At 67.8% G+C, this 50251-nt stretch carries 52 protein-coding genes (1 of these 52 only partly in view); 35 read left to right on the forward strand and 17 right to left on the reverse strand.

The features are described from left to right. Both IHD13_RS08225 and rimI read left to right on the forward strand, forming a co-directional pair. Window positions 1-134, forward strand: the end of a protein-coding gene (locus IHD13_RS08225; protein ID WP_195860559.1) for a hypothetical protein. Its footprint begins 682 nt before the window's first position; only the last 134 of its 816 coding nucleotides appear in the window; the start codon falls outside the window, past its left edge; the stop codon is at window positions 132-134. Further along, window positions 127-597, forward strand: coding sequence for a ribosomal protein S18-alanine N-acetyltransferase (rimI, locus tag IHD13_RS08230; RefSeq protein ID WP_326838329.1), 471 nt, complete (start codon window positions 127-129; stop codon window positions 595-597). The genes IHD13_RS08225 and rimI overlap by 8 nt, the downstream gene beginning before the upstream one ends. Before the next feature lie 4 nt (window positions 598-601). Here the strand turns inward: rimI and IHD13_RS08235 are convergent, their stop codons facing one another. Then, on the reverse strand, window positions 602-805 hold the full coding sequence (locus tag IHD13_RS08235; RefSeq protein ID WP_195860561.1) for a cell division protein ZapB: 204 nt from the start codon (window positions 803-805) through the stop codon (window positions 602-604). Between the two features lie 69 nt (window positions 806-874). Next, window positions 875-1540 carry a 16S rRNA (guanine(966)-N(2))-methyltransferase RsmD gene (gene rsmD / locus IHD13_RS08240; protein WP_195860562.1) on the reverse strand — a complete coding sequence of 222 codons (666 nt, stop codon included), beginning with the start codon at window positions 1538-1540 and terminating at the stop codon, window positions 875-877. A gap of 221 nt (window positions 1541-1761) precedes the next feature. On the opposite strand from rsmD, the gene ftsY reads away from it, so the two are divergent. The 4 genes from ftsY to rpoH all read left to right on the forward strand — a co-directional run bounded on the left by ftsY (window position 1762) and on the right by rpoH (window position 5692). Further along, window positions 1762-3066: a signal recognition particle-docking protein FtsY gene (gene ftsY, locus IHD13_RS08245; RefSeq protein ID WP_195860563.1), complete on the forward strand. Its 1305-nt coding sequence runs from the start codon at window positions 1762-1764 to the stop codon at window positions 3064-3066. An 8-nt stretch (window positions 3067-3074) separates the two neighbouring features. Continuing rightward, window positions 3075-3743, forward strand: coding sequence for a cell division ATP-binding protein FtsE (gene ftsE / locus IHD13_RS08250; RefSeq protein ID WP_195860564.1), 669 nt, complete (start codon window positions 3075-3077; stop codon window positions 3741-3743). Continuing rightward, the gene (gene ftsX / locus IHD13_RS08255; RefSeq protein WP_195860565.1) at window positions 3740-4714 is read left to right on the forward strand and encodes a permease-like cell division protein FtsX; all 975 of its coding nucleotides are present in this window, start codon (window positions 3740-3742) and stop codon (window positions 4712-4714) included. The genes ftsE and ftsX overlap by 4 nt, the downstream gene beginning before the upstream one ends. A 111-nt stretch (window positions 4715-4825) precedes the next feature. Next, window positions 4826-5692 carry an RNA polymerase sigma factor RpoH gene (rpoH, locus tag IHD13_RS08260; protein ID WP_195860566.1) on the forward strand — a complete coding sequence of 289 codons (867 nt, stop codon included), beginning with the start codon at window positions 4826-4828 and terminating at the stop codon, window positions 5690-5692. Between the two features lie 186 nt (window positions 5693-5878). Here the strand turns inward: rpoH and slmA are convergent, their stop codons facing one another. The 5 genes from slmA to coaBC all read right to left on the reverse strand — a co-directional run bounded on the left by slmA (window position 5879) and on the right by coaBC (window position 10679). Next, complete coding sequence (gene slmA, locus IHD13_RS08265; RefSeq protein ID WP_195860567.1) at window positions 5879-6496, reverse strand: nucleoid occlusion factor SlmA; 618 nt, start codon at window positions 6494-6496, stop codon at window positions 5879-5881. An 83-nt stretch (window positions 6497-6579) separates the two neighbouring features. After that, entirely contained in the window at window positions 6580-7482 is a 903-nt protein-coding gene (gene argB / locus IHD13_RS08270) for an acetylglutamate kinase (RefSeq protein WP_195860568.1), read from the reverse strand. A 30-nt stretch (window positions 7483-7512) separates the two neighbouring features. Beyond that, entirely contained in the window at window positions 7513-8895 is a 1383-nt protein-coding gene (locus IHD13_RS08275; RefSeq protein WP_195860569.1) for a phosphomannomutase/phosphoglucomutase, read from the reverse strand. A gap of 30 nt (window positions 8896-8925) precedes the next feature. Continuing rightward, window positions 8926-9411: a dUTP diphosphatase gene (dut, locus tag IHD13_RS08280; RefSeq protein ID WP_195860570.1), complete on the reverse strand. Its 486-nt coding sequence runs from the start codon at window positions 9409-9411 to the stop codon at window positions 8926-8928. A 14-nt stretch (window positions 9412-9425) separates the two neighbouring features. Continuing rightward, window positions 9426-10679 carry a bifunctional phosphopantothenoylcysteine decarboxylase/phosphopantothenate--cysteine ligase CoaBC gene (gene coaBC / locus IHD13_RS08285; RefSeq protein WP_195860571.1) on the reverse strand — a complete coding sequence of 418 codons (1254 nt, stop codon included), beginning with the start codon at window positions 10677-10679 and terminating at the stop codon, window positions 9426-9428. A 279-nt stretch (window positions 10680-10958) separates the two neighbouring features. Between coaBC and radC the strand changes: the two genes are divergently transcribed. From radC to IHD13_RS08335, 10 genes are all read left to right on the forward strand, one after another. Continuing rightward, entirely contained in the window at window positions 10959-11633 is a 675-nt protein-coding gene (radC, locus tag IHD13_RS08290; protein ID WP_195860572.1) for a RadC family protein, read from the forward strand. A 281-nt stretch (window positions 11634-11914) separates the two neighbouring features. Beyond that, entirely contained in the window at window positions 11915-12151 is a 237-nt protein-coding gene (gene rpmB, locus IHD13_RS08295; RefSeq protein WP_146804078.1) for a 50S ribosomal protein L28, read from the forward strand. A 25-nt stretch (window positions 12152-12176) separates the two neighbouring features. Then, window positions 12177-12332 (forward strand): 50S ribosomal protein L33, encoded by a 156-nt coding sequence (gene rpmG / locus IHD13_RS08300; RefSeq protein ID WP_129140669.1) that lies wholly within the window; start codon window positions 12177-12179, stop codon window positions 12330-12332. A 235-nt stretch (window positions 12333-12567) separates the two neighbouring features. Continuing rightward, a complete protein-coding gene (gene mutM / locus IHD13_RS08305; RefSeq protein ID WP_195860573.1) occupies window positions 12568-13389 on the forward strand; it encodes a bifunctional DNA-formamidopyrimidine glycosylase/DNA-(apurinic or apyrimidinic site) lyase in 822 nt (273 codons plus the stop codon). A 75-nt stretch (window positions 13390-13464) separates the two neighbouring features. Next, a complete protein-coding gene (locus IHD13_RS08310) occupies window positions 13465-14655 on the forward strand; it encodes a class I SAM-dependent rRNA methyltransferase (protein ID WP_146804080.1) in 1191 nt (396 codons plus the stop codon). Between the two features lie 6 nt (window positions 14656-14661). Continuing rightward, complete coding sequence (locus IHD13_RS08315) at window positions 14662-14994, forward strand: putative signal transducing protein (protein ID WP_195860574.1); 333 nt, start codon at window positions 14662-14664, stop codon at window positions 14992-14994. Continuing rightward, the gene (locus tag IHD13_RS08320) at window positions 14991-15431 is read left to right on the forward strand and encodes an acyl-CoA thioesterase (protein ID WP_195860575.1); all 441 of its coding nucleotides are present in this window, start codon (window positions 14991-14993) and stop codon (window positions 15429-15431) included. Before IHD13_RS08315 ends, IHD13_RS08320 begins: the two co-directional genes overlap by 4 nt. A 140-nt stretch (window positions 15432-15571) precedes the next feature. After that, window positions 15572-16687 (forward strand): alanine dehydrogenase, encoded by a 1116-nt coding sequence (gene ald, locus IHD13_RS08325; RefSeq protein WP_195860576.1) that lies wholly within the window; start codon window positions 15572-15574, stop codon window positions 16685-16687. Window positions 16688-16783: 96 nt separating this feature from the next. Then, window positions 16784-17797, forward strand: coding sequence for a tryptophan--tRNA ligase (locus tag IHD13_RS08330; RefSeq protein WP_195860577.1), 1014 nt, complete (start codon window positions 16784-16786; stop codon window positions 17795-17797). Between the two features lie 182 nt (window positions 17798-17979). Further along, complete coding sequence (locus IHD13_RS08335; RefSeq protein WP_195860578.1) at window positions 17980-19647, forward strand: NAD-dependent malic enzyme; 1668 nt, start codon at window positions 17980-17982, stop codon at window positions 19645-19647. Between the two features lie 86 nt (window positions 19648-19733). On the opposite strand, the gene IHD13_RS08340 is transcribed toward IHD13_RS08335, so the two are convergent. Then, the gene (locus tag IHD13_RS08340) at window positions 19734-20588 is read right to left on the reverse strand and encodes an ABC transporter substrate-binding protein (protein ID WP_195860579.1); all 855 of its coding nucleotides are present in this window, start codon (window positions 20586-20588) and stop codon (window positions 19734-19736) included. 208 nt (window positions 20589-20796) lie between these two features. After that, on the reverse strand, window positions 20797-23556 hold the full coding sequence (gene acnA, locus IHD13_RS08345; protein WP_195860580.1) for an aconitate hydratase AcnA: 2760 nt from the start codon (window positions 23554-23556) through the stop codon (window positions 20797-20799). Window positions 23557-23732: 176 nt separating this feature from the next. On the opposite strand from acnA, the gene IHD13_RS08350 reads away from it, so the two are divergent. The 3 genes from IHD13_RS08350 (at window position 23733) to trxB (ending at window position 25784) form a co-directional block, all read left to right on the forward strand. Next, a complete protein-coding gene (locus tag IHD13_RS08350) occupies window positions 23733-23942 on the forward strand; it encodes a CPXCG motif-containing cysteine-rich protein (RefSeq protein WP_195860581.1) in 210 nt (69 codons plus the stop codon). A gap of 146 nt (window positions 23943-24088) precedes the next feature. Beyond that, window positions 24089-24691, forward strand: a complete 603-nt coding sequence (locus IHD13_RS08355; protein ID WP_195860582.1) for a peroxiredoxin — start codon at window positions 24089-24091, stop codon at window positions 24689-24691. Window positions 24692-24833: 142 nt separating this feature from the next. Beyond that, a complete protein-coding gene (gene trxB, locus IHD13_RS08360) occupies window positions 24834-25784 on the forward strand; it encodes a thioredoxin-disulfide reductase (RefSeq protein ID WP_195860583.1) in 951 nt (316 codons plus the stop codon). Window positions 25785-25867: 83 nt separating this feature from the next. Here the strand turns inward: trxB and IHD13_RS08365 are convergent, their stop codons facing one another. Beyond that, complete coding sequence (locus IHD13_RS08365) at window positions 25868-26146, reverse strand: SlyX family protein (RefSeq protein WP_195860584.1); 279 nt, start codon at window positions 26144-26146, stop codon at window positions 25868-25870. 113 nt (window positions 26147-26259) lie between these two features. Between IHD13_RS08365 and IHD13_RS18550 the strand changes: the two genes are divergently transcribed. Continuing rightward, the gene (locus IHD13_RS18550; RefSeq protein WP_195860585.1) at window positions 26260-26724 is read left to right on the forward strand and encodes a cold-shock protein; all 465 of its coding nucleotides are present in this window, start codon (window positions 26260-26262) and stop codon (window positions 26722-26724) included. 100 nt (window positions 26725-26824) lie between these two features. Here the strand turns inward: IHD13_RS18550 and IHD13_RS08375 are convergent, their stop codons facing one another. From IHD13_RS08375 to map, 7 genes are all read right to left on the reverse strand, one after another. Continuing rightward, on the reverse strand, window positions 26825-27211 hold the full coding sequence (locus IHD13_RS08375; protein ID WP_195860586.1) for a hypothetical protein: 387 nt from the start codon (window positions 27209-27211) through the stop codon (window positions 26825-26827). A 7-nt stretch (window positions 27212-27218) separates the two neighbouring features. Then, entirely contained in the window at window positions 27219-28382 is a 1164-nt protein-coding gene (dapE, locus tag IHD13_RS08380; protein ID WP_442786565.1) for a succinyl-diaminopimelate desuccinylase, read from the reverse strand. A gap of 56 nt (window positions 28383-28438) precedes the next feature. Continuing rightward, window positions 28439-29464, reverse strand: a complete 1026-nt coding sequence (dapD, locus tag IHD13_RS08385; protein ID WP_195860588.1) for a 2,3,4,5-tetrahydropyridine-2,6-dicarboxylate N-succinyltransferase — start codon at window positions 29462-29464, stop codon at window positions 28439-28441. Window positions 29465-29501: 37 nt separating this feature from the next. Further along, a complete protein-coding gene (locus IHD13_RS08390) occupies window positions 29502-29846 on the reverse strand; it encodes an ArsC family reductase (protein ID WP_195860589.1) in 345 nt (114 codons plus the stop codon). Next, window positions 29846-31045 carry a succinyldiaminopimelate transaminase gene (dapC, locus tag IHD13_RS08395; RefSeq protein WP_195860590.1) on the reverse strand — a complete coding sequence of 400 codons (1200 nt, stop codon included), beginning with the start codon at window positions 31043-31045 and terminating at the stop codon, window positions 29846-29848. Before dapC ends, IHD13_RS08390 begins: the two co-directional genes overlap by 1 nt. A gap of 292 nt (window positions 31046-31337) precedes the next feature. Further along, window positions 31338-34013 carry a [protein-PII] uridylyltransferase gene (locus IHD13_RS08400; RefSeq protein ID WP_195860591.1) on the reverse strand — a complete coding sequence of 892 codons (2676 nt, stop codon included), beginning with the start codon at window positions 34011-34013 and terminating at the stop codon, window positions 31338-31340. A 1-nt stretch (window position 34014) separates the two neighbouring features. After that, window positions 34015-34806, reverse strand: a complete 792-nt coding sequence (map, locus tag IHD13_RS08405; RefSeq protein WP_195860592.1) for a type I methionyl aminopeptidase — start codon at window positions 34804-34806, stop codon at window positions 34015-34017. Window positions 34807-35099: 293 nt separating this feature from the next. On the opposite strand from map, the gene rpsB reads away from it, so the two are divergent. The 15 genes from rpsB to rnhB all read left to right on the forward strand — a co-directional run bounded on the left by rpsB (window position 35100) and on the right by rnhB (window position 49975). Continuing rightward, a complete protein-coding gene (rpsB, locus tag IHD13_RS08410; protein ID WP_146803920.1) occupies window positions 35100-35831 on the forward strand; it encodes a 30S ribosomal protein S2 in 732 nt (243 codons plus the stop codon). A 181-nt stretch (window positions 35832-36012) separates the two neighbouring features. After that, window positions 36013-36882: a translation elongation factor Ts gene (gene tsf, locus IHD13_RS08415; RefSeq protein ID WP_195860593.1), complete on the forward strand. Its 870-nt coding sequence runs from the start codon at window positions 36013-36015 to the stop codon at window positions 36880-36882. Window positions 36883-37067: 185 nt separating this feature from the next. Then, on the forward strand, window positions 37068-37838 hold the full coding sequence (gene pyrH, locus IHD13_RS08420) for a UMP kinase (protein WP_195860594.1): 771 nt from the start codon (window positions 37068-37070) through the stop codon (window positions 37836-37838). Window positions 37839-37842: 4 nt separating this feature from the next. Continuing rightward, window positions 37843-38400, forward strand: a complete 558-nt coding sequence (gene frr / locus IHD13_RS08425; RefSeq protein ID WP_195860595.1) for a ribosome recycling factor — start codon at window positions 37843-37845, stop codon at window positions 38398-38400. A 52-nt stretch (window positions 38401-38452) separates the two neighbouring features. After that, the gene (uppS, locus tag IHD13_RS08430) at window positions 38453-39211 is read left to right on the forward strand and encodes a polyprenyl diphosphate synthase (RefSeq protein ID WP_195860596.1); all 759 of its coding nucleotides are present in this window, start codon (window positions 38453-38455) and stop codon (window positions 39209-39211) included. Further along, entirely contained in the window at window positions 39204-40001 is a 798-nt protein-coding gene (locus IHD13_RS08435) for a phosphatidate cytidylyltransferase (RefSeq protein ID WP_195860597.1), read from the forward strand. Before uppS ends, IHD13_RS08435 begins: the two co-directional genes overlap by 8 nt. Then, a complete protein-coding gene (ispC, locus tag IHD13_RS08440) occupies window positions 39998-41197 on the forward strand; it encodes a 1-deoxy-D-xylulose-5-phosphate reductoisomerase (RefSeq protein ID WP_195860598.1) in 1200 nt (399 codons plus the stop codon). Before IHD13_RS08435 ends, ispC begins: the two co-directional genes overlap by 4 nt. A gap of 3 nt (window positions 41198-41200) precedes the next feature. Next, window positions 41201-42556: an RIP metalloprotease RseP gene (gene rseP / locus IHD13_RS08445; protein ID WP_195860599.1), complete on the forward strand. Its 1356-nt coding sequence runs from the start codon at window positions 41201-41203 to the stop codon at window positions 42554-42556. 244 nt (window positions 42557-42800) lie between these two features. Then, window positions 42801-45137, forward strand: coding sequence for an outer membrane protein assembly factor BamA (gene bamA / locus IHD13_RS08450; protein ID WP_230086205.1), 2337 nt, complete (start codon window positions 42801-42803; stop codon window positions 45135-45137). 34 nt (window positions 45138-45171) lie between these two features. After that, window positions 45172-45678 carry an OmpH family outer membrane protein gene (locus tag IHD13_RS08455; RefSeq protein WP_195860600.1) on the forward strand — a complete coding sequence of 169 codons (507 nt, stop codon included), beginning with the start codon at window positions 45172-45174 and terminating at the stop codon, window positions 45676-45678. 47 nt (window positions 45679-45725) lie between these two features. After that, entirely contained in the window at window positions 45726-46766 is a 1041-nt protein-coding gene (gene lpxD / locus IHD13_RS08460; RefSeq protein ID WP_195860601.1) for a UDP-3-O-(3-hydroxymyristoyl)glucosamine N-acyltransferase, read from the forward strand. 109 nt (window positions 46767-46875) lie between these two features. Further along, the gene (gene fabZ, locus IHD13_RS08465; RefSeq protein ID WP_195860602.1) at window positions 46876-47319 is read left to right on the forward strand and encodes a 3-hydroxyacyl-ACP dehydratase FabZ; all 444 of its coding nucleotides are present in this window, start codon (window positions 46876-46878) and stop codon (window positions 47317-47319) included. Further along, window positions 47316-48083, forward strand: a complete 768-nt coding sequence (gene lpxA, locus IHD13_RS08470) for an acyl-ACP--UDP-N-acetylglucosamine O-acyltransferase (protein WP_195860603.1) — start codon at window positions 47316-47318, stop codon at window positions 48081-48083. The genes fabZ and lpxA overlap by 4 nt, the downstream gene beginning before the upstream one ends. After that, the gene (gene lpxB / locus IHD13_RS08475) at window positions 48067-49284 is read left to right on the forward strand and encodes a lipid-A-disaccharide synthase (RefSeq protein ID WP_326838330.1); all 1218 of its coding nucleotides are present in this window, start codon (window positions 48067-48069) and stop codon (window positions 49282-49284) included. Before lpxA ends, lpxB begins: the two co-directional genes overlap by 17 nt. Window positions 49285-49363: 79 nt before the next feature. Further along, window positions 49364-49975: a ribonuclease HII gene (rnhB, locus tag IHD13_RS08480; RefSeq protein WP_195860605.1), complete on the forward strand. Its 612-nt coding sequence runs from the start codon at window positions 49364-49366 to the stop codon at window positions 49973-49975. Window positions 49976-50251 lie beyond the last annotated feature (276 nt).

Genomic DNA, 50251 nt, shown 5'->3' on the forward strand with positions numbered 1-50251 from the left:
GCGAGGGGCTGGGGTTGCCCGCCTGGCAGGGGCCGAGTCTCGCCGAACTGGCCGGCGATGCCGAGGCCAAGCGGGCCCTCTGGCCGCGGCTGTTCGCCCTGGGGCGGGACTGGGCCGACGATGGCGATGCCTGAGCTCGTGCGCCTGGTCGGGGGAGACCTCCCGGACTTGCTGGCCCTGGAGCGGGCCGGGCAGCCCCACCCCTGGAGCGAGCGCCAGTTGGCCGATGCCCTGGCGGACGAGGCGGCATGGGTCTGGGGAATTCGCGACGGGGCGGCCCTGCTGGGGCAGGCGATCGTCTACCGATTGCCCTTCGAGGCGGAGTTGCAGGCCATCACGGTGTCGCCCCTGGCGCGACGCCGGGGACTGGCCCGGCGACTCCTGGCGGAGGTCGTCGCCACGGCTCGGGAGTGGGGCAGCGAGCGGTTGCTGCTGGAGGTACGGGCCGGCAATGCACCGGCCCTGGCGCTCTACCGGGTCGCCGGCTTCGCCGAGGACGGGCGTCGCCGGGGCTACTATCCCGGTGGGGCGGGAGCGCCCCGGGAGGACGCCGTGCTGATGTCGCTGGCGCTGGCGCCCTCGGAAGCGGCGCCTTAGGAGCCTAGGACTGGGCGGATGAACTGCCGCTATCCAGCTCCTGGAACTTGCTCAACAGGCCACTGAGGCGACGCTGCCACTCGTCGTGCTCCTGCTTCAGGCGGCTGTTTTCTTCGCGCAGCTCCTCGGCTTCCATCTTCAGCAGTTCCAGGGTTTCGACGGCCTGGGACACCTTCTGTTCGAGCTGGTTGAAGAGTTCGATACTCATCCTGTTTCTCCTGATCGCTGGGCGTGTGGCATGGGCCTACAGGGCGCAGCGTACGATGGCTGACGCGGCTCAGCAAGCGTCGCCGGCCGGCGACGGCGGGGCCTGGCGTAACTGGCGTTGGTAGAGGCGTCCCAGGGTGTCGCCGGCCTTGACCTCGCGATGCAGTCGCCAGTGGTCCGGCACCCTCAGCGCCAGCTCCTGCTCCACCTCCACATAGATCCAGGCGTCGGCCTCGAGCCAGCCGTTCTCCTCCAGGCCGACACAGGCCGCTTCCGCCAGGCCCTGACGAAAGGGCGGGTCGAGGAAGACCAGGTCGAAGGGGGTGGCGGGGCCGGCCAGGAAGGCCTCCGCGGCCTGAGTCAGGACCCGGCCCCGCTCGTCCGCCCCCAGGGTCGCCAGGTTGGCCGCCAGGCCCTGGGCCACGCGTGGCTCGCGCTCCACGAAGCAGGCCTGCCGGGCGCCCCGGGAGAGCGCCTCCAGGCCCAGGGCCCCGGTGCCGGCATAGAGGTCCAGCACCCGGGCGCCGGGGGTCACTCCGGTCAGCCAGTTGAACAGGGTCTCGCGGACCCGGTCCGGCGTGGGGCGCAGGCCGGGACTGTCGGGCACCGGCAGCTGGCGGCGGCGATAGTCGCCGCCGATGATGCGCAGCTTGCCGCGGCCAGCCGGGCCAGGCCCTGGGGCCGCTCCCCGGGACGAGGCGCGGCGGCGAGAGGGGGAGGAGGAGCGTCGTTTCATGGCCGGGATTGTACCCCCGGCCTTATCCATAGTCATGGCCGGGGTTACACCCCGGCCTTCGGGCTTAACCGCATCCACAGCGGAGGTCGGCGGCGGCGAGAGGCGGATGGGGTTCGTGGTGTTAGGGACGGGCCTGTCTCTCTGGCCTTATCCGCATCCACAGCGGTGGTTGGCAGTGGTAGGATGAGCCGATTCTTCAGACCTCGAGGTCAGATCCCCCCATGTTCGGATTTTTCAAGCGCAAGAAGAAACAGGAAGAGCAGCAGCAACAGGCCGAGGAGGCCCGGCTGGAGGAGTCCCAGGCGCCCGAGAGTGAAGCGGCAGATGCCGAGGACGAGGCCGAGACGCCGGTCGCCGAGGCCGCTCCCGAGGTAGAGGCGCCGTCGCGCGTCGACGAGACTGTCTCGCCTGAGCCTGAGCCTGAGCCTGAGCCTGAGCCTGAGCCCGAGCCCGAGCCCGAGCCCGAGCCCGAGCCCGAGCCCGAGCCGGCAGCAGTCGTCGAGGCCGAACCCGTGGCAGTCGAGAAGCCCGCGCCCGTGGCCGAGCCGGAAGAGGCGCCCAGGAAGAAGGGCTGGTTCGCTCGTATCAAGGCGGGGCTCGGCAAGACTCGCGCCAACCTGACCGACGGCATCGCCGACCTCTTCCTGGGCAAGAAGCAGATCGATGACGACCTGATGGAGGAGCTGGAGACCCAGCTGCTGATGGCCGACGTGGGCATCGAGGCCACCACCGAGATCATCGACAGCCTCACCGACCGGGTCTCCCGCAAGGAGCTCAAGGATTCCGAGGCCCTCTATCAGGCCCTGCAGGAGGAGCTGACCGCCCTGCTGGCGCCGGTGGCCCAGCCCCTGAGCCTGCCCCCCAGGGGCGAAGGCCCCTTCGTGATCCTGATGGTGGGCGTCAACGGCGTCGGCAAGACCACCACCATCGGCAAGCTCACCAAGCACTTCCAGGCCGAGGGGCGCAGCGTCATGCTGGCCGCCGGCGACACCTTCCGCGCCGCCGCGGTGGAGCAGCTCAAGGTGTGGGGCGAGCGCAACAGCGTGCCGGTGATCGCCCAGCATACCGGCGCCGACAGTGCCTCGGTGATCTACGACGCCCTGGCCGCCGCCAAGGCTCGCCAGGTGGACGTGCTGATCGCCGATACCGCCGGCCGGCTGCACAACAAGGGCCACCTGATGGAGGAGCTCAAGAAGGTGCAGCGGGTGATGGGCAAGCTGGATGCCCAGGCCCCCCACGAGGTGATGCTGGTGCTCGACGCCGGCACCGGCCAGAACGCCCTCTCCCAGGCCAGCACCTTCAACGAGGCGGTACCGGTCACCGGCATCACCCTGACCAAGCTGGATGGCACCGCCAAGGGCGGTATCATCTTCGCCCTGGCCAAGCAGCTGGGCACGCCGATCCGCTATATCGGCGTCGGCGAGTCCCTGGACGACCTGCGCCCCTTCGCCGCCGAGGAGTTCGTCGGGGCGCTCTTCGAGCGTGACGACGCCCGGCGTGACGACGCCCGGCGCGACGACGCCTGAGCCCGCCGATGATCGTCTTCGAGCATGTGGGCAAGCGCTACGGCGGGCGCTTCGAGGCGCTGGCCAATCTCGACTTCCGGGTGCGCCGCGGCGAGATGGTCTTCCTGACCGGCCACTCCGGGGCCGGCAAGAGCTCGCTGCTGCGGCTGATCATGCGCCTGGAGCGTCCCAGTCGCGGCCGGGTGCTGGTGGCCGGTCACGATATCGAGCGGCTGCATGCCAGCCAGCTGCCCTTCTATCGCCGCCAGATCGGCGTGGTCTTCCAGGATCACCAACTGCTCTTCGACCGCAGCGTCTTCGCCAATGTGGCCCTGCCGCTGGAGATCCAGGGCATGGAGCCCCGGGAGGTCGCCCGCCGGGTGCGCGCCGCCCTCGACAAGGTGGGCCTGCTCTATCGGGAGAAGGCGCTGCCCATCGAGCTCTCCGGCGGCGAACAGCAGCGGGTCGGCATCGCTCGGGCGGTGGTCAACAAGCCGGCGCTGCTGTTGGCCGACGAGCCCACCGGTAACCTGGACCCCCAGCTCTCCGCCGATATCATGGCGCTGTTCGAGGACTTCAATCGCATCGGCACCACGGTGATGATCGCCAGCCACGACCTGGCGCTGATCGCCCGCTTGCGCCATCGCATCCTGCGGCTGCGCGAGGGGCGCCTGGTGGCCGACGAGGAGGCCGCATGAGCCGTGATGACACCCCTGCCCGGCGCGGCGCCCGCAGCCAGCGGACCCAGGCCTCCAGCCGCCTGCGTGCCTGGGGGCGACACCATCGGGCCATGGGCCTGGACAGCGGCCGTCGCCTGGTGCGCCAGCCCCTGGGCAGCCTGTTGACCATGCTCGCCATCGCCATTGCCCTGGTGTTGCCGGCGGGCCTGTGGCTGATGCTCGACAGCGCCCGATTGCTGGACGCCGAGCTCGCCGAGAGCGCCACCCTCACCGCCTACCTGGAGCCCCGGGTCGGCGAGGGCGAGGCGATGCGTATCGCCGAGGCCCTGGGCGCCCACGAAGCCGTGGCGGCGGTGCGCCTGATCACCGCCGCCGAGGGCATGGCGGAGTTCCAGCAGGCCCTCGGCCTGGGCGACGCCCTGGGGCGGCTCGAGACCAACCCTCTGCCCGCCAGCGTGGTGGTGATGCCGCACCAGGAAGCGCCGGCGGCCATGCAGGCCCTGGCCGACGAGCTGGAGGCGATCACCGGCGTCGAGGAGGTGCGCCTGGACCTGGCCTGGGTGGAACGCCTGGCCCAGCTGGCCGAGCTGGGGCGCCGCGTGGCCCTGGCCCTGGCCCTGCTGTTCGGCCTGGGAGTGCTGCTGATCGTCGGCAATACCATCCGCCTGGCGGTGGAAAGCCGTCGCCAGGAGATCGAGGTGGTGACCCTGATCGGTGCCACCCACGCCTTCGTGCGTCGTCCCTTCCTCTACAGTGGCGCCTGGTATGGCCTGGGCGGTGGCTTGCTGGCGCTGGGGCTGCTCAACCTGGGGGGGCACTGGCTGGCCACGCCGGTCTCGGCCCTGGCCGCCAGTTACGGGGCCAGTTTCGCCATGCCGCGACTGGATGTCGCGGGCTCGGCAACGCTGCTGCTTTGCAGTACACTCTTGGGTTGGCTGGGGGCCTGGATCGCCGTGGGACGCCACCTGGCGAGTATTCGCCCCCGCTAGTATGTTGTATCGGCCCGCTCGGGAACTCCGTGATCGCACCGGGGTCAAAGCGGGCAGTCATTAGTTACCTAACGTTGTCGTGAGTTAAGGCATCTTGGAGACACGCACCCTATGAGCACTCGTCTTCTGCCTGTTGGCCAGCTGTCACCGGGCCATGATCTGAACGGGTATATCCAGGCCGTCAACGGCATTCCCGTGCTCTCCGCCGAGGAGGAGCGCGAGCTGGCCTATCGCCTGCATGATGAGAGCGATCTGGAGGCGGCCCGCCGCCTGGTCCTGGCCCACCTGCGCTTCGTGGTGCATATCGCCCGCAGCTACTCCGGCTACGGCCTGCCCCAGGCAGACCTGATTCAGGAGGGCAACGTGGGCCTGATGAAGGCGGTCAAGCGCTTCGACCCCAACCAGGGGGTGCGCCTGGTCTCCTTCGCCGTGCATTGGATCAAGGCCGAGATTCACGAGTACGTGCTGCGCAACTGGCGCATCGTCAAGGTGGCCACCACCAAGGCCCAGCGCAAGCTGTTCTTCAACCTGCGCAGCGCCAAGAAGCGCCTGGCCTGGCTCAACAACGACGAGGTCGATGCCATCGCCAAGGACCTCGACGTCAAGCCGGAGGTGGTGCGCGAGATGGAAGGGCGCCTCTCCGCTTATGACGCCGGCTTCGATGCCTCCCCCGCCGAGGAGGAGGAGCAGGGCTACCAGGCGCCGGTGCACTACCTGGAGGACGGCCGCTACGATCCGGCCGTGCAACTGGAGGACAGCGACTGGGAGGCGGGGGCGACCCGGCGCCTGCAGCAGGCGCTAGAGGAGCTCGACGAGCGCTCCCGGGATATCCTCCAGCGGCGCTGGCTCAGCGAGCCCAAGGCGACCCTCCACGACCTGGCCGATGTCTATGGCGTCTCCGCCGAGCGTATCCGCCAGTTGGAGAAGAACGCCATGAAGAAGATCAAACAGCAGATCGGCGACGCCCTGGTGGCCTGATCGCGATCAATCGTAGGAGCGCCCTTCAGTGCGTGATTGGCGCCGAAGGCGCCTGAAACACAGAGCCCCCGCCGGTACGCCGGTGGGGGCTCTTGGTTGTGGGGTGGGTAAGCCAGAGGAGGGCGCTCGCGTCGGGTGCGCTCGCCTGACTTACCGACCTACGGGCTCGCTTACCCGACCTGCGACCTAGGCCGTCTGCGCCTGGCGCGCCTCGGTGAGCAGACCGGCGGAGAGCAGCTGCCACTGGTCCTCCCAGAACTCGGTGGGGCGGCGCCGGAAGTCGCTGCGCACATACTGGCTGATGCGCCCCTCCACATGGGACAGCAGCAGGTTGGCGGCGCTGCTGGCGCCGAGCACCGGGCGTCGCCCCTCGTGGATCTCCGCCTCGCGGAGGATCTGCTTGAACTGGGTCTCCAGGCGCTCGAACAGCTGGTGCATGCGCAGCCGTAGCCGGGCGGTCTCGCCGGTCAGGGCGTCGCCCCCCAGCAGTCGCGAGAGTCCCGGGTTCTTCTCGGCGAAGCCCAGCAGCAGGGTGAGGATCTGCTGGCAGCGGGGCAGGGCCTCCGGGGTCTCGTCGAGGATGCGACGAATCCGCGCGAAGAGGCTCTCCTCGATGAACTCGATCAGCCCCTCGAACATCCGCGCCTTGCTGGGGAAGTGGCGATAGAGGGCTGCCTCGGAGACGCCCACCTGGCGCGCCAGGGCGGCGATGGTGATGCGCTTGCCGCTGTCCTCTTCGAGCATCAGGGCCAGGGCCTGGAGGATCTGCTCGCGGCGATTGATCTTGGTAGCTTCCTGCGTCATGAGCATCTTCTGATTATTCCATGCGATGGGCTCATCCTAATCAGGCCCGGGGGACGGCGCAAATCGCACCGCCCGGCGGGGCCTCACTCGGTATCTAGGATCTGGGTACCCACCCCGGCGTTGGTGAAGATTTCCAGCAGGGTCGCGTGGGGCACCCGGCCGTCGATGATATGGGCGCTCTGCACGCCGCCCTTGACCGCTTCCAGGGCGCAGCGAATCTTCGGCAGCATGCCGCCGTGGATGGTGCCGTCACTGATCAGGGCATCCACGTCCCGGGTGGAGAGGCCGGTCAGCACCTCGCCCTCGCCATTCATCAGGCCGGCCACATTGGTCAGCAGCATCAGCTTCTCGGCGCCCAGCGCCTCGGCCACCTTGCCGGCCACCAGGTCGGCGTTGATATTGTAGCTGTGGCCCTCGTCATCGACGCCGATGGGGGCGATCACCGGGATGAAGTCGCGCTCGGCGAGCATCTCGATCAGGTCGGTGGAAACGTGCTCCACCTCGCCCACATGGCCGATATCGATGATCTCCGGGGCGGTCATCTCCGGAGACTGGTGCTCTACCTTGAGCTGGCGGGCGCGGATCTGGCTGCCGTCCTTGCCGGTCAGGCCGATGGCCTTGCCGCCGCACTGGTTGATCAGGTTGACGATGCCCTTGTTGACCAGGCCGCCCAGTACCATCTCCACCACGTCCATGGTCTCGGCGTCGGTGACCCGCATGCCGTTGACGAAGCGCGACTCGATATTGAGCTTGGCCAGCAGGTCGCCGATCTGGGGACCGCCGCCATGCACCACCACCGGATTGATGCCCACTTCCTTGAGCAGCACCATGTCCCGGGCGAAGGAGTCGATCAGGGTGTCCTCGGTCATGGCGTTGCCGCCGTACTTGACCACCACCGTCTTGCCGGAGAAACGCTGGATATAGGGCAGCGCCTCGGAGAGCACCTCCACGGTGAGCTGGGGGTCGCGGGTCTGTTGGTCGGTCATGGGCGTGTCCTTGGTATCGATCGTGGTGATTCAGAAGGGCAGGGCCAGCTCCGGGGCGATGGCCTGGAGGGCCGCGCCGAAGCGCCCCTGGATACGCGCCAGCGCCGCCTCGTTCTTGCCCTCGAAGCGCAGCACCAGCACCGGGGTGGTGTTGGAGGCGCGGCACAGTCCCCAGCCGTCCGGGTAGTCGACGCGAATGCCGTCCAGAGTGGTCTTGACGCCGTCGTCGCCGAAGTCGCCCTCCCGGGCCAGCTGGCTCACCAGGGCGAACTTGCTCTCGTCGGTGACGCTGATATTGAGCTCCGGGGTGCCCAGGTCCTGGGGGTAGCGGGCGAAGAAGGCGTCGGCATCGGCGGCCTGGCGGGAGAGCAGCTCCAGCAGGCGGGCGGCGCCGTAGAGGCCGTCGTCGAAGCCGTACCAGCGCTGCTGGAAGAAGATATGGCCGCTCATCTCGCCGGCAAGCGCCGCCCCGGTCTCCTTCATGCGCGCCTTGATCAGCGAGTGGCCGGTGCGCCACATCTCCGGGGTGCCGCCGGCAGCCTCGATGACCCGGGCCAGGTTGCCGGTGCACTTGACGTCGAAGATGACCCGGGCGCCGGGGCTCTCCTCGAGCAGCGCCTCGGCGAAGGCCATCATCAGGCGGTCCGGGTAGATCAGCTCACCGGCGGGGGTGACCACGCCCAGGCGGTCGCCGTCGCCGTCGAAGGCCAGGCCGATATCGGCGCCGGTTTCCCGCACGCTGCGGATCAGGTCCACCAGGTTCTCCGGCTTGCCCGGGTCCGGGTGGTGGTTGGGGAAGGTGCCGTCGATCTCCGCATAGAGCGGGATCGTCTCCACGCCCAGGCGTTCGATCAGTTGCGGGCCCAGCTCGCCGGCCACGCCGTTGCCGCAGTCCACCACCGCCTTGAGGGGGCGCGCGACGCGCACATCGCCGAGGATGCGCGCCAGATAGGCCTCGCGCACGTCCTCCTGGCGGATGCCGCCCTGGCCCTCGCTCAGCTCGCCGGTCGCCAGGCGGGTGTGCAGGGCGGTGATCGCCTCGCCGGAGAGGGTCTCGCCCCCCAGCACGATCTTGAAGCCGTTGTAGTCCGGCGGATTATGGCTGCCGGTGACCATCACCCCGGAGGCGGTGCCCTCGAGCACATGGGTGGCGTAGTAGAGCACCGGGGTGGGCACCATGCCGATATCGATGACGTCGCAGCCGGCCTGGGTCAGGCCCTGCATCAGGGCGGCCTGCAGGCGCGGCCCGGAGAGGCGGCCGTCACGGGCCACCACCAGGGTGGACTCGCCGCGGGCGCGGGCCTCGCTGCCGATGGCCTGGCCGATGCGGGTCACATTGGCCTCGGTAAGGCTGTCGTCGACGATGCCGCGGATATCGTAGGCGCGGAAGATGGAGGCGGGGACCTGGGTCATGGGACGTTTCCTTGGCTAACGGGGAGGCGTTCAGCGACGACCGGAGCTACCGAAACCGCCGGTGCCACGCTGGCCGGTGTCGCGGTCGCTGGCGGCAAAGTCGTCGACCACCTCGAGCTCGGCCTGCACCACCGGCACCAGCACGTACTGGGCGAGGCGCTCGAAGGGCTCCAGGGTGAAGTCGGCCTGGCCGCGGTTCCACACCGAGATCATCAGCTCGCCCTGGTAGTCGGAGTCGATCAGGCCGACCAGGTTGCCGAGCACGATGCCGTGCTTATGGCCCAGGCCGGAGCGGGGCAGGATCATCCCGGCCAGGCTCGGGTCGGCGATATGGATGGCCAGGCCGGTGCGCACCAGCTGGCACTCGCCGGGGGCCAGGGTCAGGGGGGCGTCGAGCAGGGCGCGCAGGTCCATGCCGGCGGAGCCCTCGGTGGCGTAGCCGGGCAGGCCGAACTCGCGGACGCGCTCGTCGAGGATCTTGACCGCCAGGCGCGGGCGGGGGGCGTGATGGGTCATGAAGAAACCTGTGCTTATCGAGGTGAGGTCGCCGCCTGGGCCTCCAGGGCGGTCTCGAGGATCGCCCGGGCCAGGTCGCGCTTGGATTGGGGGGGGAGCTCGCGGCGGGCCTCCCGGTTGCCCTGGCGCCACAGCAGCAGGGCGGCGTTGTCATCGGCGCCGAAGCCGAGGCCGGCCCGGGAGACGTCGTTGGCCACCACCATGTCGAGCTTCTTGCGGGTCAGCTTGTCCCGGGCGTAGCGCTCCACATCGCGGGTCTCGGCGGCGAAGCCCACCACATAGGGGCGGTCGGCCCGGGCCGCCACGGCGGCGATGATATCCGGATTCTTGACCAGCCTGAGGGTCAGGCCGTCGTCGTCATCGCGCTTCTTGATCTTGTGCTCGGCGACCTGCTCGGCACGGTAGTCCGCCACCGCCGCGCAGCCGATAAAGAGGTCGCACTCGCCGGCCAGGCGCTGGGCGGCGTCGTGCATCTCGGCGGCGCTCTCCACGTCGAGGCGTTCCACCCCGGCGGGGGTCGCCAGGGTGACCGGGCCGCTGATCAGGGTGACCCTGGCACCCAGGGCCGCGGCGGCCTCGGCCAGGGCGTAGCCCATCTTGCCGGAGCTGTGGTTGGAGAGGTAGCGCACCGGGTCCAGGGGCTCCCGGGTGGGACCGGCGGTGATCACCACATGGCGCCCGGTGGCGGGCCGGCTGTCGGTCGCCTCCAGGTCGGCGAGGATCTCCTCCGGCTCCAGCATGCGCCCCGGTCCCACGTCGCCGCAGGCCTGGTCGCCGGCCTCCGGGCCCAGCAGGCGCCAGCCGTCGGCCTGCAGGCGCAGGGCGTTGCGCTGGGTCGCCGGGTGGCGCCACATGGCCTGGTTCATGGCCGGGGCCATGACCAGGTCGGCCTCGCTGGCCAGGCACAGGGTGGTGAGCAGGTCGTCCGCCATGCCCTGGGCCAGGCGCGCCATCAGGTCGGCGGTGGCCGGGGCGATCAGGATCAGCTCGGCCCACTTGGCCAGTTCGATATGGCCCATGCCCGCCTCGGCCTCGGGGTCGAGCAATGAGGTACGCACCGGCTCGCCGGTCAGGGCCTGGAGGGTCAGGGGCGCAATAAAGGCCTGGGCGCCCTCGGTCATGACCACGCGGACCTCGGCGCCGGCCTTCTTCAGCAGCCGGGCCAGGTGAGCGCTCTTGTAGGCGGCGATGCCGGCGCTGATGCCCAGCAGGACGCGACGGCCGGCCAGGGGAGTGCCGGCGAGGGAGGTGCCGGAGAGTGAAGACATGGCGGTATCCGCACGAAAAATCCAGGCGCCTACCTTACCACCGGCGCCCCGCCTTGCGTAGTCGCCCGCACGTGAAGCCTGGCGTAGCCCTGAAGGGCTCGGGGCTACCCTGGGGGAGGCTTTCGCAAAGACGCTGTAGACCCATCCCTGGGCGCTCGACTTTTTCGTCCATGAAAAAGACGCTTTGCTCCAGCCTTCCCCCAGCGCCCCTCGGACACTCTGGCTGTGGTGCCTTTATCTACACTGGAATAAGGCCCAGGCCGTGCAAGGAGGCACCCGATGTCGATTCGTGACTGGCCGGAGGGGGAGCGCCCCCGGGAAAAGCTCCTGGCGCTGGGGGCCGAGGCGCTCTCGGACGCGGAGCTGCTGGCGATCTTCCTGCGGGTGGGGGTGGCGGGGCGCTCGGCGGTGGACCTGGCCCGGGACCTGCTGAACGCCTTCGGCGGCCTGCGCCCGCTGCTGGAGGCCGACCAGGCGCGCTTCTGCGCCGAGCGGGGCCTGGGCATGGCCAAGTTCGTGCAGCTCCAGGCCAGCCTGGAGCTCTCCCGGCGGCATCTGGCCAGCCAGCTGGCCCGGGAGGCGGCCCTCACCTCGCCGACCCTGGTGCGGGCCTATCTTGCCTCACGGCTGCGCCACCTGGGGCACGAGGAGTTCGCGGCCCTCTTCCTGGACAGCCAGCATCGGGTGATCCGCTTCGAGTCGCTGTTCCGCGGCACCCTCGACAGCGCCTCCGTCTATCCCCGGGAGGTGGCCAGGCGCGCCCTGGAGCTGGGCGCCGGGGCGCTGATCTTCGCCCATAACCACCCCTCGGGGGTGGCCGAGCCCAGCGATGCGGACCGGCGCATCACCGAACGCCTCCAGGCGGCCCTGGCGCTCTTCGAGATCCGCGTGCTGGACCATTTCGTGGTGGGCGATGCCGAGGTCGTCTCCTTCGCCGAACGGGGCTGGCTGTAACGCTGGAACGCCCGCCCTGCTTGGGGTAGGATGGCGCCTCGATAGCCTCGCTGTCCCCACAATTTATGCCGGCAATTGCCGGCTCCGAGTGCGAATCCCGAGCTGCCGCCCGGGGCGGAACGACGCACGGCGCTTGCCGTGTCTTGCCGCGTCTGGTATAAAGTGCAGCCTTTGAATTCCCTTGGGTTAAATGTAGGGGGCATGAGGCGGTGACCTGCCGTTCGCCCTTCCCGGTTTGCCCGACAGGTTTTGAACAACTCGCCACGCGGTTGGAGGCTCCCATGTCCAAAGTATGTCAGGTTACCGGCAAGCGCCCGGTGACTGGTAATAACGTTTCACACTCCCAGCGCAAGACCCGTCGTCGTTTCTTGCCGAACCTGCACAGCCACCGTTTCTGGGTGGAGTCCGAGAAGCGCTTCGTCAAGCTGCGCGTCTCCTCCAAAGGCATGCGCATCATCGACAAGAAGGGCATCGAAGCGGTGCTCGGCGATATCCGCAAGCGCGGTGAAAGCATCTAAGTCTTAACTCCTGGGAGAAGCTGTCATGCGTGACAAGATCAAGTTGGTGTCCAGCGCCGGTACCGGCCACTTCTACACCACCAACAAGAACAAGCGGAACACTCCGGACAAGCTCGAATTCAAGAAGTACGATCCGGTCGTCCGCAAGCACGTGATGTACAAGGAAGCCAAGATCAAGTAAGTCTTGATCGCTTCCACCGCAGGCGCGTCGGCCTGCCCCGAGAACCCGGTTTCGACCGGGTTCTTGCGTATCTGACAGGTAGCGAGGAGGCGCTAGATGCCGGAATCGCCCGAGGTCGAGACGACACGGCGGGGAATTGCGCCGCATGATAGAGAGGGAGGGGTGCATGGTTCGCGCCCCTGCGCAGGCCGCTAGCCAGTCGATAGCCATCAGCCGATAAGGAGGCGATCGAGAGATGCCGGAATTGCCCGAGGTCGAGACGACGCGGCGGGGAATCGCACCTTATGTCGAGGGGCGCGAGATCCGCGAGGTGCGGGTGCGCGAACGGCGCCTGCGCACCCCGGTGCCCGACGGGCTGGAGAACGCCCTGGTGGGGGCGCGTATCGGTGCCCTGGGGCGTCGCGCCAAGTACCTGCTGATGCCATTGGCCGACGACCCCCGCAGCCTGGTCTGGCACCTGGGGATGTCCGGCAGCCTGCGTATCGCCCACCTCGGCGAGCTGCCCCGCAAGCACGACCATATCGACCTGGTGCTCGACGATGGCGGGGTGCTGCGCTACCACGACCCGCGCCGCTTCGGCTTCGTCGACTGGCTCCAGGGAAGCCCCGAGAGCGACCCGCGCCTGGCACGCCTGGGGCCGGAGCCCCTTTCCGAGGCCTTCGATGGGGCGCGCCTCTATCGACTGTCACGGGGGCGTCGCCTGAGCGTGAAACCCTTCCTGATGGACAATGCCGTGGTGGTGGGCGTGGGCAATATCTACGCCAGCGAGGCGCTCTTCCTGGCCGGGATCGATCCACGTCGCGCCGCCGGGCGTATCTCGCAGGAGCGCTATGAGCGCCTGGCCGTGGCGGTGCGCGAGGTGCTCGCCGCCGCCATTACCCAGGGTGGCACCACCCTGCGCGACTTCGTCAGCGGCACCGGCGAGCCGGGCTATTTCGCTCAGCGCCTCAATGTCTATGGGCGCGATGGCCAGCCCTGCCGGCGCTGTGGCGCCGAGCTGCGCCTGGTGACCCTCGGCCAGCGAGCCAGTGTCTACTGCGCCGCTTGCCAACACTGATTCGGGGCCGCTTGATGGCCCCTCCTGGGGTACAATGCCCCCCATGAACCAAACGTCTGCTTGACGGAGAGCCCCGTGACCGAACGCCTGCGCCTGAAGAAGAATGCCGACCGCCGCCTCAAGGCGGGCCACCTGTGGCTCTACTCCAACGAGATCGATATCGAGGCCACGCCCCTCAAGGGCATCGAGCCCGGTGCCCAGGCGGTGATCGAGGCGGCCAATGGCAAGGCCATGGGGATCGCCTACGTGAACCCCCACTCGCTGATCTGCGCCCGGGTGGTCTCCCGGGACGCCGAGGTGCGCCTCGACCGCTCCCTGCTGGTGCACCGCTTCAAGCAGGCCCTGGGCCTGCGCGAGCGCCTCTATGCCAAGCCCTTCTATCGCCTGGTCCACGGCGAGGGGGACCTGCTGCCGGGCCTGGTGGTGGACCGCTTCGACGACGTGTTGGTGGTGCAGCTCAACACCCTGGGCATGGAGCGCCTCGCCGAGGAGGTGGTGGCGGCCCTGGACAAGGTCCTCTCGCCGCGGGCCATCGTCTTCAAGAACGACTCCTCCGGGCGTCGCCAGGAGCAGCTCGAGGCCCAGGTGGAGGTCGTCCACGGCGAGCTGCCCGACCAGGTGTTGCTGGAGGAGAACGGCGTGCGCTTCGTCGCCCCGGTGCTGGATGGCCAGAAGACCGGCTGGTTCTATGACCATCGCAGCAACCGCGCCTGGCTCAACGGCCTGGTGGCCGGCAAGCGCGTCCTCGACCTGTTCAGCTACGTGGGCGGCTGGGGCGTGCAGGCTGCTGCCCATGGCGCCCGCGAGGTGCTCTGTGTGGACGCCTCCGCCCAGGCCCTGGAGCGGGTCGCCGAGAACGCCGCCCTCAACGGCCTGACCGACCAGGTGGCGGTGGGTGAGGGCGATGCCTTCGAGGCCCTGGCCGCCCTCAAGGCCGACGGCGAACAGTTCGACGTGGTGATCCTCGACCCGCCCGCCTTCATCAAGAAGCGCAAGGACATCCCCAACGGCGAGCGGGCCTACTCGCGGCTCAACCGCGAGGCGATGCGCCTGCTGGGTCGGGATGGTCTGCTGCTCTCCGCCTCCTGCTCCATGCACCTGGCCCCCGAGCGGCTGGTTGACGTGGTGCGCGGGGCGGTACGTCATCAGGACCGCCACGGCCAGGTGATCTACCAGGGCCATCAGGGGCCGGATCATCCGGTGCACCCGGCCATTCCGGAAACCAGCTACCTCAAGGCCCTGGGCGTCCGGGTCTTCCGAGACTGAGGTTCGATGACGGCACCCTCCTATGTGCGGGTCTTTGCCCATAGCAATGGGCTGCTGGTGAGCCATCTGCATAACCTGCTGGCGGCCGCCGGTATTCCCGCGGAGCTGCGCAACATGACCCTCGGCGGCGGCGCCGGCGAGCTGCCCCTGGGGGAGTGCGAGCCGGAGGTCTGGGTGGCCCCCCATAACGCCGCCCGGGCCGAGGCGCTGATTCGCGACGCCCTGGAGGGGGCGTCATCGCGTCCTGCCTGGCGTTGCCCGGGCTGTGGCGAGGCCCTGGAGGGCGTCTTCGATACCTGCTGGCAGTGTGGAACCCCCAGGGAAGGAGGTCAGGCGTGAGTTGGGAGCTGCCCGAGCCCTTTATCCTCGAACTCGAGGTGGAGGCCGCCGCCATCGACGAGTATGGCCACGTCAACAACGCCGAATACCTGCGCTGGATCGAGCGGGTCAGTTGGGCCCACTCCGCCGCCCTGGGCCTGACCCTGGACGATTACCGAAGCCTGGATCGGGGCATGGCGGTGCATCGTCACGAGATCGATTACCTGGCGCCGGCCTTCGAGGGGGAGCGCCTGGCCCTGGCCACCTGGATCGTCGACTGCGACGGTCGCCTGACCCTGACCCGGCGCTTCCAGCTGCGCCGCCCCGCCGATGATTGCACCCTGCTGCGGGCCCGCACTCGCTTCGCCTGCATCGCCCTCTCCAGCGGGCGTCCCCGGCGCCTGCCGGCGGCCTTCCGCGAGCGCTATGGCGCCGCCCTGGTCTGTGAAACGCCCTGACCTCGGCCGAACCTTCTGAAAAAGCCCTCTGATCCCAGAGATATTGCTGAACTTCTCCGTGGAACTATCGTGATTGCATGGCTGTGCTGTAATGAGAGCATGATCTCACGCCAGTCACCGATGCCCATTCAGGAGGTGCCATGAAGATCGCCGTCCCCAAGGAGATCAAGAACCATGAATACCGGGTGGCCCTGACCCCGACCGGTGCCCGGGAGCTGGTGGCCCGTGGCCATCGGGTGACGGTGCAGGCCGGCGCCGGCGAGGGGGCCGGTTTTCCCGATGCCGCCTATGAGGCCGCCGGGGCCACCCTGGAGACCGAGGTGGCGACGCTCTGGCGCGAGGCCGAGCTGGTCCTCAAGGTGAAGGAGCCCCAGCCCGAGGAGGTGGCACGCCTGAACGCCGGCCAGACGCTCTTCACCTACCTGCACCTGGCCGCCGAGGAGGCCCTGACCCGGGGGCTGATGGAGAGCGGCGCCACCAGCATCGCTTATGAAACCGTCACCGATCGCCAGGGCGGCCTGCCGCTGCTGGCCCCCATGAGCACCGTGGCCGGGCGCATGGCCATCCAGGCCGGCGCCCATAGCCTGGAGAAGGCCCAGGGGGGCGCCGGCATCCTGCTGCCGGGGGTGCCCGGGGTGGCGCCGGCCCGGGTGGCGGTGATCGGCGGTGGCGTGGTGGGCGAGAACGCCGCCCGCATGGCGCTGGGGCTGGGGGCCGAGGTAACGGTGCTGGACAAGTCGATCCCGCGCCTGGAGACCCTGGATGATCGCTACCAGGGGCGCATGAAGACGGTCTTCTCCACCGCCGACGCCCTCGACGAGGTGGTGCGCGACTCCGACCTGATCGTCGGCGCCGTGCTGGTGCCCGGGGCCGCCGCCCCCAAGCTGATCACCCGTGCCATGCTGGCCGAGATGAAGCCGGGCAGCGTGCTGGTGGACGTGGCCATCGACCAGGGCGGCTGCTTCGAGACCAGCAAGCCCACCACCCATGCCGAGCCCACCTATGTGGTGGACGAGATCGTCCACTACTGCGTGGCCAATATGCCCGGGGCGGTGGCACGCACCTCCACCCAGGCGCTGACCAATGCTACCCTGCCCTTCGTGATTGCCCTGGCCGACAAGGGGTGGCAACAGGCCCTGGCCGACGACCCCCACTTCCTGCCGGGGCTCAACGTGCACCAGGGCCAGGTCACCTATGCCGCCGTGGCCGAGGCCTTCGGCCTGGAGAGTGTCGATCCGGCCTCCCTGGTCGGCTAAACCAGGCTGGGCAGTCGGCGCCCCGGTCGCCTTGATCGGGGCGCCGCGTTAAGATGGGCCCATTCGTCAACGATCCCGACAGAGCCCATCGATTTCATGACCAAGACACGCGTTCTTACCGGTATCACCACCACCGGCACGCCCCACCTCGGCAACTATGTGGGGGCCATCCGCCCCGCCATCGCGGCGAGCCAGGACCCCAACGTCCAGTCCTACTATTTCCTCGCCGACTTCCACGCCCTGATCAAGTGCCAGGACCCCCAGCGGGTGCAGGAGTCACGGCGCGAGATCGCCGCCACCTGGCTGGCCCTGGGCCTGGATACCGACAATGCCATCTTCTATCGCCAGTCGGACATTCCCGAGATTCCCGAGCTGATGTGGATGCTCTCCTGCGTCTGCGCCAAGGGGCTGATGAACCGTGCCCACGCCTACAAGGCGGCGGTGGCCGAGAACGAGGAGGCCGGCAACCAGGACCCGGACAAGGGCATCACCATGGGCCTGTTCGGCTACCCGGTGCTGATGGCCGCGGACATCCTGATGTTCAATGCCAACAAGGTGCCGGTGGGCCGCGACCAGATCCAGCATATCGAGATGGCCCGGGACATGGCCGGGCGCTTCAACCACCTCTTCAAGGACAACTTCTTCACCCTCCCCGAGGCGGTGGTGGACGACAAGGTGGCGGTGCTCAATGGCCTGGACGGTCGCAAGATGTCCAAGAGCTACAACAACACCATCCCGCTGTTCGTCGCCGAGAAGAAGCTGCTCAAGCTGGTGCGCAAGATCAAGACCAACTCCCTAGAGCCCGGCGAGCCCAAGGACCCGGATACCTGCACCCTCTTCCAGATCTACTCCGCCTTCGCCAGCGCCGAGGAGGCCGAGGCGATGCGCCAGGAGTATGCCAACGGCATCGGCTGGGGCGACGCCAAGAACCGCCTCTTCGAGCACCTCAACGAGCAGCTGCGCGAGCCCCGGGAGCGCTATCAGGCGCTGATGGAGGATCCCGGCCATATCGAGTCGGTACTGATGAAAGGCGCCGAGCGGGCCCGCGCCCAGGCGGCGCCCACCATGGATCGCCTGCGCCAGGCGGTGGGGCTGGGGCGGTTCGTCTAAGGATCGCCCGCCATGCCGGGGAGCTCGATCCCGAGTCCTCCGGCCCCTTTTTCACCCATCCTGGCCTCCTGCCCGGGTGGGTGATTTTGTATACGGACATGCTAAGCTCGCAGCCATAAGAGGAGGCGCCGGCAGAGCGCCAAACGGCCCACGATCCCACACAGAACAGCGCGAGACGAGAGATGAACGAGACCAAGCGTCCCCTCTATGTACCCTATGCCGGCCCTTCGCTTCTGGAGATGCCGCTGCTCAACAAGGGCAGTGCCTTTACCCTCCAGGAGCGCATCGCCTTCAATCTGGTGGGGCTCTTGCCGCAGAACGTGGAGTCCATCGAGGAGCAGGCGGAGCGGGCCTACCGCCAGTACCAGCAGTGCCAGACCAACCTGGACCGGCATATCTACCTGCGTGCCATTCAGGACGACAACGAGACCCTCTTCTTCCGGCTGCTGGAGGAGCACCTGGAGGAGATGCTGCCGATCATCTACACCCCCACCGTGGGGGAGGCCTGCGAGGAGTTTTCCAATATCTACCGCAACCACCGGGGCCTCTTCATCAGCTATCCGGACCGGGCGCATATGGACGATATCCTGCGCAGCGCCACCAAGGACAACGTCAAGGTGATCGTGGTCACCGACGGCGAGCGCATCCTGGGGCTCGGCGACCAGGGCATCGGCGGCATGGGCATTCCCATCGGCAAGCTCTCCCTCTACACCGCCTGCGGCGGCATCAGCCCCGCCTATACCCTGCCCATCACCCTCGACGTGGGCACCAACAACCAGCAACTCCTCGACGACCCCATGTACATGGGCTGGCGCCATCCGCGGGTCTCCCAGGCGGAGTATGACGCCTTTATCGCCGACTTCATGGCCGCGGTGAAGCGCCGCTGGCCCAAGGTGCTGCTGCAGTTCGAGGACTTCGCCCAGACCAACGCCATGCCGCTGCTGGAGCGCTACCGGGACGAGCTGTGCTGCTTCAACGACGATATCCAGGGCACCGCCGCGGTCTGCGTGGGCACCCTGCTGGCCGCCTGCAAGGCCAAGGGCGAGAAGGTCAGCGAGCAGCGGGTCGCCTTCGTCGGCGCCGGCTCCGCCGGCTGCGGTATCGCCGAGCAGATCATCCTGGCCATGCAGGCCGAAGGGCTCGCCGAGGCCGAGGCCCGGGCGCGGATCTTCATGGTGGACCGCCACGGCCTGCTGACCCGTGACATGCAGGAACTGCACGATTTCCAGGCGCGTCTGGCCCACGACGCCGGCGACTTCGCCGATACCAGCCTGCTGGGGGTGATCCGGCAGGCCAGGCCCACGGTGCTGATCGGCGTCTCCGGCCAGCGCGGCCTCTTTACCCGGGAGGCGATCGAAGCGCTGCACGCCGGCTGCCCGCGGCCCCTGGTGATGCCGCTCTCCAACCCCACCTCCAAGGTCGAGGCGACCCCCGAGGAGGTGCTGACCTGGACGAAGGGGCAGGCCCTGGTGGCCACCGGCAGCCCCTTCGCGCCGGTGGAACTCGACGGTCAGAGCTACCCCATCGCCCAGTGCAACAATGCCTATATCTTCCCCGGCATCGGCCTGGGGGTGATCGCCGCCGGGGCCACTCGGGTCACCGATGGCATGCTGATGGCCGCCTCCAATGCCCTGGCCAAGACCGCGCCGATGGTCAGGGAGGGAGAGGGCGCCCTGCTGCCGGCCCTGTCGGAGATCCGCGAGGTCAGCCTGGCCATCGCCTTCGACGTGGCCAAGCAGGCCCAGGCCGAGGGGGTGGCGCTGCGCAGCGACGATGAGACCCTCAGGGCGGCCATCGAAGCCAATTTCTGGTACCCGCGCTACCGGGATTACCGTCGCCGGGCCTTCTAAGCCGGGCTTGCCTAAAGCGACGACAGGGTAACGCAACGGGCCCCGCCATCTGGCGGGGCCCGTTGCGTGATGGCGGGCGCCGGCTCTCAGTCCTGGGACAGGGCGGCCACCACCTCGTCGACCTGCAGGCGCAGGCTCTGCAGGCCGCCGCCGGAGAGGTACCAGAGGGCGGGGGAGAGCACCACGACCCGGGTCGACTCGGCACCCACCGCGGCCAGCGCCGCCTCCAGCTCGTTCGTCACCAGGGGGGCATCGCCGATGGCGGCGCTGCGATCGACGATCAGTAGCGCCTCGGGAGCCAGCTCGGCCACGGTATCGGGGGAAAGCGGCGTGAAGACTCGCTCGCCACGGGCTTCGCCGGGCAGCTCGGCGGCTCCACTCGGCTGGGCCAGCCCCAGTACCTGGTGAACCACCGGGTGGGAGTTGAGCATCAGGTTGCCGCCGTTGTGGGTGGCCACCAGCACCGCGGGGGCGCCGTCCAGGGCTTGCCGGGCCGCCTCGACATGGGCATGCAGTGCCGTCAGGGCCGGCTCGGCATCGGCCTCGAGACGCTCGGCCAGACGGCGGGCGTTGGCGTCCACCGCGGCCAGGTAGTCGTCACCGGTGAGGGAGGTATCCTCGACGTCGGCCAGGGCCGCGAACTCCTCCCGCCAGTCTCCCTGGCGCCCGGTGATCACGATCAGCGAGGGATCCAGGGTCGCCAGGGCCTCCAGGTCGGGGGAGCGCAGGCCGCCGAGATCCGCATAGGCGTCGTCTTCGAAGGCCGCGAGGTAGTCGGGCAGGGTCTGCTTGGGGACCCCGGCGACGCGGGATTCCAGGGCCAGGGCGTCGAGGGTATCGAGGCTGCCCAGGTCGAAGACGGCGAGGCGTTCCGGGGATTCGGCCTGGGCGCTGCCGGCCAGGACCAGCAGGGCGGCGGCCAGGGTAAGACGAGGCGTCATCGTCGCTCCTTTTGTCGAGAATGAGTCGCAGGGGATAATCCCTCGCACTATCTCAGATCATGGAGCGCCTGTCGGCCGCGAATCCTCGAACGGGGTGTTGCAGGGGGCGGCCCATCAGGGGCCGCCTGGTGGGAGGGGCGATACGCCGTCAGGCCGAGCCCGTTCAGGCCGAGCCTGTTCCGGCCAAACCTATTCAGGCCAAACCTATTCAGGCCGAACCGATCATCTTGCGCAGTACATAGTGGAGGATGCCGCCGTGGCGGTAGTACTCCAGCTCGTTGGCGGTATCGATGCGGCATAGCGCCTCGAGGTGCTTCTCGCCCTGGTCGGAGGCGATGGTCACCTTGACCTTGCCGCCCGGGGTCAGCTCGGAAAGCCCCGCGATGGAGACCCGTTCGTCGCCGGTCAGGCCCAGCGTCTCGCGGCTCTCTCCCTCGGGGAACTGCAGCGGCACCACGCCCATGCCGATCAGGTTGGAACGGTGGATGCGCTCGAAGGACTCCGCCAGTACCGCGCGCACGCCGAGCAGCCGGGTCCCCTTGGCGGCCCAGTCGCGGCTGGAGCCGGTGCCATACTCCTTGCCGGCGATCACCACCAGGGGGGAGCCCTCCTGCTGGTAGCGCATGGCGGCGTCATAGATCGCCAACTGCTCGCCGGAGGGCACATGGCGGGTCTCGCCGCCCACCACGCCGTCGAGCATCTCGTTTCTGATGCGCACATTGGCGAAGGTGCCGCGCATCATGATCTCGTGGTTGCCGCGCCGCGAGCCGTAGGAGTTGAAGTCCACCGGCTTGACGCCACGCTCCTGCAGGTAGCGCCCGGCAGGGCTGTCGGGCTTGATGGCCCCGGCCGGGGAGATATGGTCGGTGGTCACCGAGTCGCCCAGCAGGGCCAGGATATGGGCCTCCTCGATATCCTCGATGGCTTCGGGTTCGCGTCCCATGCCCGCGAAGAAGGGGGGATGCTGAATATAGGTGGAGTCCGTGGACCACTGGTAGACCTGGCTCTGGGGGACCTCGATGCTCCGCCAGGCGTCGTCGCCGTCGAAGACCTCGGCGTACTCCTTGTGGAACATCTGGGTGTTGACCTTGGCCACCGCCTCGGCGATCTCCGTCTGACTCGGCCACAGGTCCTTGAGATAGATCGGCTTGCCATCCTTGCCGTTGCCCAGCGGGTCGCGGCTAAGGTCGAGGCGCACGTTACCGGCCAGGGCATAGGCCACGACCAGGGGCGGCGAGGCGAGCCAGTTGGTCTTGACCAGGGGATGCACCCGGCCCTCGAAGTTGCGGTTGCCGGAGAGCACCGAGGCCACCGCCAGGTCGCCGGCCTCGATGGCCTGCTCGATGGGCTCGGCCAGGGGGCCGGAGTTGCCGATGCAGGTGGTGCAGCCGTAGCCCACCAGGTGGAAGCCCAGGGCCTCCAGGTCCTCGCTGAAACCGCCGGCCTCCAGGTAATCGGTGACCACCTTGGAGCCCGGTGCCAGGGACGTCTTGACCCAGGGCTTGGTGGTCAGGCCCTTCTCCCGGGCCTTTCGCGCCAGCAGGCCGGCGGCCATCATCACGCTGGGATTGGAGGTGTTGGTGCAGGAGGTGATGGCGGCGATCACCACTGCGCCGGGGTGAAGCTTGAATGCCTCGCCATCCAGGTCGATCTCCTGGCTGTCGTGGTGCTCGTAGCTGTCCTCGATACCCACCGCGGTCTGGCCGCCTTCCGAGGCGAGATTGCCGTTCTCGTTGGAGGTGTCGGTGGGGGCCTCGATCGGGGCCTTGCCATCGTCGCGCATGAAACCCGTGAAGGCCGCGGGTACCTCGGGCAGGGCGACGCGGTCCTGGGGCCGCTTGGGACCGGCCAGGCTGGCCACCACCTCGCCCATGTCCAGGTGCAGGGTATCGCTGAAGATCGGCTCGTCGCCGGGCTCCCGCCATAGCCCCTGGGCCTTGCAATAGGCCTCCACCAGGGCGACCTGGTCGTCGTCGCGGCCGGTCAGGCGCAGGTAGTGGAGGGTTTCGTCGTCCACCGGGAAGAAGCCGCAGGTGGCGCCGTACTCTGGGGCCATGTTGGCGATGGTGGCGCGGTCGGCCAGGGGCAGGTCCTCGAGGCCGTCGCCATAGAACTCCACGAACTTGCCCACCACGCCCTTCTTGCGCAGCATCTCGGTGACCGTCAGCACCAGGTCGGTGGCGGTGATGCCCTCCTTGAGCCGGCCGGTGAGCTTGAAGCCGATCACCTCGGGGATCAGCATGGAGACCGGTTGGCCGAGCATGGCCGCCTCGGCCTCGATGCCGCCGACGCCCCAGCCGAGCACCCCCAGGCCGTTGATCATGGTGGTGTGGGAGTCGGTGCCCACCAGGGTGTCGGGGTAGGCCAGGGTCTTGCCGTCCTCCGGCTTGGTCCACACCGTCTTGCCCAGGTACTCCAGGTTGACCTGGTGGCAGATGCCGGTGCCCGGCGGCACCACCCGGAAATTGTCGAAGGCCTGCTGCCCCCAGCGCAGGAAGGCGTAGCGCTCGTGATTGCGCTCCATCTCGATGGCCACGTTGTCCCTGAAGGCCGTGGGGTTGCCGAACTTGTCGACCATCACCGAGTGGTCGATCACCAGGTCCACCGGCGACAGGGGGTTGATGCGTGCCGGATCCTCGCCGAGGGCCTCCACGGCGGCGCGCATGGAGGCCAGGTCCACCACCCCGGGCACCCCGGTGAAATCCTGCATCAGCACCCGGGCGGGGCGGTAGCCGATCTCTCGATCGGAGCGCCCCTGGCGCTGCCAGTCGACCAGGGCCTGCATGTCGTCCGCCGAGACGCTATCGTCCTCGGCGAAGCGCAGCTGGTTCTCCAGGAGGATCTTCAAGGTCTTGGGCAGGCGGGTGATATCGCCGAGGGTCTCGGCGGCCTTCGGCAGGCTGTAGTAGTGGTAGGTGGTGCCACCGGCGTCCAGGGTCTGCTGGCAGTTCGGCGTGGTCGCGTTCATGCGTTCCTCCTTATCGAGGCTGGTCGGTCCGTCGGCGGGGTGGCCGCCATCGAGCTCCCATGGGTCAGAGATGGGCATGACAGAGGGCGTCTTCAAGGCGAGGGGCGGCTAGACTTGAAGGCAGTGCGCGCCGCCCCCATCTTCTTATTTGCCCGGCGGTGCGCGGGGAGCCTGACATGCATGAAGAAATGCTGAATTCTCTGGCCGTGCACTGTCCCTACTGTAGCACTGCCTTCGACCTGCTGGTGGATGCCAGCCAGGGCAGCCATCAGACCTGGGAGGATTGTCCGCGCTGCTGTGCGCCGATCCAGGTCAGGGTGGAAGTGGCAGCCGCCGATGGGGAATCGGTGGAGGTGACCCTGGGGCGGGATGACGAGGTCGTCTAGCCGTCATGGGGTCGTCATCGGGCGCAGATAGGGTCCGGCTATATGTCCTATTGGGCTTATTAAATTGCCATATCGGGGCACCCACCTTAGTCTAGTCCCCGTTCAAGTTCACGACAGCAACACCCACTCTCGTTAAGGAGATTTGCATGAGCGTACTGGTTGGTCGTCAAGCCCCGGATTTCGAAGCGGCAGCCGTTCTGGGTAACGGTGAGATCGTCGAGAACTTCAAGCTCTCCGACAGCAACGGCAAGCTCCGCGTCCTGTTCTTCTGGCCGCTGGACTTCACCTTCGTGTGCCCGTCCGAAATCATCGCCCACGACAACCGTCTGGCCGCTTTCCGTGACCTGGGCGTCGAGGTGATCGGTGTCTCCATCGACTCCCAGTTCACCCACTACGCCTGGCGCAAGACCTCTCCGGAGGCCGGCGGCATCGGTGAAGTCGGCTTCCCGATCGTGGCCGACGTCAAGCACGACATCGCCCAGGCCTACGGCATCGAGCATCCGGAAGCCGGCGTCGCCCTGCGCGCCTCCTTCCTGATCGACGAAGATGGCGTCGTCCAGCACCAGGTGGTCAACAACCTGCCGCTGGGCCGCAACGTCGACGAGATGGTGCGCATGGTCAAGGCCCTCAAGCACCACCAGGCCAACGGCGAAGTCTGCCCGGCCGGTTGGGAAGAGGGTAAAGAAGGTATGCAGGCCGACGCCGAAGGCGTGGCCAAGTACCTGGGCGCCAATGCAGAAGCCCTGTAAGCGACCCTAGTGTGAGGAGGCGGCCTGCGGGCCGCCTCTTTACGTTCGGGGCGGTGTTACAATGCCGTCGGTGTTGTGGCCTGTGTCCTGTCAGGGCCCAGACCAGAACATCCCCGCCTTTGATGACGCGACGAGGTTTCCGATGAGCGAAGTACGCCATGAACGCCTGATCATTCTCGGTTCCGGCCCGGCCGGCTATACCGCCGCCGTCTATGCGGCCCGTGCCAACCTCAAGCCGCTGCTGATCACCGGCATCCAGGCGGGGGGGCAGCTGACCACCACCACCGATGTGGACAACTGGCCCGGCGACGAGAACGGCGTTCAGGGGCCGGAGCTGATGGAGCGCATGAAGCGTCACGCCGAGCGCTTCGATACCGAGGTGCTGTTCGATCATATCAATGCGGTGAGCCTGGGCGAGCGCCCCTTTACCCTCAAGGGCGATAGCGGCACTTATACCTGCGATGCCCTGATCATCGCCACTGGCGCCAGCGCCCGTTACCTGGGGCTGCCCTCCGAGCAGCAGTTCATGGGCCAGGGGGTCTCCGCTTGTGCCACCTGCGACGGCTTCTTCTACCGCAACCAGGAAGTGGTGGTGGTGGGCGGCGGCAATACCGCCGTGGAAGAAGCGCTCTATCTCTCCAATATCGCGTCCAAGGTGACCCTGGTGCATCGCCGCGACAGCCTGCGTGCCGAGAAGATCCTCCAGGACAAGCTGTTCGAGAAGGCCGCGAACGGCAACGTCGTACTGGAGTGGAACCACACCCTGGACGAGGTGCTGGGCGACAACAGCGGCGTGACCGGGGTGCGCATCCGGTCCACCCTGGATGGCAGCACCAAGGAGATCCAGGCGCCGGGGCTCTTTATCGCCATCGGCCATAGCCCCAACACCGGCATCTTCGAGGGGCAACTGGAGATGAACAATGGCTATATCCAGGTGAAGTCAGGCCTCGACGGCAATGCCACCGCCACCAGCGTTCCCGGCGTCTTCGCCGCCGGTGACGTCATGGACCATGTCTACCGCCAGGCGGTCACCTCCGCCGGGACCGGCTGCATGGCCGCCCTCGACGCCGAGCGTTACCTCGACGAGCTCTGATAAGCGGCCAGGAGCAAGCCACCGCCACAAGCCCCTCCCCTTGTGGCCAGCAATGCGGGCCGAATGCGGCTCCTCGCTCCTGCCTAGTAGTGCGGCGGCACTTCGTGTTCGGGGGAGTAGCCGCCGTCCTCCTGTTCCTGCAGGGCGTGGTGCTGCTCCCTCAGCCTGGTCTGCATCAGTTGGCTGAGGCGCTCCAGGTGATCCAGCCGGCGCTCCTTGTCGGCCACCGCTTGATCCAGGGTCTCCAGCCAGTGCTCCTGATAGGCGATGCGGCTCTCCAGCGCCTCCAGGCGGGCTTCCAGCCGGGCGAGCGGGCCTGGATTTGACGTGCTAGAATCGCTCGGGTCTGTCTCGTCATGCATAGCGGCACCTTCATCGTGGTTGTTACCGGCATCGTTGTCGTATCCGGACGCCGCTTCTCGTCGCCGCCGTGCTGGCGTTTTTACTGTCTTCATAACAAGAGAAGTCGAGGTCCATGAATCAAAAGGTATTGCTTCGTTGTAGCCTGATCAGCCTGCTGCTCGCTACCCCGGCCCCGCTGCTGGTGGCCGTGCTGGTGGCCCAGGCCAATGCCGACCTGGCGGCCCTGCTCGGTGAGTTGCTCGCCTCCGGCGAGGTGGCGGCCACCTATCTGGCGGCCGCCGCCGCGGTCTTCCTGTCGCTGCTGGTGGCCACCCTGGCGGTCAACCTGCTGACCCCCCGGCTGGCGACCCTGGCCGAGGTGGAAGCCGACGATCGCGAGATCGGTGAGGTGAAGTGGTTCAACGTCAACAAGGGCTACGGTTTTATCACCCGCGGCAATGGCCAGGATGTCTTCGTGCATTTCCGGGCCATTCGCGGCAAGGGGCACCGAACCCTGGCCGAGGGCCAGAAGGTGCGTTACCAGGTGATCGAGAATGAGCGGGGGCTTCAAGCCGACGATGTCACCGTGATCACCTGATAAACGGCCTGACATCGCTCGGCGGGTTTTGCCCGTCCCCGCGACTGACGACAATGCCCCGCCTCGGCGGGGCATTGTCGTATCCGGGGTAGGGCATCGCTCACTGCCCGGAGTCGGGCCAGTGAAAGAGCTCCCCCTCCTGGCCCGGGCGCACCCGCCAGAAGCGGTCCGGGTCGTCGCCGGGCTGCCAGCCGCCCAGGGAGCAGCGCACCTCGCAGCCGAGGGCGTCGGCGGCTTCGCGGGCGCAGCTTCGGTCATCCGCCCAAGGGGTCGCGGGGCTGTCGAACCACAGGCTGGCAAAACCGTCGGCGGCCTTCTCCACCAGCAGCACCGGCACGCAGTCGCCCTGGCAGCGTCCCCGGGTACGCCACTTGCCGCGCCCCGCGGGGGCCAGGGGCGGAGCGTCCAGGCGTTCACCCAGCCAGGCATCGAGCCGCTCACGGTCGGCTTCGGCCAGGTAGATCTCGATATCTGGATAGTGATCCATAATCGCCTCAGGAATTAATGAAGAGACGGTCGAGGATCGCCTCGTAGATCAGGCTCAGGGTGTCCAGGTCGGCGGCGCGGATCCGCTCGTTGACCTGGTGGATGGTGGCATTCAGGGGGCCCAGCTCCACCACCTGGGTGCCCAGGGTGGCGATAAAGCGCCCATCCGAGGTGCCGCCGGCGGTGGAGAGCTCGGGGCGCCGCCCCAGTACCGCCTCGACGCCGCTCACCGCGGCCTCCACCAGCTCCCCCTCGGCGGTGAGGAAGGGCTCGCCGTTGAGGGTCCAGTCGATATGGAAGTCGAGGCCCTGGGCGGCGAGGATCGCCTCGGTGCGCTCTCGCAGCTGTTCGTGGGTCACCTCGGTGGAGTAGCGGAAGTTGAAGACCACCTCCAGCTCGCCGGGAATCACGTTGGTGGCGCCGGTACCGGCGCGAATATTGGAGATCTGGAAGCTGGTGGCCGGGAAGAAGGCGTTGCCGTCGTCCCAATGCTCATGCACCAGCGCATCCAGGGCCGGCGCCGCCTCGTGGATGGGGTTGCGGGCCAGATGGGGGTAGGCCACATGGCCCTGCTTGCCCTTGATATGCAGCACGCCGCCGAGCGAGCCGCGGCGACCGTTCTTGATCACGTCGGCGAGTTCGCTGGTGGAGGAGGGTTCGCCGACGATGCAGTAGTCGAGGCGCTCGTGGGCCTCGCGCAGGTGCGCCACCACGGCCCGGGTGCCATCGACCGCGGGCCCCTCCTCGTCGGAGGTGATCAGGAAGGCGATCTTGCCAGGGTGCTCCGGATGGGCGGTCACGAAGCGCTCCACCGCGGTGATCATAGCCGCCAGGCTGCCCTTCATGTCGGCGGCGCCGCGTCCCCAGAGCATGCCCTCCTCGTCGATGCAGGGTTCGAAGGGGGGGTGCTGCCAATGCACATGGGGGCCGCTGGGCACCACGTCGGTATGGCCGGCGAAGGCCAGCACCGGGCCGTGGTGGCCACGCACCGCCCAGAAGTTCTCCACGTCGCCGAAGGGCAGGGGCTCGATATGGAAGCCGAGCCGTTCCAGGCGCTCGATCATCACCGCCTGGCAGCCGGCGTCATCGGGAGTCACCGAGGGGCGCCGCATCAAGTCCATGGCGAGGTCGAGGGTGGGGGAGAGGTCGGCAGAGGAGGCACTGGCGGACATGGGCATTCCTGATCGGGAAGAGGGCCGGGCCCGCTCTGTGGCGGGCCCGGAGGCGCTTAGTTGTGGGCGTGCAGCGCTTCGTTGAGGGCGATGGCGCTCTTGTTGGTCAGGCATTCGATGCGGCCATTGACCGAGTTGCGACGCAGCAGCAGGTCGTCCTGGCCGGCCAGGTCGCGGGCGGCCACGGTCTGGACCTCCTGGCCCTGGTCGTCGAGCAAGACGACCTTGGCGCCGGCGGTGATATAGAGGCCCGCTTCCACGGTGCAGCGATCGCCCAGCGGGATGCCGATGCCGGCATTGGCGCCGATCAGGCAGCCTTCACCCACCTTGATGACGATATTGCCGCCGCCGGAGAGGGTGCCCATGGTGGAGCAGCCGCCGCCGAGATCGGAGCCCTTGCCCACCATCACGCCGGCGGAGATGCGCCCTTCGATCATGCCGGGGCCTTCGGTACCGGCATTGAAGTTGACGAAGCCCTCGTGCATCACGGTGGTGCCCTCGCCCAGGTAGGCGCCCAGGCGTACCCGGGCGGTGTCGGCGATGCGCACGCCGCCGGGAACCACGTAATCGGTCATCTTGGGGAACTTGTCGACGCAGTCCACCGAGAGGGGGCGCCCTTCCAGGCGTGCCTTGAGGCGGCGCGCCGGCAGCTCCTCGATATCGATGGCGCCCTCGCTGGTCCAGGCCACGTTGCGCAGCAGGCCGAACATGCCGGTAAGGTCCAGGCCGTGGGGCTTGACCAGGCGGTGGGAGAGCAGGTGCAGCTTGAGGTAGACCTCGGGAGCGGACTCCGGAGCGCTGTCCTCGGCCAGGAACATGGCGACCAGCGGCCGTTGGCTCGCGGCGAAGGCCTCGGCCAGCTCGGCCTGGTCGGCATGACCGGCCTCGCGCAGGGCGCTGGCCAGGGCGGCACAATGCTCCGGCAGGAAGCTCACCGCGGCCTTGCCGGCGGGGGCGTCCAGGGCCTTGGCGGCGGCGGCCACCAGGCTGTCGTCGGGGTTGAGCAGGGGCGCCGGATAGTAGATCTCCAGCCAGTCGCCCTGGGTGTTCTGGGTGCCGATTCCGAGTGCAAAGCTCAGCATGGGGTGTGTCCTCTTGGAAAATGGGGCGAGCCGCGGCTCAGCCCGGAAGATTGTCGTAGTCGCCGTCGCGGTAGCCCACCAGGACCTCGCCGCCGGTATCCAGCAGCGGGCGCTTGAGCAGGGTGGGGTGGGCCAGCATCAGTTCACGGGCCTTGTTGGCATCGACGTCGGCCTTGTCGGCCTCGTCGAGCTGGCGCCAGGTGGTGCTGCGCTTGTTGAGCAGGGTCATCACCGGCACCCGCTCGAGAAGATGCTCGAGCAGCGGCGCCGAGAGGCCATCCTCGCGCAGGTCATGGAACTGGTAGGGGATGCCGGAGCCGTCCATGGCCTTGCGGGCCTTGCGGCAGGTGTCGCAGTTCTTGATGCCGTACAGGGTGAACATCAGCCTCTCCTTTCGATAAAACGGCGCAGTCGCCGGGCCGCTTCCACCGTGGCCTCCACCTCGGCGACCAGGGCCAGGCGCAGGCGCCCGCGGCCGGGGTTGACCCCGTCGGCGCCGGGGCGGCCCATATAGCTGCCCGGCAGCACGCTGACGTGCTCCTCGGCGAACAGCGCCCGGGTGAAGGCCTCGTCATCGCCGCCGGGCACCGCCGGCCAGAGGTAGAAGCTGGCCTCGGGGGTGGGGAAGTCCATGACCGGGGCGAGGATCTCGGTGACCGCGGCGAACTTCTCCCGGTAGGCGTCGCGGTTGGCGCGCACATGGGCCTCGTCGCTCCAGGCAGTGATGGAGGCGTGCTGCAGCGGCAGCGACATGGCGCAGCCGTGGTAGGTGCGGTAGCGCTTGAAGGGGGCGATCAGCCCGGCATCGCCGGCCACGAAGCCGGAGCGCAGCCCCGGCAGGTTGGAGCGCTTGGAAAGCGAGTGGAAGACCAGGCAGCGGCGATAGTCGTGACGGCCCAGGGCCGCGCAGGCCTCGAGCAGCCCGGGGGGCGGGGCGGCCTCGTCCAGGTAGAGCTCCGAGTAGCACTCGTCGGAGGCGATGATAAAGTCGTGTTCATCCGCCAGGGCAATGAGTGTCTTGAACTCGTCGAGGGGCGTGACCGCCCCGGTGGGGTTGCCCGGCGAGCAGAGGAAGACGATCTGCACCTCGCGCCAGGTCTCGGCGGGCACGGCGTCGAAATCGGGGCGGAAGCCGCTCTCGGCGGTGCAGTCCAGGTAGAGGGGCTCGCCGCCGGCCAGCAGGGTGGCGCCCTCGTAGATCTGGTAGAAGGGGTTGGGCACCGCCACCCTGGCCGGCCGAGTGCGGTCCAGCGCCGCCTGGACGAAGGCGAAGATCGCCTCCCGGGTACCGTTCACCGGCAGCACCTGGGACTCGGCATCCAGGTCGCTCAGGCCGAAGCGCCGGCGCGCCCAGCCGGCGATTGCCTCGCGCAGCGCGGCCGTCCCGGGGGTGGCCGGATAGCGCGCCATCTCGTGACGATGCTCGGTGAGGCTCTCCAGCGCCGCCGCATAGGGGGCATGCTGGGGCTCGCCGATGGTCAGGGGGATCGGCTCGAGGTCCGCGGGGGGCGTGACGCCGGCACGCAGGGCGGCGAGCTTCTCGAAAGGATAGGGCTGGAGGGCGTCGAGATCGGGATTCATGGGTGTCCTGGCCGCCCGGCGCGGGCGAGATATCGTTATTGGCGCGGGCCCGTGGATGCCGAGGCCCCGGGTGCATCTAGGAGGCTGTCGGACTTAACGCTGATCTACTGCGAATCCCGGGCTTTCGGCCAACTTCATTCGATCCATTTCGTTAAATAGCTCGCTATTCGCCTCAATCGATCGATAAATTTGACTCGAAATCCGTGATTCTCGTCACGATCGGTCAAGCCCGACAGCCTCCTAGGCAAGCGATTATAGGGAAGCGGCCCTGGGGCCTCAAACCCGTGGCGGCTTAGACGTCCAATACTTCGATCAGCCGTGCCCGCAGCCGCTCCTGGCGGGCCGGGTCGGTCAGCGGCTCGCCGGCCTTGGTAGTGATAAAGAAGACGTCCTCGACCCGCTCGCCCAGGGTGGCGATCTTGGCCGCCGAGAGGGCGATGTCCTGCTCCATGAAGATGCGCCCCACCCGGGCCAGCAGGCCGGGGCGGTCCGGGGCCACCAGTTCCAGCATGGTGCGCTCGTTGGCCAGGTCCTGCTCCAGGGCGACCCGGGTCGGCACCTGGAAGTGCTTGAGCTGGCGCGGGGTGTGGCGGGTGACGATCTGCGGATAGTCCTCCGGGTCGTCCAGCTCCTCCACCAGGTGGGCGCGGATCGCCTCCAGCTGGTCGCGATCGCGGATCGCCTGGTGCTGGTGATCCAGGACGATAAAGGTGTTGAGGGTCCAGTCGTTGCTGGAGGTGGCGATCCGCGCGTCATGGATGGAGAGGCCCAACTGGTCCATGGCGGCGGCGGTGGCGGCGAAGAGGTCATCCGCGGAGCGGGTGTGGATAAACACCTTGGTGCCGCCCTCGGCCATGTCCTCGGTGGGGGCGCTGATCAGGATCAGCGGCAGCCGAGAGCCCTCGTGGGCGAGGATGCCCTGGGTCTGCCAGACGATCTCGCTGGGGGCGTACTGCAGGAAGTACTCCTCGCCCAGGGAGTCCCACAGCCGGGCCACCCGCTGGCCGTCGGCGCCCACCGCCAGCAGCAGCGAGAAGGCCTCCTCGCGGGTCTCGCGCACCCAGTCCTCGCGATCCGGCGGGTTCTCCAGGCCGCGGCGCAGGGCACGCTTGGTCTCGGCATGCAGCTGGCGCAGCAGCGAGGCCCGCCAGCCGTTCCACAGCGCCGGGTTGGTGGCATTGATATCCGCCACGGTGAGCACATAGAGGTAGTCCAGGTGGATCTCGTCACGCACCAGGCGGGCGAAGTCGCGGATCACGTCCGGGTCGGTGATGTCGCGCTTCTGGGCCACCTTGGACATCAGCAGGTGGTTCTCCACCAACCAGCTGACCAGCCGGGTGTCCCGGGGCGAGAGGCCGTGGCGTTCGCAGAAGGCCTCGGCGTCCCGGGCGCCGAGGAGGGAGTGGTCGCCGCCGCGCCCCTTGCCGATATCGTGGTAGAGGCCGGCGATCCACAGCAGCTCCAGCTTGGGCAACTGATGCACCAGCACCGAGGCCACCGGGAACTCCTCCCGGGCCTCCGGCTCGCGGAAGCGCTGGATGCACTTGAGCAGGCGCAGGGTGTGGGCGTCCACGGTATAGATATGGAAGAGGTCGTGCTGCATCAGCCCCACCGCCTGGCCGAACTCCGGCAGGTACTTGCCGAGCACCCCGTAGCGGTTCATGCGCCGCAGCTGGCGGGCCACGTTGCCGGAGGAGCGCAGCAGCTCCATGAACAGGCTCTGGTGGCGCAGGTCGTCCCGGTAGAGGTCGTCGATCAGGTGGCGATGGTCGCGGATCAGGCGGATGGTGTCGGCGCGTACCCCCTCGATCTCCGGATGCTGGGCCATCAGCAGGAAGAGCTCCAGCAGGGCCGCCGGCCGGTAGCGGAAGACGCCGGGGCTGCGCGCCTGGATATAGCCCCCGGTGACCTCGAAGCGGTCGTTGAGGGGGCGGGTCTCGAGGCGCTCCTCGCCGCGCAGGATCACCTCGTCGAAGTGCTGCAGCAGCATGTCGTTGAGGCCCGCCAGCGCCGTCACATGGCGGTAGTAGCGTTTCATGAACTGCTCCACCGCCAGCCGTTCCGGGGTGTCCCGGTAGCCGAACAGTTCGGCGATGGTGCGCTGGTGGTCGAACAGCAGGCGATCCTCGGCGCGCCCGGCCAGCATGTGCAGGGCATAACGCACCTGCCACAGGAAGGCCTGGCCCTGGCTGAGGATGCGCAGCTCGGCGTCGTTCATGAAGCCGTTGGCCACCAGCTCCTCGTAGCCCAGGGGGCCGAAGTGGCGCTTGGCGACCCAGCCGATCATCTGGATATCCCGCAGCCCGCCGGGGGAGCTCTTGATATTGGGCTCCAGGTGATACTCGGAGTTGTTGTAGCGGTAGTGGCGGGCGATCTGCTCCTGCCACTTGGCCTCGAAGAAGCGATCCGCCGGCCATAGCCGCTCGGTGGCCAGGCGCTGGCGCATGGCCTGGCGCAGCCCCTCGGCCCCGGCCAGGGTGCGGCTCTCCAGCAGGTTGGTGATCACCGTGACATCATCGCGGGCCTCGCGCTCGCAGTCGTTCAGCGAGCGCACGCTGTGGCCGATCTCCAGGCCGATATCCCAGAGGAAGGTGATAAAGGCGGTGAGCGACTCCCGGTAGGGGGTATCGTCGTCGTCCTCGAGCAGGAACAGCAGGTCGATATCGGAGTGGGGATGCAGCTCGCCGCGCCCGTAGCCGCCCACGGCGAGCAGGGCGACCCCCTCGTCGGGCCAGGGGTGGCGGGCCCAGGCGATGGCCAGTAGCTGGTCGAGGCACCAGGCGCGGCCACGCACCAGGTCGCGGATATCGGCGCCATTGCGAAAGTGCTCGTCGAGGCGCGCCTGGATCGCCTTCAGCTCCGCCTTGAAGGGGGCGATGGGAGAGCGGTGGGTCTCCAGTTCGGCGGCGAAGGCCTCGCCGTCGAACAGGCCCGGGTCGGGGCGGAAGCGATGATGGTGTAGCAGCATGTCAGTGCTCGAGAAAGCCGAGGTCTTCCTCGCTGCGGGCGGTGAGCACCTCGACGCCGTCGGCGGTGACCAGCAGGGTGTGCTCCCACTGGGCGGAGAGGCTGCGATCCTTGGTCACCGCGGTCCAGTTGTCGCGCAGCACCTTGGTGCGGTAGCCGCCCACGTTGATCATCGGCTCGATGGTGAAGCACATGCCCTCGGCGAGGGCGATGTCGGCCTCGGGGGCGTAGCCGTCGTAGTGGAGGATCTGCGGGTCCTCGTGGAAGCCGGCGCCGATGCCGTGGCCACAGAAGTCGCGCACCACCGAGTAGCCATTGGCCTCGGCATGTTGCTGGATGACGCGGGCCAGTTCGGAGAGGCGTGCCCCGGGGCGGACCAGGGCGATGCTCTTGTAGAGGCACTCCTGGGTGATGCGGGCCAGCCGTTCGCCCTGGATGTTTTCACCGATGATAAACATCTTGCTGGTGTCGCCGTGGTAGCCGTCGACGGTCTTGACGGTGACATCCAGGTTCATGATGTCGCCCTTCTTGAGCTTCTTGGCGTCGTCGGGGATGCCGTGGCACACCACATGGTTGATGGAGGTGCAGATCGACTTGGGGAAGCCGTGATAGTTGAGGGGGGCCGGTACCGAGCCCAGCTCGTCGACGATGAAGTCGTGGCACAGGCGGTCGAGCTCGCCGGTGGTGACGCCGGCCTGCACATGGGGGGTGATCATCTCCAGCACCAGGGCGGCCTGGCGGCCAGCCTCGCGCATCTTCTCGATCTCGTCGGGCGTCTTGATGGGAACGTTCATGGAATCTCGATCATGGGAAGGGTGGCGCCCCGGTTTGACACCCCGGGAGGCGGCCTCCGCGGGTGGGGCGGCTTCATCTTGGCATCGTTGTATGGTATAAAGCCGCGCGCTTTCCTGCAATCGTCGTCCCTTGTGGCCCTCGGCCTCGCTGGCGATAATAGAGAAGGCGTGAGTCAAACGCCTAAAACACACATGCACCGACACAGGGTCCCGGGTGCCGTGGCGGCCAATGGGCCGAGCGGTCGGATCCCTGGGGTGCATGGAGGCCTAACCCGAGTTTTCAGGAGTCTTTCATGTCTCAAGTCAATATGCGTGACCTGCTCAAGGCGGGTGCCCACTTCGGTCACCAGACCAAGTACTGGAACCCCAAGATGAGCAAGTTCATCTTCGGCGCGCGCAACAAGATCCACATCATCAACCTCGAGCACACCCTGCCGGCCCTGAACGACGCCGTGGCCGTGGTCGAGAAGATGGCTGCCGCCAACAACAAGATCATGTTCGTCGGCACCAAGCGTGCTGCCAGCAAGATCATCAAGGAAGAAGCCAGCCGCGTGGGCATGCCCTTCGTGAACCATCGCTGGCTGGGCGGCATGCTCACCAACTACAAGACCATCCGCGTTTCCATCAAGCGTCTGCGCGAACTCGAAGCCATGCATGAAGATGGCACCTTCGAGAAGCTGACCAAGAAGGAAGTCCTGATGGCCACCCGCGAGCAGGAGAAGCTGGATCGCTCCATCGGTGGTATCAAGGAGATGGGTGGCCTGCCCGATGCGCTCTTCGTGATCGACGTCGACCACGAGCGGATCGCCATCAACGAAGCCAACAAGCTGGGTATCCCGGTCATCGGCGTGGTGGACACCAACTCCAACCCGGACGGTGTGGACTACGTGATCCCCGGTAACGATGACTCCATCCGCGCCATCCAGATCTACGTCCAGGCCATCGCCGGCGCCTGCGCCAAGGCGAAGGAAGGTCGTCCCGACGAATTCGTCGAGGTCTCCGAGTCCGACGAAGTCGCCGAGTGATGCCGTATCGCCGACACTGAGTGTCATCTTGGCCTGCGATCCTGCATCGCGGGCCTGTCAGGCCCCACCAGGGTCGGCGACTAAGGAGGGGGCCTATGCCCCCTTTTTTCCCGCTCTAGCGCCTTGCGCCGCGGGAGCAACACCCCCGATTACCGACGCGAATCATTCAGAGGTTATTACCATGGCAGCTATCAGCGCCTCACAGGTCAAGGAACTGCGCGAGCGTACCGGGCTCGGCATGATGGAGTGCAAGAAGGCTCTCACCGAAGCCGGTGGCGACATCGAACTGGCCATCGACAACCTGCGCAAGAGCTCTGGCCTCAAGGCCGCCAAGAAGGCCGATCGTACCGCCGCCGAAGGCGCCGTGGTCACCCGCGTGGCCACCGACGGCAGCTACGGCGTGATGGTCGAGATCAACTCCGAGACCGACTTCGTGGCCCGCGACGACAACTTCAAGGCCTTCGCCGACCAGGTCGTCGATGCCCTGTTCGAGTCCAAGAGCGACGACGTGGCCGCCCTGATGGGTGGTGACATGGAGAACGTGCGTCAGCAGCTGGTGCAGAAGATCGGCGAGAACATCTCCGTGCGTCGCGCCGTGCTGGTCGAGGCCGGTGAAGGCAACCGCGTGGGCGCCTATGTCCACGGCGGTCGCATCGGCGTGCTGACCGTGCTCCAGGGCGCCAGCGACGAGGCCGCCAAGGATGTCGCCATGCACGTGGCCGCCATCAACCCGGCCGTGGCCCGTCCCGAGCATATGGCTCAGGAGCAGCTCGACAAGGAGAAGGCGATCATCCTGGCCCAGCCGGACATGGCCGGTAAGCCGGAGAACATCGCCGAGAAGATGGTTCAGGGTCGCTTGAAGAAGTACCTGGCCGAGAACAGCCTGACCGAGCAGCCCTTCGTCAAGAACCCGGACCAGTCCGTGGCCGAGTTCGTCAAGGCCGCCGGTGGCGAGGTGATCGGCTTCACCCGCTACGAGGTGGGCGAGGGCATCGAGAAGGAAGAAGTCGACTTCGCCAAGGAAGTGATGGAACAGGCCAAGCGCAGCTAAGGTCTGAGTTCATCGAGACGTGTTGGCGTGCGCGCAAGCGCACGCCTTCGCGTATCCGGCCGGTGCATTCACCGGCCACAGCGTTAACTACGCCAGGAGTCGTCTCTCCCCCTTGATCGCCGAGCGGTTGAGCTAAGGTAGACAGACTCCCCGAATGATTATTGCCGCTGCCAGGAGACCCGCCCATGCCCGTGACCCCCGAGATTCCCGCCGCCGACCGCGCCCAGCCCGAGCGTGGCGCCAAGAGCAAGTACAAGCGCATCCTGCTCAAGCTCTCCGGTGAAGCCTTGATGGGCGAGCACGACTTCGGCATCGACCCCAAGGTGCTCGACCGCATGGCCCTGGAGATCGGCCAACTGGTGGGGATCGGCGTCCAGGTGGGCATCGTCATCGGCGGCGGCAACCTGTTCCGTGGGGCGGCGCTCCACGAGGCCGGCATGGAACGGGTCACCGGCGATCATATGGGCATGCTGGCCACGGTGATGAACGCCCTGGCCATGCGCGATGCCCTGGAACGCTCGAATATCCGCTCCCGGGTGATGTCGGCCATTCCCATGAGCGGCGTGGTGGAGCACTATGATCGCCGCACCGCCATTCGCTACCTCACCTCCGGTGACGTGGTACTCTTCTCCGCCGGTACCGGTAACCCCTTCTTCACCACCGATTCCGCGGCCTGCCTGCGCGGCATCGAGATCGACGCCGACGTGGTGGTCAAGGCCACCAAGGTGGACGGGGTCTATGACAAGGACCCGGTGAAGCATGCCGATGCCGTCAAGTACGAGCAGCTCAACTACGACGAGGTGCTCGACCAGAAGCTCGGGGTGATGGATTTGACCGCCATCTGCCTGGTGCGGGACCATGGCATGCCGGTGCGCGTGTTCGACATGAACAAGCCCGGCGCGCTGCTGAACCTGGTGGTGGGTGGCAAGGAAGGCACGCTGATAGATAGAGGTTGAAAACGTGATCGACGACATCAAGAAAGACGCCGAAGGCCGCATGAAGAAGACCCTGGAGTCGCTCCAGGCCAACTTCCACAAGATCCGTACCGGGCGTGCCCATACCAGCATTCTCGACGCTGTGACCGTGGAGTACTATGGCTCCCAGGTGCCCCTCAACCAGGTGGCCAACGTCAATATCGAGGACGCCCGGACCCTCTCCGTGGTGCCCTGGGAGAAGCCCATGGTGCCCAAGGTGGAGAAGGCCATCCTGACCTCCGACCTGGGTCTCAACCCCTCCACCAACGGCAACGTGATCCGCGTGCCCATGCCGATGCTCACCGAGGAGACGCGCAAGGGCTATATCAAGCAGGCCCGCGGTGAGGCGGAGCAGGCGCGGGTGGCGGTGCGCAACGTACGGCGCGATGCCAACGGTGATATCAAATCCCTGCTCAAGGAGAAAGAGATCACCGAGGATGAGCAGCACCAGGGCGAGGATGCCATCCAGAAGCTCACCGACAAGTACATCGCCGAGATCGACAAGCTGCTGGAAGCCAAGGAACACGACCTGATGCAGGTCTGAGGCGCGGCGGGCCCGAGGGGCCCGCCTTTCCATCCCCCCCGTGCGAGCCCCCATGACCTCAACGCAGTCCCCCCAAACCCATCGTGGTGGTACGCCGCGCCATGTGGCGATCATCATGGATGGCAACAATCGTTGGGCCAAGGCCCGTGGCCTGAGCGGTGTCCGTGGTCACCATGCCGGCGTCGAGTCGGTGCGGGCGGTGATCCGCCGTGCCGCCGAACGCGGTGTCGAGACCCTGACCCTGTTCGCCTTCTCCAGCGAGAACTGGAAGCGTCCCCCCGCCGAAGTGAGCGCGCTGATGGAACTCTTCCTGTTGGCGCTGAAGCGCGAGGTGCGCAAGCTCCACGAGCACGATATTCGCCTCTCGGTGATCGGCGAGCGCAGTGCCTTCTCGCCCTCCATCCAGAAGCATGTGGCCCGGGCCGAGGCGCTCACCGCCGAGAATCGCGGCCTGCACCTGGTGATCGCCGCCAACTATGGCGGGCGCTGGGACATCGCCAGCGCTGCCCGGCGCCTGGCCGAGCGGGTCCAGGCCGGCGAGCTGGCGCCCGCCGAGATCGATGAGGCGGCCCTGGAGCGCGAGATCAGCCTGGCCGACGATGCCCCGGTGGACCTGTGCATTCGCACCAGCGGCGAGCAGCGCATCTCCAATTTCCTGCTCTGGCAGCTGGCCTATGCGGAGTTCCACTTCTCGCCGCTGCTGTGGCCCGATTTCGATGCCGCCGCCTTCGACCTGGCGCTGGATGATTTCGCCCGCCGCCTGCGGCGCTTCGGCATGACCGACGAACAGATCGAGGCCCAAGGTGCTTAAGCAGCGACTGATTACCGCCCTGATTCTGGCGCCCCTGGTACTGCTGGGCCTGTTCGGCCTCGACGGTGGCGCCTTCGCCCTCTTCACTGCCGCCATCGTCCTGCTGGGCGTCTGGGAGTGGGTCAACCTGGCCGGCTACGAGCGCCCGGGCCAGCGCCTGCTGGGCGTTGCCGTGGTGGCCGCGCTGATGGCACTGATGTGGCTCACCGGGGCCGCCCAGGCCGCCTGGCCGCTATGGCTGGGGGCCGCCGGCTGGCTGGCCAACCTCTACTGGGTGACCCAGTATCCCGAGCGCCAGGCCCAGTGGCAGGCGCCGGCCCGGCGCCTGGCCATGGGGCTCTGGGTATTGCTGCCCACCTGGGTCGGCTTTATCGCCCTGCGCGACGGCGGGGCCGAATGGCTGCTCTTCGTCTTGCTGCTGGTGTGGACCGCGGACAGCGGCGCCTACTTCGCCGGCCGGGCCTATGGGCGCCGCAAGCTGGCGCCCAGCGTCAGTCCCGGCAAGTCCTGGGAGGGCGTGCTGGGCGGCCTGGCGGCCACCACCCTGCTGGCGCTGGGCTTCGCCCTCTGGCTGGGTCTCTCCGCGGGGCAGCTGGTCTGGCTGGTGGTGATCACCTGGTTGGTGACCGCCATCTCGGTGGTGGGCGATCTCTTCGAGAGCATGCTCAAGCGCACCCGCGGCATCAAGGACTCCAGCGCCCTGCTGCCCGGCCATGGCGGGGTGCTCGACCGTATCGATAGCCTTACCGCCGCCGTGCCCCTCTTCGCCCTGCTGCGCCTATGGCTATGACGGCTGCCCCCCGGGGCGTCACGGTGCTGGGCGCCACCGGTTCCATCGGTACCAGCACCCTGGACGTGATCGCTCGCCATCCCGAGCGTTACCGGGTGCATGCCCTGACCGCCCATCGCGACCGCCAGGGCCTCCTGACCCTCTGCCTGCGCCATCGTCCGGCGGTGGCGGTGCTGGGTGCCGAGGCGGATGCCGCCTGGCTGCGCCGGCAACTGGCAGCGGCGGGCCTGGATACCGAGGTGCGCGCCGGCGAGGCGGCCCTGTGCGAGGTGGCCGAGGCCGGCGAGTCGGCAGTGGTGATGGCGGCCATCGTCGGGGCCGCCGGCCTGCTGCCGACCCTGGCGGCGGTGCGCGCCGGCAAGCGAGTGCTGCTCGCCAACAAGGAGGCCCTGGTGATGTCCGGGGCCCTGTTCATGGAGGCGGTGGCGGCCCATGGGGCGACCCTGCTGCCCATCGACTCCGAACACAATGCCATCTTCCAGTGTCTACCGAGCGAGCACCGTGGCGGCCTGGGCCGGCATGGTGTCACCCAGTTGCTGTTGACCGCCTCCGGTGGTCCCTTCCGGGGCTGGAGTGCCGAGCGGCTGGCCGGAGTGACCCCGGAGCAGGCCTGCGCCCACCCCAACTGGTCCATGGGGCGGAAGATCTCCGTGGACAGTGCCACCCTGATGAACAAGGGGCTGGAGCTGATCGAGGCCTGCTGGCTGTTCGATACCACGCCGCAACGGATTCAGGTGGTGGTGCATCCCCAGAGCGTGATCCACTCCATGGCGGCCTACAGCGACGGCTCGGTCCTGGCGCAACTGGGCAACCCGGACATGCGCACGCCCATCGCCTACGGCCTGGCCTGGCCGGAGCGCATCGATGCCGGGGTCGAGGCACTGGACCTCTTCCAGGTGGCGCGCCTCGACTTCCAGGCCCCGGACGAGGTGGCCTTTCCCTGCCTGCGCCTGGCACGGCAGGCCATGGAAGTCGGAGGCACGGCGCCAGCGGTGCTCAATGCCGCCAACGAGGTGGCGGTGGATGCCTTCCTCGAGGGGCGTCTCGGCTTCACCGATATTCCACGCCTGGTGGCGGCGGTGCTGGAGGAGGTCGAGGTGCGGCCGGCCCGGGCCCTGGAAGCGATCCTGGCCGAGGATGAGCGGGCCCGGCGGCGTGCCGAGGCCCTGATGGCGCGTTTCCCGCGGGGAGGATAAACGATGGGCGTGATCCAGAACGTGCTGGCGGTGATCGTGGTCCTGGGCCTGCTGATCACCTTCCATGAATATGGTCACTACTGGGTGGCCAAGCGCTGTGGCGTCAAGGTGCTGCGCTTCTCGGTGGGCTTCGGCAAGCCGCTCTGGTCGCGCACCGATCGTCACGGCACCGAGTTCGCCGTGGCCGCCATTCCCCTGGGGGGCTACGTCAAGATGCTCGACGAGCGGGAGGGTCCCGTGGATCCCGCCGAGCGTCATCAGGCCTTCAACAACCAGTCCGTCTGGGCGCGGATCGCCATCGTCGCCGCCGGCCCCCTGGCCAACTTCCTGCTCGCTATCGTCGCCTACTGGCTGCTCTTCGTGGTGGGGACCACCGCGGTGGCACCGGTGGTGGGGGCGGTGGATCCCGACTCGCCGGCGGCCCGGGGTGGCCTGGCCCCGGGGCAGGAGATCGTCGCCATCCAGGGCGACCCGGTGCGCTCCTGGGCCGAGGTCAACCTCAAGCTGGTGGCGGCCATCGGCCATGACGGCGAGCTGCGCTTCACCACCCGGGACGAGGGCAGCGAGACGACCCGGGAGCGGGGCCTGCCGGTGAGCAACTACCTGGTGCGCCAGGATCCTCCCCAGCCCTTGCTGAGCCTGGGTATCACCCCCTGGCGTCCGGCCTTCCCGGCCGAGCTGGGGCAGGTGCTGGAGGGTGAGGCGGCGGCCCTGGCCGGCCTCGCGCCCGGCGACCGGATCCTCAGCGCCGAGGGTCAGCCCATCGATGACTGGATGCACTTCGTCGAGGTAGTGCGGGCCCATCCCGGCGAGCCCCTGGCCCTGGAGGTTCAGCGCGGCGACGAGCGGCTGGCCCTGACGCTGGTGCCGGGGCGCAACGAGCTGGAGACCGGGGCGAGCGTCGGCTATATCGGCGCCGGGGTGGCGCCGGTGGAGTGGCCCGAGGAGTATCGCCGCGAGGTGCGCTACGGGCCGGTGGCGGCCCTGGGGCAGTCGCTGTCGCGCACCGGCGAGATGTCGCTGCTGACCCTGGATGCGATCCGCAAGATGCTGGTGGGCCTGATCTCGCCCTCCAACCTCTCTGGTCCCATCACCATCGCCCGGGTGGCGGGGGATACGGCCCGGACCGGCCTGGAGAGCTTTATCAGCTTCATGGCCTATCTTTCGATCAGCCTGGGGATCCTCAACCTGCTGCCGATCCCGGTGCTGGATGGGGGACACCTGGTCTACTACGCCATCGAGGCACTGCGCGGCCGGCCGGTCTCCGAGAAGACCCAGGCCATCGGCCTGCGGATCGGCCTGGCCCTGGTGGGTAGCCTGATGATCATGGCCCTCTATTTCGATCTGATGCGCCTGTAGGGAAGGGAGGGTACCGGCGCCTCGAGCCCGGGCAGCATCCGTCACGGAGGGCGCTATCCTGTCGGGCGAATGCGGTGATAAACGCGGATGGCGCCGGTTGCCTGACCCGGCGTTGGCCGGGGATCTCCCCCTCGGCCTTGTCAGTTACCCGCACAAATGTATAAGGTGCCTATTTCGAACACCGTTCCTCCTGCAGGGAAGCACGGGATCTCGATGGGCAGACCAACGCGAGCGAAGCGACTGAATGAAACTCAAGACCATCGGATTGGCAGCGCTGCTACTGGCCGGCACCCAGTCGGCCTCGGCGGACACTTTCAATGTCTCTGATATCCGCGTGGAGGGCCTGCAGCGGGTCCCTGCGGCCTCCGTCTTCAATGCCTTCCCCGTGGGCGCCGGTGAACGGATCGAGGAGCGCGAGCTGGCCGAGGCGGCCCGCGAGCTCTTCGCCACCGGTCTCTTCGAGGATATTCAGCTGGCCCGGGACGGTGAGGTATTGATCATCCAGGTGGTCGAGCGACCCTTTATCGCCGCCATCGAGATCAGCGGCAACTCCCGCATCAGCGAGGAGGACCTGCGTAGCGGGCTACGCGATGCCGGCCTCGCCGAGGGGCAGGTGCTGCAGCTCTCCACCCTGGAGGAAATGCAGCGGGAGCTCGAGCAGCTCTACCAGGCCCAGGGCCGCTACAGCGCGCGCATCGATACCCGGGTCGAGGAGGTCGGCGAGAACCGCGTGCGCGTCCGCCTCGATATCAACGAGGGGGCGGTGGCCAAGATCCGCCAGATCAATATCGTCGGCAACCAGGCCTTCGACAACGACACCCTGCGCGATGTCTTCGAGCTGCGCGACCGTCCCGGGCGCGTCTTCGGCTGGTTCTCCAAGGACGAGTACTCCCGGGAGGCCCTGGCCGGTGACCTGGAGCGGTTGCGCACCTTTTACCTGGATCGCGGCTATGTGAACTTCGACATCGCCTCCACCCAGGTGGCGATCAGCCCCGACCAGTCGCAGATCTTCATCACCATCAATGTCGACGAGGGGCGCCAGTATCGTCTCGGCGACATTCGCTTCGAGGGCGACCTGATCATCCCGCGCAGCGAGGCCCGGGCCCTGGTGACGGCGGCTCCCGGCGAGATCTTCTCGCGCAGCGATGTGACCGCCTCGGTGGAGGCGTTGCGCTCGCGCCTCGGCGCCGAGGGCTTCACCTTCGCCGAGATCGAGCCGGTCCCCCAGGTGCGTGACGACGGCGAGACCGTCGACCTGCTGCTGGCAGTCAACCCCGGGCGGCGCGCCTATGTGCGGCGTATCGACTTCGTCGGCAACACCACCACCCAGGACGAGGTGCTGCGCCGCGAGATGATCCAGCTGGAGGGGGCACCGGCCTCCACCGAATCGATCAGCCAGTCCCGCCAGCGCCTGGAGCGCCTGGGCTTCTTCCGCCAGGTGGAGGTGGAGACCCGCCCGGTGCCCGGCGAGCCGGATCAGCTGGACGTGACCTATCGCGTCGAGGAGCAGCCCTCCGGCTCCATCTCGGCGAGCATCGGCTTCTCCCAGACCGCCGGGGTGATCTACGGTGCCGGCCTCTCCCAGAGCAACTTCCTGGGCACCGGCAACCGGGTCAACTTCAATGCCCAGCGCAGCGACACCTTCACCGGGGTCAACTTTGGCTACACCAACCCCTACTGGACCCTGGACGGCATCTCCCGCGGCTATAACCTCTTCTACCGGGAGACCGACTACGAAGACTCGGATATCTCCACCTACTCCACCGACGCCTTCGGTGGCGGGATCAACTTCGGCTATCCGATCAACGAGATCACCCGGCTCAACTTCGGGGCCAGCCTCGAAGACCTGACGGTGAAGACCTACAACGACACCGCCCTGGAGATCCGCCAGTACGTGGAAGACCAGGGCGCCGATGCCCAGAGCCTCAAGCTCACCGCCAGCTGGACGCGCAACAACCTCAACCGCGGGGTGATGCCCACCGCCGGCAACTACCAGCGCCTGTCGCTGGAGACCGCGGTGCCGGGCAGCGATGCCCAGTACTACAAGCTGCGCTTCCGCGCCCAGCAGCTCTTCCCCATGGGCAACGACTGGTCGCTGAAGTTCGGGACCACCCTGGGCTATGCCGACAGCATCGGCAATGACCCCTACCCCTTCTACGAGAACTTCTTCGCCGGGGGCCTGGGCTCGGTGCGCGGCTTCACCGGCAACACCCTGGGGCCGCGTACCACGCCGCCCGCCAGCGGCGGCCGGGATCGCACCCTGGGCGGTAACGTCCTGGTGGAGGGCTCGGCGGAGCTGCTCTTCCCGCTGCCTTTCATCGAGGATCGCCGCTCCCTGCAGACCGGCTTCTTCCTGGACGCGGGTAACACCTTCCTGACCAGCTGCTACGATGTGCCGGCGGGTGAGACCTCGCGCTGCGAGTCCGGCGTCGACCTGGGTGAGCTGCGCTACAGCATCGGCGTGGGGCTCTCCTGGCTGACCCCGGTGGGGCCGCTGACCTTCAGCGTCGCCGAGCCCCTCAACGACAAGAGCGGCGACGATACCCAATTCTTCCAGTTCTCGTTGGGTCAGACCTTCTGAGCCACCAACCCTTCGGATCACAGGAGTGTGACCTATGCGTAAATTGACTCTTGCCCTCGGTGTCGCCGCCCTGATGGGGGCCGCCAGCCTGGCCCAGGCCGCCGAGGTGGCGCTGCTGGACTGGCGTCAGGCGCTGATGGAGACCGACGAGGCCCAGCGCCAGATGAGCCAGCTGCGTGGCCAGATCGAGGGGCCCCAGCAGGAGGCCCAGGGGCTGGGCGAGGAGCTGCAGCAGCTGCAGCAGCGACTGCAGCAGGACGGCGCCGTGATGTCCCAGTCCGAGCGCGATGCCCTGATGCAGGAGGGGCAGCAGAAGGAGCAGCGCTTCATGGAGCTGCGCCAGCAGATCGCCGAGGCCCAGATGCGCTCCGAGCAGACCTTCCTGCAGCAGGCCGAGCCCAAGCTGGAGCAGGCCGTGGATGAAGTGATCGGCCGCTACAATATCGAGGTGCTGGTGGACCCGGAAGGGGTGATCCACAGCTCGGTGGAGCTGCGTAACGTCACCGCCGAGGTGACCCAGATCATCAATACCCTCAACTGATGAGTCGCCGGGAGCCCGCTCCCGGCCCCTGACCGGCAAAGGCGCCCATGACACACGCCCACTCCCCCTCCTTCACCCTGGAGGAATTGGCCGCGCGGCTCGGCGCGACCCTGGTCGGCGACGGCCAGCGTCGGGTCTCCGGCCTGGCCACCCTCTCCGAGGCCGGCCCCGACGACATCACCTTCCTGGCCAACCGCGCCTACCTCAAGTACCTGCCCGAGACCCGGGCGGCGGCGGTGTTGCTGCACCCCGGCCAGGCCGAGGCCTGCCCCGTTGCCTGCCTGACCCTGGAGAACCCCTACCTGGGCTATGCGGCCCTGTCACGGCTCTTCGATCCCTTGCTGGGCCGCCAGGCCCCGGGTATCCATCCCACCGCCGTGGTGGCCGATGGCGTGGTGCTGGGGCGCGATGTGGAGATCGGCCCCCAGGCGGTGATCGAGGCCGGCGTCAGCCTGGGCGATGGCGTGGTGGTGGGGCCGGGGTCGGTGATCGGCGCCGATACCCAGATCGGTGCCGGCTCCCGGCTGCATGCCAATGTCACCGTCTGCCACGGGGTGGTGATCGGCGAGCGGGCCATCCTTCACAGCGGCTGCGTGATCGGTGGCGACGGCTTCGGTTTCGCCCACGATGGCGGGCAGTGGCACAAGATCGCCCAGCTGGGTGGGGTGGTGCTGGGCGATGACGTGGAGGTGGGCAGCTGTTCCAGCATCGATCGCGGCGCCCTGGGGGACACCCTGATCGGTAACGACGTCAAGATCGACAGCCAGGTGCAGATCGCCCATAACGTGCAGATCGGCGATCACAGCGCCCTGGCCGGCTGCGTCGGCATCGCCGGCTCCACCAAGGTGGGCAAGCACTGCCTGCTGGGTGGCGGCGTGGGCCTCTCCGGCCACCTGACGATCTGCGACGGGGTGCAGGTGACCGGCATGAGCCTGGTCACCAATTCCATCCATGAGCCCGGCGTCTACTCCTCCGGCACCGGGGCCATGAGCAACGCCCAGTGGCGCAAGAATGCGGTGCGCTTCAAGCAGCTCGATGCCCTGGCCAAACGCCTGGCACGGCTGGAGAAGGCCCAGCAATCGCGTTGAGCCCAGGGCTCGCGCGGGTATAATTCACCGCCTGGCCAGTCAACCGGCGCCCGGCGCCGCTCCATGCTCGCCCGTCGGGCGAGCATTTTCGTCTTCTAGAGGTGCCTCGATGGTAATGGACATCAACGAAATTCGTGACTATCTGCCCCACCGCTACCCCTTCCTGCTGGTGGATCGGGTGCTGGAACTGGAACTGGGGCAATCCATCGTTGCCTACAAGAACGTCAGCGTGAACGAACCCTTCTTCAATGGCCACTTTCCCCACCACCCCATCATGCCCGGGGTGCTGATCATCGAGGCCATGGCCCAGGCCTGTGGTATCTTGGGGTTCAAGACCGTCAACAAGCTCCCCGCCGATGGCTACGTCTATTACCTGGTGGGCAGCGACAATGCCCGCTTCAAGCGCCCGGTGATGCCCGGTGACCAATTGCGCCTGGAGGCGCGGGTCGAGCGCGAGAAGCGCGGCATCTGGAAGTTCGCCTGCCGTGCCACCGTCGACGGTGAGCTGGCCTGCGAAGCCGATATCATCTGTGCCGAGAGGAAGGTCGCTTGATTCATCCCACCGCCATCGTTGACCCCAAGGCGCGCCTGGCCGAGGACGTCGAGGTGGGCCCCTTCAGCGTGATCGGGCCCGACGTGGAGATCGGTGCCGGCTCACGCATCGGTCCCCATGTGGTGATCAAGGGGCCCACCGTGCTGGGCGAGCGGACCCGTATCTTCCAGTTCGCCTCGGTGGGCGAGGATTGCCAGGACAAGAAGTATGCCGGCGAGCCCACGCGCCTGGAGATGGGCGACGACAACGTGATCCGCGAGGGCGTCACCCTGCATCGTGGCACCGTCCAGGACCGGGGCGTTACCACCATCGGTTCCCGCAACCTCTTCATGGCCTATGCCCATGTGGGCCATGACTGCGTGATCGGTAATGACTGCATCCTGGCCAACCAGGTGACCCTGGCCGGTCATGTTCACCTGGGCGATTTCGCCATCCTGGGCGGCCTCTCCGCCATCCACCAGTTCTGCCATTTCGGCGCCCACGCCATGGCCGGCGGCGGCTCCATCATCACCAAGGACGTCCCCGCCTATGTGATGATCAATGGCAACCCGGCCCAGCCCCATGGCCTCAACCTGGTGGGGCTCAAGCGCCGCGGCTTCTCCACAGAGGCGATCAAGGCCCTGAGCGAGGCCTACAAGCTGGTCTACCGCCAGGGGCTCACCGTGGAGCAGGCCCTGGGCGAGATCCGCGGCCGCTTCCGGCTCGCCGAGACCGATGCCTTCGTCGCCTCCATCGAGGCCTCTACCCGTGGCATCACCCGCTAGGGCAGCCCCCCTGCGACGGGTCTACCTGGTCGCGGGGGAGCTCTCCGGCGATATCCTCGGCGCCGGCCTGATGCGCGAGCTCGAAGCGCGTCACCCCGGCGTCGAGTTTCGCGGCATCGGTGGCCCGCGCATGCTCGAGCGGGGCATCGACAGCCGCTTCCCCCTGGAGACTCTCTCGGTGATGGGCCTGGTGGAGGTGCTCAGGCACCTGCCCGAGCTGCTGCGGGTGCGGCGTACCCTCTACCGGGATGCCTTGGCCTGGCAGCCGGATATCGTCATCGGCATCGATGCCCCGGACTTCAACCTGGGGCTGGAGCGCCGGCTCCGCGAGGCGGGCCTGACCACCGCCCACTATGTCAGTCCCTCCGTCTGGGCCTGGCGCCAGGGGCGGGTCAAGGGCATCGCCCGGTCCGTCGATGCCATGCTCACCTTCCTGCCCTTCGAGGCCGCCTTCTATCGCCACCACCGGGTGCCGGTGGCCTTCGTCGGGCATCCGCTGGCCGACGAACTGCCCCTGGAGACCGACCGCGTCGCCACGCGTCGCGAGCTCGGCCTTCCCGAGGATGCCGAGGTGCTGGCCCTGCTGCCTGGCTCCCGGGCCAATGAGGTGCGCTTTCTCGGCGAGACCTTCCTGGCCGCCGCCGAGCGGCTCTGCACCGAACGCTCCAGGCTCTGCGTGGTGATTCCCGCCGCCTCCCCGGGTCGCCGCGAGCAGCTGGAGGCGCTGCTCGCGACGCACCCGGCGCTGGCCGGGCGCGTCCACCTGCTCGATGGTCGCTCTCGGGAGGCCATGGTGGCCGCCGATGCGGTGCTGCTGGCTTCGGGCACCGCGGCCCTGGAGGCGATGCTCTGCCATCGCCCCATGCTGGTGGCCTACAAGATGGCGCCGGCCACCCACTGGCTGGCCAAGCGCCTGGTCAAGACCGAGTGGATCTCGCTGCCCAACCTGATCGCCCGGGAGCCCCTGGTGCCGGAGCTGATCCAGGAGGCCGCCAGTAGTGAGGCGATCTCCGCGGAACTCGGCACGGTGCTCGACGATGGCGCGGGGCGGGCCGCCCTGGAGGCGCGTTTCGCCGCCATGCATGCCGGCTTGCAGCGCGACGCCAGCCGTCGCGCCGCGGAGGCCATCGAGGCGCTGGTGGCGGGCGCGCCCCTGCCGGCCAGCGTGGCCCCGGAGCGGGCCGAGGAGGTCGCTCCTTGACCCGGCGCGAGTTGCCGCCGCTGGTGATCGAGTATGCCGGCGAACGCCTGGCCCTGGAGTGGGTCGATGAGGTGGCCTTATGACCCGGCGCGAGTTGCCGCCGCTGGTGATCGACTATATCGGTGAGCGTCTCGCCGGCGTCGATGAAGTCGGTCGCGGCCCCCTGGTGGGGGCCGTGGTGGCCGCCGCGGTGATCCTCGATCCCGCACGGCCCATCGAGGGGCTGAATGACTCCAAGGCGCTCTCCGCGAAGCGCCGCCAGGCGCTGGATGGCGAGATCCGCGAGCATGCCCTGGCTTTTGCGGTGGCCGAGGCGAGCCCCGCCGAGGTGGACGAGCTGAATATCTATCATGCGACGCACCTGGCCATGCGTCGCGCCATCGACGCCCTGCGCCCCGCCGCCGAGTACCTGCTGGTGGACGGCAACCGCCTGCCCGGACATCCATTGCCGGGCCAGGCGGTGGTCAAGGGTGATGCCCGCCACCCGGCCATCGCCGCCGCCTCGATCCTTGCCAAGGTGGCCCGGGACGCCCAGATGCTTGCCCTGGATGACCGCCACCCCGACTATGGTTTCGCCCGCCACAAGGGCTATCCGACCCGGGAGCACCTGGCCGCCCTGGAGCGCCTGGGCCCGCTCCCCGAGCATCGTCGCTCCTTCGCCCCGGTCAAGCGCCAGCTGGCGCTTTTCTAGCTGGGCTAGCGCCGTTGGTGCACTTGCTGCTCGGCGGCCCGGGGCTACCCTGGGGGCAGGCCGTCGCGGGGCGCGGTAAACCCCTCCCTGGGCGCTACTTTTGCCCTGATTCGCTCCCGCATCCTGCTCCGCTTGCAGGACCGGTGCTGGCCATCCCTGGCCAGCCCGTTCGGAGCCGTGCTCCTCACCCCTAAAAACCGGCTCTTCGTCGTTGGGTGTGGAATTTGCCCCCTGAACTGGCCCAGGATATGACCTCCACATGGACAGGAGGTAGAG

It is taken from the genome of Halomonas sp. 328, assembly GCF_015645095.1.
Classification (GTDB): Bacteria; Pseudomonadota; Gammaproteobacteria; order Pseudomonadales; family Halomonadaceae; genus Bisbaumannia.

Coding starts and splice junctions, on each gene's coding strand:
- rimI (WP_326838329.1), top strand. CDS start 127: ATGCCTGAGCTCGTGCGCCTGGTCGGGGGAGACCTCCCGGACTTGCTG.
- IHD13_RS08235 (WP_195860561.1), bottom strand. CDS start 805: ATGAGTATCGAACTCTTCAACCAGCTCGAACAGAAGGTGTCCCAGGCC.
- rsmD (WP_195860562.1), bottom strand. CDS start 1,540: ATGAAACGACGCTCCTCCTCCCCCTCTCGCCGCCGCGCCTCGTCCCGG.
- ftsY (WP_195860563.1), top strand. CDS start 1,762: ATGTTCGGATTTTTCAAGCGCAAGAAGAAACAGGAAGAGCAGCAGCAA.
- ftsE (WP_195860564.1), top strand. CDS start 3,075: ATGATCGTCTTCGAGCATGTGGGCAAGCGCTACGGCGGGCGCTTCGAG.
- ftsX (WP_195860565.1), top strand. CDS start 3,740: ATGAGCCGTGATGACACCCCTGCCCGGCGCGGCGCCCGCAGCCAGCGG.
- rpoH (WP_195860566.1), top strand. CDS start 4,826: ATGAGCACTCGTCTTCTGCCTGTTGGCCAGCTGTCACCGGGCCATGAT.
- slmA (WP_195860567.1), bottom strand. CDS start 6,496: ATGACGCAGGAAGCTACCAAGATCAATCGCCGCGAGCAGATCCTCCAG.
- argB (WP_195860568.1), bottom strand. CDS start 7,482: ATGACCGACCAACAGACCCGCGACCCCCAGCTCACCGTGGAGGTGCTC.
- IHD13_RS08275 (WP_195860569.1), bottom strand. CDS start 8,895: ATGACCCAGGTCCCCGCCTCCATCTTCCGCGCCTACGATATCCGCGGC.
- dut (WP_195860570.1), bottom strand. CDS start 9,411: ATGACCCATCACGCCCCCCGCCCGCGCCTGGCGGTCAAGATCCTCGAC.
- coaBC (WP_195860571.1), bottom strand. CDS start 10,679: ATGTCTTCACTCTCCGGCACCTCCCTCGCCGGCACTCCCCTGGCCGGC.
- radC (WP_195860572.1), top strand. CDS start 10,959: ATGTCGATTCGTGACTGGCCGGAGGGGGAGCGCCCCCGGGAAAAGCTC.
- rpmB (WP_146804078.1), top strand. CDS start 11,915: ATGTCCAAAGTATGTCAGGTTACCGGCAAGCGCCCGGTGACTGGTAAT.
- rpmG (WP_129140669.1), top strand. CDS start 12,177: ATGCGTGACAAGATCAAGTTGGTGTCCAGCGCCGGTACCGGCCACTTC.
- mutM (WP_195860573.1), top strand. CDS start 12,568: ATGCCGGAATTGCCCGAGGTCGAGACGACGCGGCGGGGAATCGCACCT.
- IHD13_RS08315 (WP_195860574.1), top strand. CDS start 14,662: ATGACGGCACCCTCCTATGTGCGGGTCTTTGCCCATAGCAATGGGCTG.
- ald (WP_195860576.1), top strand. CDS start 15,572: ATGAAGATCGCCGTCCCCAAGGAGATCAAGAACCATGAATACCGGGTG.
- IHD13_RS08330 (WP_195860577.1), top strand. CDS start 16,784: ATGACCAAGACACGCGTTCTTACCGGTATCACCACCACCGGCACGCCC.
- IHD13_RS08335 (WP_195860578.1), top strand. CDS start 17,980: ATGAACGAGACCAAGCGTCCCCTCTATGTACCCTATGCCGGCCCTTCG.
- IHD13_RS08340 (WP_195860579.1), bottom strand. CDS start 20,588: ATGACGCCTCGTCTTACCCTGGCCGCCGCCCTGCTGGTCCTGGCCGGC.
- acnA (WP_195860580.1), bottom strand. CDS start 23,556: ATGAACGCGACCACGCCGAACTGCCAGCAGACCCTGGACGCCGGTGGC.
- IHD13_RS08350 (WP_195860581.1), top strand. CDS start 23,733: ATGCATGAAGAAATGCTGAATTCTCTGGCCGTGCACTGTCCCTACTGT.
- IHD13_RS08355 (WP_195860582.1), top strand. CDS start 24,089: ATGAGCGTACTGGTTGGTCGTCAAGCCCCGGATTTCGAAGCGGCAGCC.
- trxB (WP_195860583.1), top strand. CDS start 24,834: ATGAGCGAAGTACGCCATGAACGCCTGATCATTCTCGGTTCCGGCCCG.
- IHD13_RS08365 (WP_195860584.1), bottom strand. CDS start 26,146: ATGCATGACGAGACAGACCCGAGCGATTCTAGCACGTCAAATCCAGGC.
- IHD13_RS18550 (WP_195860585.1), top strand. CDS start 26,260: ATGAATCAAAAGGTATTGCTTCGTTGTAGCCTGATCAGCCTGCTGCTC.
- IHD13_RS08375 (WP_195860586.1), bottom strand. CDS start 27,211: ATGGATCACTATCCAGATATCGAGATCTACCTGGCCGAAGCCGACCGT.
- dapE (WP_442786565.1), bottom strand. CDS start 28,382: ATGTCCGCCAGTGCCTCCTCTGCCGACCTCTCCCCCACCCTCGACCTC.
- dapD (WP_195860588.1), bottom strand. CDS start 29,464: ATGCTGAGCTTTGCACTCGGAATCGGCACCCAGAACACCCAGGGCGAC.
- IHD13_RS08390 (WP_195860589.1), bottom strand. CDS start 29,846: ATGTTCACCCTGTACGGCATCAAGAACTGCGACACCTGCCGCAAGGCC.
- dapC (WP_195860590.1), bottom strand. CDS start 31,045: ATGAATCCCGATCTCGACGCCCTCCAGCCCTATCCTTTCGAGAAGCTC.
- IHD13_RS08400 (WP_195860591.1), bottom strand. CDS start 34,013: ATGCTGCTACACCATCATCGCTTCCGCCCCGACCCGGGCCTGTTCGAC.
- map (WP_195860592.1), bottom strand. CDS start 34,806: ATGAACGTTCCCATCAAGACGCCCGACGAGATCGAGAAGATGCGCGAG.
- rpsB (WP_146803920.1), top strand. CDS start 35,100: ATGTCTCAAGTCAATATGCGTGACCTGCTCAAGGCGGGTGCCCACTTC.
- tsf (WP_195860593.1), top strand. CDS start 36,013: ATGGCAGCTATCAGCGCCTCACAGGTCAAGGAACTGCGCGAGCGTACC.
- pyrH (WP_195860594.1), top strand. CDS start 37,068: ATGCCCGTGACCCCCGAGATTCCCGCCGCCGACCGCGCCCAGCCCGAG.
- uppS (WP_195860596.1), top strand. CDS start 38,453: ATGACCTCAACGCAGTCCCCCCAAACCCATCGTGGTGGTACGCCGCGC.
- ispC (WP_195860598.1), top strand. CDS start 39,998: ATGACGGCTGCCCCCCGGGGCGTCACGGTGCTGGGCGCCACCGGTTCC.
- rseP (WP_195860599.1), top strand. CDS start 41,201: ATGGGCGTGATCCAGAACGTGCTGGCGGTGATCGTGGTCCTGGGCCTG.
- bamA (WP_230086205.1), top strand. CDS start 42,801: ATGAAACTCAAGACCATCGGATTGGCAGCGCTGCTACTGGCCGGCACC.
- IHD13_RS08455 (WP_195860600.1), top strand. CDS start 45,172: ATGCGTAAATTGACTCTTGCCCTCGGTGTCGCCGCCCTGATGGGGGCC.
- lpxD (WP_195860601.1), top strand. CDS start 45,726: ATGACACACGCCCACTCCCCCTCCTTCACCCTGGAGGAATTGGCCGCG.
- fabZ (WP_195860602.1), top strand. CDS start 46,876: ATGGTAATGGACATCAACGAAATTCGTGACTATCTGCCCCACCGCTAC.
- rnhB (WP_195860605.1), top strand. CDS start 49,364: ATGACCCGGCGCGAGTTGCCGCCGCTGGTGATCGACTATATCGGTGAG.